Source organism: Thioclava atlantica (assembly GCF_000737065.1).
GTDB lineage: Bacteria > Pseudomonadota > Alphaproteobacteria > Rhodobacterales > Rhodobacteraceae > Thioclava > Thioclava atlantica.
Genome location: NZ_AQRC01000008.1, coordinates 1 through 54,748, shown reverse-complemented (window position 1 = coordinate 54,748; position 54,748 = coordinate 1). Strand labels below are relative to the sequence as shown.

The 54,748-nt window shown below is 63.8% G+C and carries 55 protein-coding genes and 1 pseudogene (1 of these 56 cut by a window edge); 43 read left to right on the top strand and 13 right to left on the bottom strand.

Going from position 1 to position 54,748, the window contains the following annotated elements:
• On the bottom strand, positions 1-139 hold the 5' portion of the coding sequence (locus DW2_RS11010) for a FlgB family protein (protein ID WP_038146451.1). It extends 248 nt beyond the left edge of the window; only the first 139 of its 387 coding nucleotides appear in the window; the start codon lies at positions 137-139; the stop codon falls past the left edge of the window.
• An 81-nt stretch (positions 140-220) separates the two neighbouring features.
• On the opposite strand from DW2_RS11010, the gene DW2_RS11005 reads away from it, so the two are divergent.
• Entirely contained in the window at positions 221-1,546 is a 1,326-nt protein-coding gene (locus tag DW2_RS11005) for a FliI/YscN family ATPase (protein ID WP_038146449.1), read from the top strand.
• Here the strand turns inward: DW2_RS11005 and DW2_RS11000 are convergent.
• On the bottom strand, positions 1,543-2,301 hold the full coding sequence (locus DW2_RS11000) for a TSUP family transporter (protein WP_038146730.1): 759 nt from the start codon (positions 2,299-2,301) through the stop codon (positions 1,543-1,545). The genes DW2_RS11005 and DW2_RS11000 overlap by 4 nt on opposite strands.
• A gap of 182 nt (positions 2,302-2,483) precedes the next feature.
• Between DW2_RS11000 and DW2_RS10995 the strand changes: the two genes are divergently transcribed.
• From DW2_RS10995 to DW2_RS10980, 4 genes are all read left to right on the top strand, one after another.
• Positions 2,484-3,377, top strand: coding sequence for a CPBP family intramembrane glutamic endopeptidase (locus tag DW2_RS10995; RefSeq protein ID WP_038146448.1), 894 nt, complete (start codon positions 2,484-2,486; stop codon positions 3,375-3,377).
• Positions 3,378-3,444: 67 nt separating this feature from the next.
• Complete coding sequence (gene accD, locus DW2_RS10990; protein WP_038146446.1) at positions 3,445-4,395, top strand: acetyl-CoA carboxylase, carboxyltransferase subunit beta; 951 nt, start codon at positions 3,445-3,447, stop codon at positions 4,393-4,395.
• Positions 4,396-4,484: 89 nt separating this feature from the next.
• The gene (locus DW2_RS10985) at positions 4,485-5,756 is read left to right on the top strand and encodes a bifunctional folylpolyglutamate synthase/dihydrofolate synthase (RefSeq protein WP_038146444.1); all 1,272 of its coding nucleotides are present in this window, start codon (positions 4,485-4,487) and stop codon (positions 5,754-5,756) included.
• 92 nt (positions 5,757-5,848) lie between these two features.
• Complete coding sequence (locus tag DW2_RS10980) at positions 5,849-6,868, top strand: LLM class flavin-dependent oxidoreductase (RefSeq protein WP_038146442.1); 1,020 nt, start codon at positions 5,849-5,851, stop codon at positions 6,866-6,868.
• Here DW2_RS10980 and zapE read toward each other — a convergent pair.
• Positions 6,865-7,953 carry a cell division protein ZapE gene (gene zapE, locus DW2_RS10975; RefSeq protein WP_038146728.1) on the bottom strand — a complete coding sequence of 363 codons (1,089 nt, stop codon included), beginning with the start codon at positions 7,951-7,953 and terminating at the stop codon, positions 6,865-6,867. The two genes, DW2_RS10980 and zapE, sit on opposite strands and share 4 nt — an antisense overlap.
• A gap of 78 nt (positions 7,954-8,031) precedes the next feature.
• Here zapE and DW2_RS10970 point away from each other — a divergent pair, with 78 nt between their 5' ends.
• The 4 genes from DW2_RS10970 (at position 8,032) to lpxK (ending at position 11,439) form a co-directional block, all read left to right on the top strand.
• Positions 8,032-8,853 carry a sugar phosphate isomerase/epimerase family protein gene (locus tag DW2_RS10970; protein ID WP_038146439.1) on the top strand — a complete coding sequence of 274 codons (822 nt, stop codon included), beginning with the start codon at positions 8,032-8,034 and terminating at the stop codon, positions 8,851-8,853.
• Between the two features lie 87 nt (positions 8,854-8,940).
• Positions 8,941-9,198, top strand: coding sequence for a DUF4170 domain-containing protein (locus DW2_RS10965; RefSeq protein ID WP_038146433.1), 258 nt, complete (start codon positions 8,941-8,943; stop codon positions 9,196-9,198).
• A 25-nt stretch (positions 9,199-9,223) separates the two neighbouring features.
• Positions 9,224-10,450: a 3-deoxy-D-manno-octulosonic acid transferase gene (locus tag DW2_RS10960; protein WP_051855916.1), complete on the top strand. Its 1,227-nt coding sequence runs from the start codon at positions 9,224-9,226 to the stop codon at positions 10,448-10,450.
• Positions 10,450-11,439 (top strand): tetraacyldisaccharide 4'-kinase, encoded by a 990-nt coding sequence (gene lpxK, locus DW2_RS10955; RefSeq protein ID WP_038146428.1) that lies wholly within the window; start codon positions 10,450-10,452, stop codon positions 11,437-11,439. The genes DW2_RS10960 and lpxK overlap by 1 nt, the downstream gene beginning before the upstream one ends.
• 50 nt (positions 11,440-11,489) lie before the next feature.
• Here lpxK and DW2_RS10950 read toward each other — a convergent pair whose 3' ends face one another.
• The gene (locus DW2_RS10950; protein ID WP_038146426.1) at positions 11,490-12,167 is read right to left on the bottom strand and encodes a DsbA family protein; all 678 of its coding nucleotides are present in this window, start codon (positions 12,165-12,167) and stop codon (positions 11,490-11,492) included.
• The gene (locus DW2_RS10945; protein ID WP_051855913.1) at positions 12,164-12,676 is read right to left on the bottom strand and encodes a DUF721 domain-containing protein; all 513 of its coding nucleotides are present in this window, start codon (positions 12,674-12,676) and stop codon (positions 12,164-12,166) included. Before DW2_RS10945 ends, DW2_RS10950 begins: the two co-directional genes overlap by 4 nt.
• Positions 12,677-12,798: 122 nt before the next feature.
• Here DW2_RS10945 and mutY point away from each other — a divergent pair, with 122 nt between their 5' ends.
• A complete protein-coding gene (mutY, locus tag DW2_RS10940; RefSeq protein WP_038146420.1) occupies positions 12,799-13,836 on the top strand; it encodes an A/G-specific adenine glycosylase in 1,038 nt (345 codons plus the stop codon).
• Between the two features lie 54 nt (positions 13,837-13,890).
• Positions 13,891-15,033 carry an alkane 1-monooxygenase gene (locus DW2_RS10935; RefSeq protein ID WP_051855910.1) on the top strand — a complete coding sequence of 381 codons (1,143 nt, stop codon included), beginning with the start codon at positions 13,891-13,893 and terminating at the stop codon, positions 15,031-15,033.
• 130 nt (positions 15,034-15,163) lie between these two features.
• Here DW2_RS10935 and DW2_RS10930 read toward each other — a convergent pair whose 3' ends face one another.
• On the bottom strand, positions 15,164-15,799 hold the full coding sequence (locus DW2_RS10930) for an alpha-ketoglutarate-dependent dioxygenase AlkB family protein (protein ID WP_038146723.1): 636 nt from the start codon (positions 15,797-15,799) through the stop codon (positions 15,164-15,166).
• 182 nt (positions 15,800-15,981) lie between these two features.
• Here DW2_RS10930 and dnaK point away from each other — a divergent pair, with 182 nt between their 5' ends.
• From dnaK to DW2_RS10910, 4 genes are all read left to right on the top strand, one after another.
• A complete protein-coding gene (gene dnaK, locus DW2_RS10925; protein ID WP_038146418.1) occupies positions 15,982-17,895 on the top strand; it encodes a molecular chaperone DnaK in 1,914 nt (637 codons plus the stop codon).
• A 75-nt stretch (positions 17,896-17,970) separates the two neighbouring features.
• Positions 17,971-19,131, top strand: coding sequence for a molecular chaperone DnaJ (dnaJ, locus tag DW2_RS10920; RefSeq protein ID WP_038146415.1), 1,161 nt, complete (start codon positions 17,971-17,973; stop codon positions 19,129-19,131).
• 86 nt (positions 19,132-19,217) lie between these two features.
• Positions 19,218-19,922 carry a JAB domain-containing protein gene (locus DW2_RS10915; RefSeq protein WP_081874963.1) on the top strand — a complete coding sequence of 235 codons (705 nt, stop codon included), beginning with the start codon at positions 19,218-19,220 and terminating at the stop codon, positions 19,920-19,922.
• A 116-nt stretch (positions 19,923-20,038) separates the two neighbouring features.
• Positions 20,039-21,280 (top strand): tyrosine-type recombinase/integrase, encoded by a 1,242-nt coding sequence (locus tag DW2_RS10910; protein WP_038146412.1) that lies wholly within the window; start codon positions 20,039-20,041, stop codon positions 21,278-21,280.
• Between the two features lie 134 nt (positions 21,281-21,414).
• On the opposite strand, the gene DW2_RS10905 is transcribed toward DW2_RS10910, so the two are convergent.
• Genes DW2_RS10905 through DW2_RS10895 form a run of 4 tightly spaced genes read right to left on the bottom strand, consistent with a single transcriptional unit; the run spans position 21,415 to position 26,011 of the window.
• Positions 21,415-24,234, bottom strand: a complete 2,820-nt coding sequence (locus DW2_RS10905; protein ID WP_235842196.1) for a UvrD-helicase domain-containing protein — start codon at positions 24,232-24,234, stop codon at positions 21,415-21,417.
• Positions 24,231-24,389 carry a hypothetical protein gene (locus tag DW2_RS19765; protein WP_156102950.1) on the bottom strand — a complete coding sequence of 53 codons (159 nt, stop codon included), beginning with the start codon at positions 24,387-24,389 and terminating at the stop codon, positions 24,231-24,233. Before DW2_RS19765 ends, DW2_RS10905 begins: the two co-directional genes overlap by 4 nt.
• Before the next feature lie 19 nt (positions 24,390-24,408).
• The gene (locus DW2_RS10900) at positions 24,409-25,425 is read right to left on the bottom strand and encodes a nucleotidyl transferase AbiEii/AbiGii toxin family protein (protein WP_038146410.1); all 1,017 of its coding nucleotides are present in this window, start codon (positions 25,423-25,425) and stop codon (positions 24,409-24,411) included.
• A complete protein-coding gene (locus DW2_RS10895; RefSeq protein WP_038146409.1) occupies positions 25,418-26,011 on the bottom strand; it encodes a DUF6088 family protein in 594 nt (197 codons plus the stop codon). The genes DW2_RS10900 and DW2_RS10895 overlap by 8 nt, the downstream gene beginning before the upstream one ends.
• Before the next feature lie 220 nt (positions 26,012-26,231).
• Between DW2_RS10895 and DW2_RS10890 the strand changes: the two genes are divergently transcribed.
• The 11 genes from DW2_RS10890 to DW2_RS10845 all read left to right on the top strand — a co-directional run bounded on the left by DW2_RS10890 (position 26,232) and on the right by DW2_RS10845 (position 39,451).
• Positions 26,232-27,194 (top strand): ArdC family protein, encoded by a 963-nt coding sequence (locus tag DW2_RS10890; RefSeq protein WP_038146408.1) that lies wholly within the window; start codon positions 26,232-26,234, stop codon positions 27,192-27,194.
• Entirely contained in the window at positions 27,191-27,586 is a 396-nt protein-coding gene (locus tag DW2_RS10885; protein ID WP_038146406.1) for a DUF2958 domain-containing protein, read from the top strand. Before DW2_RS10890 ends, DW2_RS10885 begins: the two co-directional genes overlap by 4 nt.
• 124 nt (positions 27,587-27,710) lie before the next feature.
• The gene (locus DW2_RS10880) at positions 27,711-29,849 is read left to right on the top strand and encodes a Spo0J and enkurin domain-containing protein (protein WP_038146404.1); all 2,139 of its coding nucleotides are present in this window, start codon (positions 27,711-27,713) and stop codon (positions 29,847-29,849) included.
• 96 nt (positions 29,850-29,945) lie between these two features.
• Complete coding sequence (locus tag DW2_RS10875; protein ID WP_038146403.1) at positions 29,946-30,251, top strand: hypothetical protein; 306 nt, start codon at positions 29,946-29,948, stop codon at positions 30,249-30,251.
• Positions 30,252-30,668: 417 nt separating this feature from the next.
• Positions 30,669-30,833 carry a hypothetical protein gene (locus DW2_RS20065; RefSeq protein ID WP_009450567.1) on the top strand — a complete coding sequence of 55 codons (165 nt, stop codon included), beginning with the start codon at positions 30,669-30,671 and terminating at the stop codon, positions 30,831-30,833.
• Positions 30,834-31,033: 200 nt separating this feature from the next.
• Positions 31,034-31,582 carry a hypothetical protein gene (locus tag DW2_RS10870; RefSeq protein ID WP_038146716.1) on the top strand — a complete coding sequence of 183 codons (549 nt, stop codon included), beginning with the start codon at positions 31,034-31,036 and terminating at the stop codon, positions 31,580-31,582.
• A 65-nt stretch (positions 31,583-31,647) separates the two neighbouring features.
• Positions 31,648-32,064, top strand: a complete 417-nt coding sequence (locus tag DW2_RS10865; RefSeq protein WP_038146402.1) for a hypothetical protein — start codon at positions 31,648-31,650, stop codon at positions 32,062-32,064.
• Entirely contained in the window at positions 32,057-32,701 is a 645-nt protein-coding gene (locus DW2_RS10860) for a hypothetical protein (RefSeq protein WP_038146401.1), read from the top strand. Before DW2_RS10865 ends, DW2_RS10860 begins: the two co-directional genes overlap by 8 nt.
• A gap of 158 nt (positions 32,702-32,859) precedes the next feature.
• Complete coding sequence (locus tag DW2_RS10855; protein ID WP_038146400.1) at positions 32,860-37,182, top strand: strawberry notch-like NTP hydrolase domain-containing protein; 4,323 nt, start codon at positions 32,860-32,862, stop codon at positions 37,180-37,182.
• On the top strand, positions 37,182-38,219 hold the full coding sequence (locus tag DW2_RS10850; RefSeq protein WP_038146397.1) for a DUF7146 domain-containing protein: 1,038 nt from the start codon (positions 37,182-37,184) through the stop codon (positions 38,217-38,219). Before DW2_RS10855 ends, DW2_RS10850 begins: the two co-directional genes overlap by 1 nt.
• A gap of 305 nt (positions 38,220-38,524) precedes the next feature.
• Positions 38,525-39,451: a DUF2493 domain-containing protein gene (locus DW2_RS10845; protein ID WP_038146396.1), complete on the top strand. Its 927-nt coding sequence runs from the start codon at positions 38,525-38,527 to the stop codon at positions 39,449-39,451.
• A 23-nt stretch (positions 39,452-39,474) separates the two neighbouring features.
• Here the strand turns inward: DW2_RS10845 and DW2_RS10840 are convergent, their stop codons facing one another.
• The gene (locus DW2_RS10840; protein WP_038146393.1) at positions 39,475-39,975 is read right to left on the bottom strand and encodes a hypothetical protein; all 501 of its coding nucleotides are present in this window, start codon (positions 39,973-39,975) and stop codon (positions 39,475-39,477) included.
• A gap of 228 nt (positions 39,976-40,203) precedes the next feature.
• Between DW2_RS10840 and DW2_RS10835 the strand changes: the two genes are divergently transcribed.
• Both DW2_RS10835 and DW2_RS10830 read left to right on the top strand, forming a co-directional pair.
• Positions 40,204-40,644 (top strand): hypothetical protein, encoded by a 441-nt coding sequence (locus DW2_RS10835; protein WP_038146389.1) that lies wholly within the window; start codon positions 40,204-40,206, stop codon positions 40,642-40,644.
• A gap of 569 nt (positions 40,645-41,213) precedes the next feature.
• A complete protein-coding gene (locus DW2_RS10830) occupies positions 41,214-41,540 on the top strand; it encodes a DUF736 domain-containing protein (protein WP_038146388.1) in 327 nt (108 codons plus the stop codon).
• A 95-nt stretch (positions 41,541-41,635) separates the two neighbouring features.
• Here the strand turns inward: DW2_RS10830 and DW2_RS10825 are convergent, their stop codons facing one another.
• Together DW2_RS10825 and DW2_RS10820 are read right to left on the bottom strand one after the other, a co-directional pair.
• Positions 41,636-42,877, bottom strand: coding sequence for a type II toxin-antitoxin system HipA family toxin (locus DW2_RS10825; protein ID WP_024899153.1), 1,242 nt, complete (start codon positions 42,875-42,877; stop codon positions 41,636-41,638).
• Positions 42,855-43,175: a helix-turn-helix domain-containing protein gene (locus DW2_RS10820; protein WP_009450556.1), complete on the bottom strand. Its 321-nt coding sequence runs from the start codon at positions 43,173-43,175 to the stop codon at positions 42,855-42,857. Before DW2_RS10820 ends, DW2_RS10825 begins: the two co-directional genes overlap by 23 nt.
• Positions 43,176-43,494: 319 nt before the next feature.
• On the opposite strand from DW2_RS10820, the gene DW2_RS10815 reads away from it, so the two are divergent.
• From DW2_RS10815 to DW2_RS10750, 15 genes and pseudogenes are all read left to right on the top strand, one after another.
• Positions 43,495-43,761: a helix-turn-helix domain-containing protein gene (locus DW2_RS10815; protein ID WP_020818551.1), complete on the top strand. Its 267-nt coding sequence runs from the start codon at positions 43,495-43,497 to the stop codon at positions 43,759-43,761.
• 60 nt (positions 43,762-43,821) lie between these two features.
• Positions 43,822-44,097, top strand: a complete 276-nt coding sequence (locus tag DW2_RS10810) for a DNA -binding domain-containing protein (protein WP_020818552.1) — start codon at positions 43,822-43,824, stop codon at positions 44,095-44,097.
• Positions 44,098-44,225: 128 nt separating this feature from the next.
• Positions 44,226-44,363, top strand: a pseudogene (locus tag DW2_RS20390) (transcriptional regulator domain-containing protein); the annotation flags it as partial.
• A 19-nt stretch (positions 44,364-44,382) separates the two neighbouring features.
• Positions 44,383-44,991 (top strand): DUF2285 domain-containing protein, encoded by a 609-nt coding sequence (locus DW2_RS10800; protein ID WP_238321312.1) that lies wholly within the window; start codon positions 44,383-44,385, stop codon positions 44,989-44,991.
• A gap of 136 nt (positions 44,992-45,127) precedes the next feature.
• On the top strand, positions 45,128-45,409 hold the full coding sequence (locus tag DW2_RS19390; RefSeq protein ID WP_010336149.1) for a helix-turn-helix transcriptional regulator: 282 nt from the start codon (positions 45,128-45,130) through the stop codon (positions 45,407-45,409).
• 115 nt (positions 45,410-45,524) lie between these two features.
• Complete coding sequence (locus tag DW2_RS10795; RefSeq protein WP_038146360.1) at positions 45,525-46,574, top strand: replication initiator protein A; 1,050 nt, start codon at positions 45,525-45,527, stop codon at positions 46,572-46,574.
• Complete coding sequence (gene parA / locus DW2_RS10790) at positions 46,571-47,224, top strand: ParA family partition ATPase (protein ID WP_038146358.1); 654 nt, start codon at positions 46,571-46,573, stop codon at positions 47,222-47,224. The genes DW2_RS10795 and parA overlap by 4 nt, the downstream gene beginning before the upstream one ends.
• Positions 47,221-47,475 (top strand): hypothetical protein, encoded by a 255-nt coding sequence (locus DW2_RS10785; protein WP_038146356.1) that lies wholly within the window; start codon positions 47,221-47,223, stop codon positions 47,473-47,475. The genes parA and DW2_RS10785 overlap by 4 nt, the downstream gene beginning before the upstream one ends.
• On the top strand, positions 47,472-47,990 hold the full coding sequence (locus tag DW2_RS10780; protein WP_038146355.1) for a DUF2840 domain-containing protein: 519 nt from the start codon (positions 47,472-47,474) through the stop codon (positions 47,988-47,990). The genes DW2_RS10785 and DW2_RS10780 overlap by 4 nt, the downstream gene beginning before the upstream one ends.
• Positions 47,987-48,532, top strand: a complete 546-nt coding sequence (locus DW2_RS10775) for a S26 family signal peptidase (RefSeq protein ID WP_038146346.1) — start codon at positions 47,987-47,989, stop codon at positions 48,530-48,532. The genes DW2_RS10780 and DW2_RS10775 overlap by 4 nt, the downstream gene beginning before the upstream one ends.
• Positions 48,533-48,567: 35 nt before the next feature.
• Positions 48,568-48,903 (top strand): DUF736 domain-containing protein, encoded by a 336-nt coding sequence (locus DW2_RS10770; protein ID WP_038146343.1) that lies wholly within the window; start codon positions 48,568-48,570, stop codon positions 48,901-48,903.
• A gap of 4 nt (positions 48,904-48,907) precedes the next feature.
• Positions 48,908-49,618, top strand: a complete 711-nt coding sequence (locus tag DW2_RS10765; RefSeq protein ID WP_038146338.1) for a lytic transglycosylase domain-containing protein — start codon at positions 48,908-48,910, stop codon at positions 49,616-49,618.
• Positions 49,619-49,928: 310 nt separating this feature from the next.
• Positions 49,929-52,004 carry a relaxase/mobilization nuclease domain-containing protein gene (locus DW2_RS20350; protein WP_337588242.1) on the top strand — a complete coding sequence of 692 codons (2,076 nt, stop codon included), beginning with the start codon at positions 49,929-49,931 and terminating at the stop codon, positions 52,002-52,004.
• A 175-nt stretch (positions 52,005-52,179) separates the two neighbouring features.
• Positions 52,180-54,168 (top strand): conjugal transfer protein TraG, encoded by a 1,989-nt coding sequence (locus DW2_RS10755; protein WP_038146330.1) that lies wholly within the window; start codon positions 52,180-52,182, stop codon positions 54,166-54,168.
• Between the two features lie 14 nt (positions 54,169-54,182).
• Entirely contained in the window at positions 54,183-54,644 is a 462-nt protein-coding gene (locus DW2_RS10750; RefSeq protein WP_038146325.1) for a ribbon-helix-helix domain-containing protein, read from the top strand.
• Positions 54,645-54,748 lie beyond the last annotated feature (104 nt).

Below are 54,748 nucleotides of genomic sequence, written 5' to 3'. Positions count from 1 at the left end.
CTGAGAATTTCGGCAGCTCGCGCGCGGCATAGCCGGGCGTATCGGCATTGGCGATATTCTGAGAGACGACGGCCTGGCGGGCCGCGGCATGGGAGGCCATCGCACTGGCCATTTGCAGGATCTCGAGTTTTTCGAACATCGGGGCTTCTCCTCCGAGCGATCAACCAAGCCTTAAGAGCGAATCATTTAGAAAACGTTTCGAGAACACCGGAGAGCCTGCATGTCCGTCGCCGCTTTCACCCACCTGCGCGCGCAGATGCGCGACCTCGGCCCGGCCCATCCGGTCGGCCGGGTCATCGGCGTGCGCCGCGGCGTGATCGAGGTGACGGGCCTCGAACAGACGGCGGCGCTCGGGGACCGTGCGCGCCTGCATTGCCGTGGGAGAGAGGCGCTCACCGCGGAGGTGCTGTCGCTCGCGCGCGGTTCGGTGGCGCTCCTGCCCGACGACGCGGCGGACGGCGTGGCGATCGGCGACGAGGTCGAGCTGCTCGGTCCCTGCGGGATCGCCCCCGATGACAGCTGGGTGGGCCGCGTCGTCGACCCGTTCGGACGCGCGCTCGACGGACGGCCCCTCGCGCGCGGCCCGGTCGAGCACCCCTTGCGTGCGCCGCCCCCCGAGGCTGCGCGGCGCAAACGCCTGGGGACGCGCCTCGAGACGGGGCTTGCCGTCTTCAACACGCTTCTGCCGCTCGTGCGCGGGCAGCGGATCGGGCTCTTCGCGGGATCGGGTGTCGGGAAATCCTCGCTCCTGGGCAGCCTCGCGCGCGGGATCAGTGCCGATATCGTCGTGATCGCCCTGATCGGCGAGCGCGGGCGCGAATTGCGGGACTTCGTCGAACAGGTTCTCGGACCGGAGGGAAGGGCGCGCGCGGTGATCGTCGCCGCGACCTCCGATCAATCCCCGCTGATCCGCCGCCGCTGCGCCTGGGCTGCGATGACGGTGGCCGAGCATTTCCGCGATCAGGGGCACCATGTGCTCTTTCTCGCCGATTCCGTGACCCGCTTCGCGGAGGCGCATCGCGAGGTGGCGCTGGCGGGCGACGAACCTGCGAGCCTGCGGGGCTTTCCGCCCTCCACCGCGCATCAGATCATGGCACTGGGCGAGCGGGCCGGGCCGGGCCTGGAGGGCGCGGGCGACATTACGGCGGTGTTTTCGGTCCTCGTCGCAGGCTCGGACATGGACGAACCCGTGGCCGATATCCTGCGCGGCGTACTCGACGGCCATGTGGTGATGGAGCGCGAGATCGCCGAGCGCGGGCGCTTCCCTGCGATCAATCTCCTTCGCTCGGTGTCGCGCTCGCTGCCCGGTGCCGCAAGCGCGGAAGAAAACCGGCTCATCTCGCGCGCCCGGGCCCTGCTCGGGGCCTATGACCGGGCCGAGATGATGATCCAGGCGGGGCTCTATGCCGCGGGCTCCGACCCGCTCGTCGATGCCGCGCTGCAGGTCTGGCCCCAGCTTGACGGGTTCATCGCACAGGCGGAGGCCGAGGGCATCGCGGGCAGCTTCGCCCGGCTCGCGGCGATCCTCGCGCAGGCCGAGGGCTAGAACTTCTCCCAGATCAGCTTGAGCGCGAGCAGGGTCGAGGTCGTCACCAGAAGCGGCTTGATCAGCCGCGCGCCGATCCGCATCGCCAGCCGCGATCCCAGACGCGCCCCCGCCATCTGCGCCAGACCCATCGCGATACCCACGCCCCACCAAGGCGCGCCCACCAGCATGAATCCGGCAAGCCCGCCGATATTGGAGGCGAAGTTCAACAGCTTCGTATGCGCCGTCGCCTTCAGCACCCCATAGCCCGCGAGCGTCACGAAACCGATCATGAAGAAGGCCCCCGTGCCCGGCCCGACCAGCCCGTCATAGAAGCCGATCAGCGGCACGACGGCGAGCATGAAAAGCCGCGGCGAGATCCGCTGAGTCCGATCGGTATCGTCGAGCCCGGGGCGCAATGCGAAAAACACCGCGATCGCGATCAGGATGAAGGGCAGCGCGCCCTCGACCTGGCCGGTCGGGATCGACGTCACCAGAAACGCCCCGGCGAGCCCGCCGAGAAAGGAGATCGCGGCGGCCGGGATCTGCCGGCGCAGATCGACCCGGCCCGAGGCGGCATAGGAAAGCGCCGCAGTCGCCGCGCCGAAGGTCCCCTGGACCTTGTTGGTCGAAAGCGCCTGAACCGGCGGCGCGCCGGCAAGCAAAAGCGCGGGCACGGTGATCAACCCGCCGCCGCCGGCGATCGAGTCGACGAAGCCCGCCGCGAAGGCCGCACCGACCAGCATAAGCACGAGATCAAGGGGGAGTTCGAACATCAAGGCGCCCGCCATGCGAAGAAAGCCTCCCCTTTTCCTTTCGCGTCGGGGGAAAGTAAAGCCCGTTGCCTCTAGGCGTTCGCAGCCGCTATCACGGAGGAACAGCCTGCGGACAGTTCGATGAATTCAGCCTCGCCCTCGCCTCGACGAACCCAGCCCCGGCGTCCTCCGGAGGGCGCTGCATGAGCCGTCTGCCCGCGCCATATGCGCCGCTTGCCCGGTTCGCCGCCCAGGCCGCACCCCAGACCGAGCTCTGGCGTACCGGTCTCGGGCTCGGCGCGATCGTGATGATCTACCTCGCCTCGGGGTGGCTTTTGTTCGTGGTGCTCTCCCGGGCGATGTCGGATTTCGCGCTGCTCGGATTGTTGCGCGAAATCGCGACCGGCTCCACGCCGCGCGGCGTCTCGCTGCTGCTCGCGACCTTCGCGCCGCTCCTGCTTGCCACGCTCTTCGTCACGCGCAGGTTTCACGGGCGCTCCGCCGCCACCCTGTTCGGCGCGGGCAGCGTGCGGATCTTCGCGAAGGTGCTGCCGGTGCTGCTTGCCTTCGCCTGTCTCCATTTCGTCCTGGCGCTGCCGAGCGAGCATACGGGCCGGTCGAACCCGCCCGCGACCCCGCTGTTCTGGGCGCCGATTGCCCTGCCCGTCCTGATGGCGCAGATCGCGGCCGAGGAAGCGCTCTTTCGCGGCTACCTGCTTCAGCAGCTCGCCGCGCGCTGGACCAGCCCGTGGATCTGGATGGTGATCCCCTCGGCGCTCTTCGGCGCGCTCCATTTCGCGCCGGGCGAGTATGGGGGCAACGCGCTCTGGCCGGCGCTCTGGGCCTTCGTCTATGGCTGTCTGGCGGCCGATCTGACTGCCCGCACCGGAAATCTGGGCGCCGCGATGGCGCTGCATTTCGTCAATAATTTCGGGTCGCTCTTCCTGATCGGTTTCTACGGCCAGCTCGACGGGCTGGCGCTCTACACGATCGTGATCAACACCCGCGATTTCGCCGATCTCGCGCCGTGGCTCGCCGCCGACATGTTCGGCATCGTGATCAGCTGGCTGCTCGTGCGGCTCGTCCTGCGGGTCTGATTGCATTTCCCGCCCCCGCGGCGTATCTCAGGCGGATGCGAACACCGCCCCTCCGAGAGGCTTGCCGATGAACTGGATCACCAATTACGTCCGCCCGCGGATCAACTCGCTGTTCTCGCGCCGCGAGATGCCCGAGAACCTTTGGACGAAGTGCCCCGAATGCGGCACGATGCTGTTCCACCGGGAACTGTCCGACAATCTCAATGTCTGCACGAATTGCGACCATCACCTCGCGATCACGCCGCGCCGGCGCTTCGAGGCGCTGTTCGATGGCGGCATCTTCTCCGAGGTGAAGGTGCCCGAGCCGATCTCGGATCCTCTGCATTTCAAGGATCAGAAACGCTATCCCGACCGGATGAAGGCGGCGCAGAAATCGACCGGCGAGAAAGAGGCGATGTTGGTGGCCGAGGGCGAGATCGGGCGCACGCCGATCGTCGCGGCCGCGCAGGATTTCACCTTCATGGGCGGCTCGATGGGCATGTATGTCGGCAACGCGATCATCGCGGCGGCCGAGCGCGCGGTGAAGCTCAAGCGCCCGCTGGTGCTGTTCTCGGCGGCGGGCGGCGCGCGGATGCAGGAAGGCATCCTGTCGCTGATGCAGATGCCGCGCACCACCGTCGCGGTGCAGATGCTCAAGGAAGCGGGCCTGCCCTATATCGTCGTGCTCACCCACCCGACCACGGGCGGGGTGACGGCCTCCTATGCGATGCTGGGCGATGTGCATATCGCCGAGCCCAACGCGCTGATCTGTTTCGCAGGTCCCCGCGTGATCGAACAGACGATCCGCGAGAAGCTCCCCGAGGGTTTCCAGCGCGCGGAATACCTGCTCGATCACGGCATGCTCGACCGGGTGACTCACCGCGTGAAGATGCGCGAGGAGCTGATCACCATCCTGCGGATGCTGCTGAACATGCCGCCCGCGGTCGCAGGCGACCTGCCCAAGCCCGACCCGGAAACCGAGGCGAAAGCGCCCGAAGAACCGGCACAAGCGGCCGCGGCCTCCACGCCGAAGACCTGATCCTTCGGCCCTGACGCAATATCCCGGGGGGCGCGTCCGCGCGGGGGCGGAGCCCCCTCCCCGGCAGCCCTCCTGCGCGAGCTCGCCCGATGACCCAAGCCTCCGACCAGATCCTCGACCGGCTGATGGCGCTGCATCCGAAGGTGATCGACCTCTCGCTCGACCGGATGGAGCGGCTGCTTGCGGCGCTCGGTCATCCCGAACGCAGCCTCCCGCCGGTGATCCATATCGCGGGCACGAACGGGAAGGGCTCCACCCAGGCGATGATCCGGGCGGGGCTCGAGGCGGCGGGCAAGCGCGTGCATGCCTATACCTCGCCGCATCTGGCGCGTTTTCATGAACGGATTCGTCTGGCCGGAGAGCTGATCTCCGAACCCGGGCTGGCGACGCTTCTCGACGAGGTCGAGGCGGCGAATGGCGCCGAGCCCATCACCTTCTTCGAGGTGACGACCGCGGCGGCGCTGCTCGCCTTCGCCCGCACGCCCGCCGATTTCACACTGCTCGAGGTCGGTCTGGGCGGACGGCTCGACGCGACCAACGTGATCGAGGCCCCGGCGCTGACGATCATCACGCCGGTCTCGATCGACCATCAGCAATATCTGGGCGATACGCTGCCCGAGATCGCCGGAGAGAAGGCGGGGATCCTCAAGCGCGGCATTCCCTGTGTCGTCGGCCCGCAGCAGGAGGCCGCCCTCGAGGTGATCGAGGCGCGGGCCGAACGGCTCGGCGCGCCGCTGCTCGTGCACGGCCAGCACTGGCAGGTCTGGGAGGAACGCGGGCGGCTGGTCTTTCAGGACGAGACCGGGCTTCTCGACCTGCCGCTGCCGAACCTGCCCGGCCCGCACCAGATCGAGAATGCGGGCGCGGCACTCGCGGCGCTGCGGCATCTGGGCTTCGACGAGGCCGCCTGCGAGGCCGCGGTCACCAAGGCGGTCTGGCCCGCCCGGATGCAGCGCCTGTTTCACGGACCGCTCGTCGAGGAGGCGCCGGAAGCCGAGCTCTGGCTCGATGGCGGGCACAACCCTGCGGCCGGGGCGATGATTGCCGCGACGCTCGACCGGCTGCCCAAGCGTCCCACCCATCTCATCTGCGGGATGCTCAACACCAAGGACGTGGCGGGCTACCTGCGCCCGCTCGCGCCGCACGCGAAACAACTCCATGCGGTCTCGATCCCGGGCGAGGCGAACACGCTGAGCGCCGAGGAGACGGCCGCCGCCGCGCTCGATCTCGGCATGAAGGCGCGCGCCTCCGCCTCGGTCGGCACGGCGATTGCCGCAATCGTCGCGCAGGACCCGCATGCCCGGATCCTGATCTGCGGCTCGCTCTATCTCGCTGGGCGGGTGTTGCGGGAGAACGGCTGAGCCTGCGGACCCGCACGCCTCCTGTGCGGGCGCGAGGGTGGTCCGGCGCCGGATCGCGCCTACCTTGCGGGGCAACAGGAAGGGAGCCGTTCATGCAACTCGAGCTGGGAATTGACACTTTCGGCGACATCACCCGCGGCGAAAGCGGGCTGCGCAGTCAGGCGGAGGTGATCCGCGACACGCTGGCCGAGGGCGAGTTGGCCGAGCAGGTCGGCCTCGACTATATCGGACTTGGCGAACATCACCGGCCCGATTTCGCGATCTCCTCGCCCGAGCCGATCCTCTCCGCGATCCTCGCCCGCACCGAGCGGATCAAGGCCGGCACCTCGGTCACGGTGCTCTCCTCCGACGATCCGATCCGGGTCTTCCAGCGCTTCGCGACGCTCGACGCGCTGGCGCCGGGCCGGGCGGAGATCACGATCGGACGCGGCTCCTTCACCGAGAGCTTCCCGCTCTTCGGGCTGGATCTAAACGATTACGAAATTCTGTTCTCCGAGAAATCGCAGCTCCTGCATCTGCTCGCAACGCAGGAGAAGGTCAGCTTTTCCGGCCAGACCCGAACCGAGCTGCGCAACGTGACGGTCCATCCCCGCCCGGAACGGCCGCTGCAGATCTGGCGCGGTGTCGGCGGTTCGCCGCAATCGGTGGTCGAGACCGCGGCGATGCAGATGGACCTGATGCTGGCGATCATCGGAGGGGACTCCGCGCGGTTCCGCCCGCATGTCGATCTCTTCCATCGCGCGCATGAGCAGATGGGCACGAAACCCGGCAAGATCGGCGTCCATTCACCCGGCCATATCGCCGAGACCGACGAGATCGCGCGCGAGGAATTCTATGAAGGCTATGCGCGGATGCATGACGCGATCGGTCGCCAGCGCGGCTGGCCTCCCTTCCGCCGCGAGGCCTATGAGAGCGAGATCGAGCACGGCTCGCTCTATGTCGGCGGGCCCGAGACCGTCGCGCGCAAGATCGCGCGTACGGTCAAGACGCTGGGCCTGTCGCGCTTCACGCTGAAATATAGTGGAGGCCCGCAGGACCCCGCGCATCTGCGCAAAACGATCGAGCTTTACGGCACCAAGGTCGCGCCGCTCCTGCGCGACATGCTGGCCTAGGCCTCCGCCGCCCAGTCGGCTGCCTGCATCTCGCGCAGCCGGCTGGCGGTGCGTTCGAATTCGAACGTGCCCTCGCCCTCGACATAGAGCCGCTCGGGTTCGTCGGCGGCCGAGCAGATCAGCCGCACCTTCGCCTCGTAGAGCGCGTCGATGAGGGTCACGAAACGCTTCGCCTCGTTGAAGTTCGACGCCGAGAGAAGCGGGATGTCGTCGACCAGAAGAACCCGCACCGCTTCGGCGATGGCGAGGTAATCGGCCGGCCCCAGCGGCACCGCGCAGAGATCCCAGAAACTCGCCCGCCCCACGCCGGCGTGGAAATACGGCAGCTCCACCTTGCGCCCCTTCACGGTGAGCTCGAGCGTATGGCTGTGATCGCCCCCCGTCAGCTCGTCCCAGAGCGCGTCCATCTTGGCGCGCGCATCGCGGCCATGCGGGGTGAAATAGACTTCCTGACCGGCGAGACGGTGCTGGCGGTAATCGGTCTCGGATTCGATCTCGTGAACCTCCAGCTTCTCGCGGATGAGCGCGATGAAGGGCAGGAAAAGCTGCCGGTTCAGCCCGTTCTTGTAGAGATCCTCGGGCACCCGGTTCGACGTGGTCACGATGGTGACGCCACGCTCGAACAGGGCCTCGAAGAGGCGGCCCACGATCATCGCATCGGCGATGTCGGAGATCTGCATCTCGTCGAAGCACAAAAGACGCAGCGACCCCGCCACCTCCTCGGCCACCGGACGCATCGCATCGAGCGTGTTCGCCCGGCGCGCATCGTCGAGCTTGCCCTGGATTTCCTGCATGAAGGCATGGAAATGCACCCGGCGCTTGGGCACGTCGGTCTGGGCGTAGAACAGGTCCATCAGCATCGACTTGCCGCGCCCGACCCCGCCCCAGAAATAGAGCCCGCGCACCGGCTCCACGCGCTTGGGCTTGCGCGAGAAGAGCCCCTTCTTCTTTTGCAGCTCGGGCGCCGCCTCCAGCTCGGAGCGGATGCGTTCGAGGACCGGCAGGACGGCGCGCTGCGCGGCATCCGGTTTCAGTTTGCCCTCGGCGACGAGCGCGTCGTATGTCTCGGGAAGCGTGCGTTTCATGGGCTTCCGATATAGCGCGTCCCCGGGATTGAAAAGCCCCGCCGCTTCGGCGAGCATCCAAGACGAGGAGGACCTCCAATGGCCAAGGATCTACCGCTGCTCGGCGCTGCGCTGAGCCTCGACATGCTCGCCCATCACCGCGACTGGATCCTTGCCGATCAGCGCGATATCGAATTGCAGAGCTTCTGCTGGCCGAATTCCTCGGACGCGGATCTCAAGGCGATGGTCGCGCGCGCGAAGGACCTGCTCGACGGCTACGAGGGGCGGCTCGGGCTGCACGGGCCCTTCACCTCCTTCAATATCGACTGCGCCGACCCCGAGATCGCCGAGGTGATCCGCGCGCGGATGCTGCGCACGCTCGAGATCTGCGCCGAGCTTGGTGGCGACCAGATGGTGATCCACTCGCCCTACACGCTGTGGAAGGAAGCCGATCGTCAGGCCAACCCTGCGACGGGCTTCATCCAGGTCGAACGGGTGCGCTACGTGCTGAGCCCGGTGATCGCGCGGGCCGAGGAGCTGGGCGTGACGCTGGTGATCGAGAATGTCGAGGATCTGACGCCCTCGCTCCGGGTCGAACTGGCCGCGGCGATGAAGAGCAAGGCGGTGAAGGTCTCGCTCGACACCGGACATGCGCAATTCATGCATCGCCGCTGCGGCGCGCCCCCCGTCGATGCCTTCGTGAATGCGGCCGGGGCGGCGCTCGAGCATGTGCATGTGCAGGATGTCGACGGCTATGGCGACCGGCACTGGCACCCCGGCCAGGGAACCATCGCCTGGCATTCGGTCTTCGCCGCGCTCGCCCGGCTGCCGAAGATGCCGCGTCTCATCCTCGAGGTGAATGACGAGGCCGGGCTGCGGCGCGGTGCGGAACATCTGGCATCGCTGGGCCTGGCACGGTAACGGATACGTGCAGCCCCGGTCCCCGCCTTGTGACCCCGCGGGGGCTGGCGTAGTGTCCGCGCCGCAAAACACCCGACAGGAGTTTCCATGTCCAAGCCCAATCCGCAACGTCTCCATCTCGTTTTCGGTGGCGAACTGGTCAATCCGGGCCGCACCGAGTTCAAGAATGTCGAGGATATCCACATCGTCGGTATCTTCCCGAACTACGCCACCGCCTATTCCGCTTGGAAGGCCGAGGCGCAGCGCACCGTGGACGACGCCCATACCCGTTATTTCATCGCGCATCTGCACCGCCTGCGCGACGAGGAGCGCGAGGTCTCGCCGACCGAAGAACTCGGCGATTGAGTGACGCGCGGCGGGCAGGTGCTCCATGACGCATTCTCTCCCTCTCTGGCTTCGGCTGCGTCTCGCGGCGCTGCGTCCGGCCGGGCCGAGGGCGAGAAGCGCCGCCCAGGCGCCGCGTGAGCGGGGCCCGCTGCTCTGGATCTGGGCGGCGGAGGAAACCGGGCCGGCGGCGACGCTGATCGCACGGCGAGTGGCGGCCCACCTTCCCGACGCCCGTATCTGCATGACAGTGCCCGAGGGGCTCGATTGCCCCTCGACGCTCCCCGAGGGCGCGTCGTGCCTGGCGGAACCGGAAGACCGTCCTGCCTCGGTCCGCCTCGTGCTCGAGGCGTGGAAGCCCGAACTCATCCTCATCATGGGGGGCCGCCTGCCCGCCGCGCTGATCACGGAGGCGCATCGCCGCGGCATTCCCCTGATCCTTGCCGACGCCCATTATACGACGAACGAGGTGCAGCGGCTCGATGCGGCCACCCTCTCGCTGCTCGGGCGTTTCGACCGGATCTATCTGCGCCATGACGAAGGGCTCGAAAACCTTTGCGAGCGGCTCTCGCGCCCGAGCATCGTGGTGAATGACGGCGCCCTGGGCGAGCCGCCCGATCCGCTTGCCTATTCCGAGGCCGAGCGCAGTTCGATGGCCGATTCGATGGGCGCCCGCCCGGTCTGGCTCGCCGCGGCGATTCCCGAGGCCGAGATCGATAAGGTCACCGCCGCCCATCGCTATGCGCAGCGTCACGCGCATCGGTTGCTGCTGTTGCTGGCCCCGGACGCGGATTGCGACGGCGCGACGCTCGCCGAACGTCTGACCGCCGAGGGCTGGGCGGTCGCGCGCCGCTCTCTCGAGGGTGAACCGGAAATGACCACCGAGATCTTCATCGCGGATGATGCGAGCGAATACGGGCTCTGGTACCGGCTCGCGGCGCTGAGCTACATGGGCGGGACGCTGAGCGGGCTGAGCAAGGCCCCGCGCTCCCCGATGGAGGCCGCGGCGCTCGGATCCGCGGTGCTGCACGGGCCGAAACTCGCCCCGTTCCGCGAGGAATATCTGCGCCTCGAGGCCGCGCGGGCCTGCCGTGGCGTGCGCGTCGCCGCGGACCTGCCCGATGCGCTCACGGACATGATTTCTCCCGACCGCTCCGCGCATCTCGCCCATAACGCCTGGCTGGTGATCTCGGGCGGTGCGGGCGCGGTGGAAACCGTCGCGCGCGACCTTGCGGAGATCCTCATCGGCACGCAATTGTCGAGGTCGGCCTGATGGGGGCGCCGGGCTTCTGGTTCACGCGCCCCGATGCGCCTGCCCTCTCGGCCCGTCTGCTGTCCCCGCTTGGCGCGCTCTATGCCGGGATGACCCGGCGCCGCGTCGCGCAGGCCGGGCTGAAGCTCGACATTCCGGTGATTTCGGTCGGCAATATCAATGCGGGCGGAACGGGCAAGACCCCGACGGTAATCTGGCTCGTGCAACATCTCGCCGCGCGCGGGATCACCGCGCATGTGGTCACGCGCGGCTATGGCGGGCGGCTCGAGGGGCCGGTGCGGGTCGATGAGCGGACCCATTCCGCGGACGAGACGGGGGACGAACCGCTGCTGCTTTCGGCTTTCGCGCCGGTCTGGGTCGCAAAGGACCGCGCCGCCGGGGCGAAGGCTGCACAGGCAGCCGGGGCGCAGGTGATCGTTCTCGACGACGCGCATCAGAACCCCGCGCTCGAGAAAGATCTCTCGATCGTGGTCGTCGACGCGCATAAGGGCTTCGGCAACGGCCGCTGTCTGCCAGCCGGCCCCCTGCGCGAACCGGTCGCGGCCGGGATGGCCCGCGCCGATCTGATCCTCTCGATCGGAGGCGATGCCGCGCAGCAAGAATTTTCGGATTTCTGGGGTTTCAGAATTTCCAAGCCTCATTTGCGCGGGGAGCTCGTACCGCTTCAGACCGGGATGGATTGGGAAGGGCTTCCGGTCCTCGCCTTCGCGGGCATCGGCCATCCCGAGAAATTTTTCGCGACGCTGAAAGGCCTCGGCGCGACCCTGCTGCGCGGCGAGGCGCTCGAGGATCACCAACCTTTCACGCCGCGTCTGCTCAGCCGGATCGAGACCGAGGCCCAGATGCTGGGCGCGCAGATGGTGACGACGGAAAAGGACGCCGTGCGCCTCCCCGAGGCTTTCCGGCGCAAGGTGCTGGCGCTGCCGGTGCGGCTCGAGATCGCGGATGCCGCACCGCTCGAGGCGATGCTCGCCCGGCTCGGGATGTGAAAAAGGCCGGCCCCGCGGGACCGGCCTTCGGCATCCGTTACGATCTCGGCTTACTGCTTGGCCTTGGCCAGCTCGTCGTCGAGGATCTTCTTGAAATCATCCCAGGCCATGTTGGAATGCTTCTTGCCGTTGATGATGAAGGTCGGCGTCGCGTCGATCTTGTCGTCCGAGGCGTTCTTCTGGAAGGTCGCGACCAGTTCCTCGGCGCGCTTCTCGTCGTTCATGCAGTTGGTGACCTGATCCTTGGTCAGCCCCGCCTGAAGGCCGATCTTGTGCAGGTTGTCCGCGATGGCCTGCGACTTGCCGTCGCCGATCCATTCCTTCTGCTTGTTATACAGCATGTCGGAGATCGCGTAGTATTTCATGTCGCCGCCGCATTGCGCGATCAGGCCCGCCCAGAGGCCGAACTTGTCGAAATAGACCTCGCGCTGGATGAACTTCACCTTGCCGGTGTCGATGTAATCCTTCTTGAGCGTCGGGTATTCGGTCTCGTGCCAATTCGCGCAATGCGGGCAGGTGAAGGAGGCGTATTCCACAACCGTCACCGGCGCGTCTTCCTGCCCCAGGACGATATCGGGCAGCGTCTGCACCTTCTTGTCCGCGGTCGCTTCCTGCGCCTGCGCGGCGGTGATCAGGCTCGCTTCACTATGCTGGGTAGCGAACCAGCCGCCCACTGCGAGAACGCCCGCGACAGCCGCGCCGCCAAGGATCGAGAGAGTCTTGCTCATGTATCTGCCTTTCTTCTTCCGGCCCGTTCCTCGGACCTAGATAGAACATTTTGTGCCAATTGCTCGAGCGCCGCGCGCAGATCCCCGTCGGCGCAATCCGCGACCGTCGCCTTCGCCTTGGCGAGGACATCCGGATCGGGAGCGCGCGGTGCGGGTTTCGGCGCGGGGGTAAATTGTGCCTGCCCCTCGGCAAAGCCGGTGGGCGCGGTCTGGGTCAACGCGATTCGCGAGATCGCGTTATAGCCGTAGCAGGCATTGACCTTGTCGCGGATCTGCGGGAGCTGCATCTGCAGCATCGGCGCCGCCGCCCCGGTCGTCAGAAGCGTCAGCGTCGCGCCGAATCCGCCCTTGGAATAGCCGATCTTCACCGGGCGGCATTGTGCGGCGATCTCCTGGCCCACCACTTCCGGCCAATGCGTCAGCAGCCGCGAGACCGCGAATCCCCGCGCCTCGCCCGCGGCCCGGATCCGCGAGCGCAGCAGCCGAGCTGCGGGCTCGAAGCCACGCATGCGCCGATCCGGCGGGGTCTGGGTCTCTTTGGCGCTCACTTGGACGGGTTCCTCTTGATCGCGCGCATTCTAGGCAGCACATCGGGTCAGGCCAACCGATGGGGAAGAGGGGAGCATAAAGATTGTGTGACGGTAAAGGGGCAATCGGCGAAACCCTGCTCAAATGGTATGACGCCCATGCCCGCGTTCTGCCTTGGCGGATCTCGCCCGCCGATCGGGCGGATGGCGTACGCCCCGATCCCTACCGGGTCTGGCTGTCGGAGGTGATGCTCCAGCAGACGACCGTGGCGGCGGTACGCGACTATTTCCGCCGCTTCACCGAACGCTGGCCCGATGTCGCGGCGCTGGCGGCGGCCGAGGACGGGGAGGTGATGGCCGAATGGGCGGGGCTTGGTTATTACGCCCGCGCCCGCAACCTGCTGAAATGCGCCCGTTGCGTCGCCGGTGATCTGGAGGGCCGTTTCCCGAGTTCCGCGGCCGAGCTGCAGACGCTCCCCGGCATCGGCCCCTATACCGCCGCCGCGATCGCCGCCATCGCCCATGACGAGCCCGTCGCGGTGGTCGACGGAAATGTCGAGCGGGTCGTCTCGCGCCTCTTCGCGGTCGAGACGCCATTGCCCGGAGCGAAGTCCGAACTCACCGCGCTCACCGCCCGGATCACGCCCGAGACGCGGCCGGGCGATTTCGCGCAGGCGATGATGGATCTGGGCGCGACGATCTGCACCCCGCGCAATCCCGCCTGCGCGATCTGTCCCCTGGTGGGGGAGTGCTCGGCCCGGGCGCAGGGCATCGCCGAGACACTGCCGCGCAAGGCCCCGAAAAAGGCGAAACCCACCCGCTACGGCTATGCCTATGTGGCGATGAACGGTGCGGGCGACGTGCTGCTCGAACGCCGCCCCGAGAAGGGTCTGCTGGGCGGCACGCTGGGCTTTCCCGGCTCGGACTGGACCGACGCCCCCCGCCCGGCCCCGCCCGTCGCGGCCGACTGGCGCGAAGCGCCCGTCGAGGTGCGCCACACCTTCACCCATTTCCACCTGATCCTGCGTGTCTTCACCGCGCGTGCGGAAGAGGCGGAGTTCACCCCGCGCGCCAGTTTCAGCCCCGGCGATCTGCCCACGCTGATGCGCAAGGTCTGGAACGCGGCGCAAAGCGCTGAGTGATTGAACGGCGGCGCGGCTTGGCTATCATGGGCGGTGCAACAACCGGGATCACCGATGTCGAGCCGCGAAGAGATCCGCCGCCCCTCCCACGCCCTTCCCTTCTGGCTTTCGCTCGGCACAGTCCCGCTCGCGGCGATCGAGGCGGCCCGGGGCGGCTGGACCCTGATCCTGCTGCCGGCCTATGCATGGTGGCTGGTGACCGCGCTCGACCAGCTTCTGGGACGCAATGCCGACCAGCCCGACGCGGAGACGCCCGAGGCCGACCTGTTCTGGTACCGTGCGATCACGCTGATCTGGTTCCCGGTCCAGGCCGTGGTGATCTACGCCACGATCTGGTGGGTGACGCATAGCGATCATCTGAACGGGTTCGAGATCGTGGCGCTGATGTTCGGCCTCGGCGTGATCTCGGGCACGATCGGGATCGTCTACGCGCACGAGTTGCTGCATCAGAAGAGCCGGCTCGAACGCTGGCTGGGCGATCTGTTGCTGGCCACCGTGCTCTATTCGCATTTCCGCACCGAGCATCTGCTCGTCCACCATCTCTGGGTCGGCACGCCGCGCGACGCGGTCACCGCGCGCTACAACGAGGGGTTCCACCGCTTCTTCTGGCGGGTGCTCCTCGAATGCCCCGGCTCGGCCTGGAAGGCGGAGAAGCGGATGCTCGCGCGCGCAGGACGCCCGGTCTGGCACCGCTCCAACCCGTTCTGGCGCTATGCCGCCCTTCAGGCGCTCGCACTGCTCGCGGCCTGGTTCGCGGGGGGATGGATGGGGCTCGGGCTGTTCGTCCTGCAGGCCTTCTTCGCGATCTGGCAGCTCGAACTCACCAACTATGTCGAACATTACGGGCTGACGCGGAAACATAGCGGCGAGGGGCGCTACGAGCATGTCCGTCCCCGCCACTCGTGGAACGCCGATCACGCCGCCTCGAACTGGCTCCTGATCAACCTTCAGCGCCATTCGGATCACCATTACAAGCCGGACCGGCGCTTCCCGCTGCTGCAGACCTACGGTGCCGACGAGGCGCCCCAGCTGCCCTTCGGCTATCCGGCGATGACGGCGCTCGCGATGATCCCGCCCCTCTGGCGGCGGCGGATGAACCCGCGCGTGCGCGCCTGGCGGCGGGCGCATTACCCGGAGATCGAGGACTGGGCCCCCTATAATCGCGGCGCGACGCCCCTGCCGCGCGGCTCGGTCTGAACCCGCCGGGGGCTTCGCGTCCCCGGACCCCCGCGGGGTATTTCCGGCCAGGTGAAGGAACAGGTCTCCCTCTTCACCTGGATAAAAATACCCCCGCCGGAGGCATCCGCCCGAACCGCTCGCGCGCCGGTCAGGTCACCACGCGCAGGGTGAGATTGATCCGTCCGCCCTTCGGCATGAGCGGCGAGGTGCCGGGCTTGATCCGGTCGACGCCGTGATAGAGCAGCCGCGCCGCGCCCCCCATCACCATCACGTCGCCCGAGCGCAGCCAGAGGCTTTGGGTCTTTCCGCCGCGGGTCTCGTTGCCGATCCGGAACAGCCCGTCATCGCCCAATGAGACCGACACGACCGGCTCGCCGAAATCGGACTCGTCGCGGTCCTGATGCATCCCCATCCGCGCGCCTTCGCCGTAGAAATTGACCAGGCAGCATTCCGGCGCGCGCGCCGAGCCCGAGACGCCCTCCCAGATCCGCAGCACCGAGGCCGGGATCTCGGGCCAGGGCATGCCCTCGGGATGGGTTTCGCTGTAGCGGTAGCCGCGCCGGTCGGAGACCCAGCCGAAGCGGCCGGCAGAGGTCATGCGCACCGACATCGGCTTGCCATAGGGCGTCATCGGAGAGAAAAGGGGCGCATGGGCGACGAGGTCGCGCAAGTCGGCCAGAAGCGCTTCCTGCTCGGCGAGATCCAGCCAGCCGGGATAGTGCAGGAAGCCGCGGATTTCCTGCGGCTCGGGTCGATCGCTTGCGTCCTTCGCCGTTTCTGTCATTTTCACGCAATCTTCCTCGGGAGACGGTTCTTGCAGGCCCATTTGGCCCTCCTTATATACGCTGCGAAGCCTGAAGCGTTCCAGATCGCGCAAGGGCGGAACATGAAACCGAAACCCAAGGGATAGGGGCCGGGGGCCTGAATGGACCCGTTTCCCGCCATATCGCCAAGAGAGGTAACATCATGGCCAAAGTCATCGGCATCGACCTCGGGACCACGAACTCCTGCGTCGCCATCATGGACGGCTCGCAGCCCCGGGTGATCGAGAATTCCGAAGGGGCGCGCACCACGCCCTCGATCGTCGCCTTTACCGACGATGAACGCCTGGTCGGCCAGCCGGCAAAACGCCAGGCGGTGACCAACCCGTCCAACACCATCTTCGCCGTGAAGCGCCTGATCGGCCGCCGCACCACCGATGCGGAAGTCGAGAAGGACAAGAAGCTCGTCCCCTACGCCATCGTCGATGGCGGCAATGGCGATGCCTGGGTCGAAGTGAAGGGCGAGAAATATTCGCCCGCGCAGGTTTCGGCCGTCATCCTGCAGAAGATGAAGGAAACCGCCGAGAGCTATCTGGGCGAGGAAGTCACGCAGGCCGTGATCACCGTTCCCGCCTATTTCAACGACGCCCAGCGTCAGGCCACGAAGGATGCGGGCAAGATCGCCGGTCTCGAGGTTCTGCGCATCATCAACGAGCCGACCGCGGCCGCGCTCGCCTATGGCCTCGACAAGAAAGAGACCAAGACGATCGCCGTCTATGACCTCGGTGGCGGTACGTTCGACATCACCATCCTCGAGATCGACGATGGTCTGTTCGAGGTGAAGTCGACCAATGGCGACACCTTCCTGGGTGGCGAAGACTTCGACATGCGGATCGTCAACTACCTGGCTGACGAGTTCAAGAAAGAGCATGGCGTCGATCTCACCAAGGACAAGATGGCGCTGCAGCGTCTGAAGGAAGCGGCCGAGAAGGCGAAGATCGAGCTCTCGAGCTCGAGCCAGACCGAGATCAACCAGCCCTTCATCTCGATGGGCAAGGACGGCACGCCGCTGCACATGGTCATGAAACTGACCCGTGCGAAGCTCGAAAGCCTCGTGAACGACCTGATCAAGGCCTCGCTCAAGCCTTGCGCGGCCGCGCTGAAAGATGCGGGCGTCACCAAGGACGAGATCGACGAGGTCGTTCTGGTCGGCGGCATGACCCGGATGCCGAAAGTCGTCGAAGAGGTGACCAAGTTCTTCGGCAAGGAGCCGCACAAGGGCGTGAACCCCGATGAGGTCGTGGCGCTCGGCGCGGCGATCCAGGCCGGCGTTCTGCAAGGCGACGTGAAGGACGTGGTCCTGCTCGACGTGACCCCGCTGTCGCTCGGCATCGAGACGCTGGGTGGTGTCTTCACCCGCCTGATCGACCGCAACACCACGATCCCGACCAAGAAGTCGCAGATCTTCTCGACCGCGGAAGACAACCAGAACGCGGTGACGATCCGCGTCTTCCAGGGCGAGCGCGAGATGGCCGCGGACAACAAGCTGCTGGGCATGTTCAATCTCGAGAACATCCCGCCGGCGCCGCGCGGCATGCCGCAGATCGAAGTGACCTTCGACATCGACGCCAACGGCATCGTGTCCGTTTCGGCGAAGGACAAGGGCACCGGCAAGGAGCAGAAGATCACGATCCAGGCTTCGGGCGGTCTCTCGGATGACGAGATCGAGAAGATGGTTCAGGACGCCGAGGCGAATGCCGAGGCCGACAAGAGCCGCAAGGAACTCGTCGAGACCAAGAACCAGGGCGAGTCGCTCCTGCATTCGACACGCAAGTCGCTCGAAGAGCATGGCGACAAGGTCGATGCGTCCACCGTCGAGGTGATCGAACTGGCGGCCAATGCGCTCGAAGAGGCGCTCAAGACCGAGGAAGCCAGCAAGATCAAGGGTGCGATCCAGAACCTCACCGACGCCGCGATGAAACTCGGCGAGGCCATCTACAAGGCCGAGCAGGAGAAATCGGGCGAAGCCGAGGCCTCGGATGAGGAAGGTCCGCGCGATGTCGATGACGATATCGTCGACGCCGACTTCGAGGACATGGGCGACGACAAGCGCAAGTAAGCGCAACCGGAACGTTGGGCGGGCCTGCCGGGACAAGGCGGGCCCGTTCCCATGTTCCCCCAAGAGGGGTAGCCAATGGCAAAACGCGACTATTACGACGTTCTGGGAATCGCCAAGGGCGCCTCGGCCGAAGAGATCAAGAAGGCCTATCGCAAGAAGGCCAAGGAACTTCATCCCGACCGCAACGCCGACAATCCCGACGCCGAGTCCCAGTTCAAGGAAGCGAACGAAGCCTATGACGTCCTGAAGGACGCCGAGAAGAAGGCGGCCTATGACCGCTTCGGTCACGCGGCCTTCGAAGGCGGCATGGGCGGCGGGCCGCGTCCGGGCGGCGGCTACGGCGGCGGTCCCGGCCAGGGCGATTTCGCCTCTGCCTTCTCCGACGTGTTCGAGGACCTGTTCGGGGACTTCATGGGCGGTCGTGGCCCCGGTGGCCAGCGCTCGCGCGCGCAGCGCGGGGCCGATCTGCGCTACAATCTGCGGATCACGCTGGAAGAGGCCTTCAAGGGCACCCAGAAGACGATCACCGTTCCAAGCTCCGCCGCCTGCACCGCGTGCAACGGCACCGGCGCCGAGGGCGGGGCCGAGCCGCAGACCTGTCCGACCTGTTCCGGGCTGGGCAAGGTCCGTGCGCAGAACGGCTTCTTCACGGTCGAGCGGACTTGCCCGACCTGTGGCGGCCAGGGTCAGGTGGTGAAGAACCCCTGCAAGGTCTGTCACGGCGCCGGCCGGACCGAGGTGGAACGCCAGCTTCAGATCAACATCCCTCCGGGGGTGGAGACCGGCACGCGCATTCGCCATGCGGGCGAAGGCGAGGCCGGGCTGCGGGGCGGTCCTTCGGGCGACCTCTACGTCTTCATCGAGGTCCAGCCGCACCAGATCTTCGAACGCGAGGGCACCGACCTGCATTGCCGGGTTCCGGTGAGCATGGTGACCGCGGCGATGGGCGGCGATGTCGAAGTGCCCACGATCGACGGCGGCCGCAGCCGGGTGAAGATCCCCGCAGGCAGCCAGTCGGGCCGGCAGATGCGTCTGCGCGGCAAAGGGATGCCGGCGCTGCGCGGCGGTGCTCTGGGCGACATGTTCATCGAGCTTGCCGTCGAGACGCCGGTCAACCTGACCTCCCGCCAGAAGGACCTGCTGCGCGAGTTCCAGGAGATCGAGGCGGAGAACAACCCGGAAGGGGCGAGCTTCTTCAAGAAGGTCAAGAGCTTCTGGGACGGCATGACACAATGAGAAGGCGCCTTCGGGCGCCTTTTTCTTTGCCTCGGTCCCGGGCGCGTTAATCCCTTCTTCACCGCGAATCGGAGATGCTCGCGGCCATGAAGCGCCGCCCTGCATCTTTCAACGAAGCCCCCCTGCCCCTGTTCGGCGAGGCCGCGCCAGCGCCGGTCACCGGTCGTCCTGCGAGAAACAAGCTGCCTTCCTATCTTTGCGATCATCGCCAGCGCCTGCGGGCGCGGTTCATGGAGGGCGGAGCGCCTGCCCTGCCCGATTACGAACTGCTCGAACTCGTGCTGTTCCGCGCGCTGCCGCGGCAGGACGTGAAACCTCTCGCCCGGCGGCTGATCGAGCAATTCGGTGATTTCGGCCGGGTGATCTCGGCCCCGCCTGCCCGGCTGCATCAGGTGCGCGGCGTCGGCGAGGCGGTGGTCCGGGAATTCAAGATCGTGGAGGCTGCCGCCCATCGCCTCGCGCGTTCGAAGGTGATGGAGCGGCCGGTCCTGAGCTCATGGCACGCGCTTCTGGATTACTGCCACACCGCGATGTCGCATTCCGAGACCGAACAGTTCCGCGTCCTCATGCTCGATCGCAAGAACGTCCTGATCGCGGATGAGGAACAGGCGCGCGGAACGGTCGATCATGTGCCCGTCTATCCGCGCGAGGTGATGAAGCGGGCGCTCGAGCTGAACGCCTCGGCCCTGATCCTCGTGCATAATCACCCCACTCATTCATTTAGATCCCGCAGGATCACGCTCAAACACATTGAAACACTAGAAAATCCCTCAATTTTTAGCATTGCGTAGTGGGGACGGTTTTGGCAAATTGGGGGTGGTTGAAGGGATAGAAAACGGCTTTCCGCTCCCAGTAAACGATCCCCGTTTCTCCTCGACCGATCCCAGTTTCAGGCAAGGAGGAACGCATGCCAGCCCTGACCGACACCGCGATCCGACACGCGCTGAAGCGCGTTGAGATCAGCCGCAAGCAAGAGAACCTCGCCGATGGCGACGGGCGAGGCACCGGCCGACTCGTCCTCGTTCTCAAGCCCATGCCGAAGCGCGTCACGGCCGACTGGATGGCGCAACAATGGCGTGACGGCAAACGTACCAAGAAGAAGATCGGCGCTTACCCCTCGATGTCGCTCGCCCAGGCCCGCGAGGTTTTCAAGCGCGACTATGCCGACGTGATCCAGAAAGGTCGCAGCATCAAGATCGCAAGCGACACCCGCCCCGGCACTGTAGCGGACCTCTTCGAGGGGTACGTCGCTTCACTAAAGGCCGCCAGCAAGCCCTCCTGGAAGGAGACGGAGAAGGGCCTTAACAAGATCGCCGACACTCTTGGGCGGAACCGCCTAGCCCGCGAGATCGAGGCCGAGGAAATCGTCGAACTGATCCGCCCGATCTATGAGCGCGGCGCCAAGTCGATGGCAGACCATGTGCGTTCCTACATGCACGCGGCTTTTGGCTGGGGCATGAAGTCCGACAACGACTATCGGCAACAATCGGCTCGCCGCTTTCGCATCCCCTTCAATCCAGCGACAGGTATTCCGACCGAACCGAAGGTCAAAGGCACCCGCTGGCTCGACGAGGACGAATTCGTACAGCTTTATCGTTGGCTGGAATGTCCCGACACGCCGGTTCATCCGCCCTATACCCGTGCCGTCAGGATCATCATGCTGACCGGCCAGCGCGTCCAGGAGATCGCCAGCCTTCACATCGACCAGTGGGACGCCAAGGAAAAGATCATCGACTGGTCGAAGACCAAGAACGACCAGCCCCATGCTGTTCCGGTGCCGGAACTGGCCGCAGAGCTACTCGCGTCCATCAACGTCAACGAATACGGCTGGTTCTTCCCGTCTGCCACGGACCCGTCCAAGCCTGTCAGCCACGGCACGCTTTACTCGTTCATGTGGCGCCAGAGGGACCGCGGCGTGATCCCCTATGTGACGAACCGCGACCTGCGCCGGACCTTCAAGACGCTTACCGGCAAGGCGGGGATCTCGAAGGAGATCCGCGACCGCCTCCAGAACCATGCGTTGCAGGACGTCAGTTCCAAGCACTACGACCGCTGGCACTACATGGTGGAAAAGCGTGCCGGCATGGCGAAATGGGACAAGTTCGTCCGCGCCATGCTCGCAAAAAAGCGACTGAAAGCGGCAGCATGAGCCTCGGGTGCCCCATAAGGCGGAAGTGAGAACAAAACGATGCGTATCGTAATCAGCTTGGCGGACGCTCCATCGGAGATATTCTAAGAACAGCCGGAAATGTCGGGGCGACGGATACGATCAAACAAGTAGCATTATACGGCTTTTACCCGTTTTACGGTTTCAACGACAACGCCCTCGCCCGTTCGCTCACGATGAAGCACCGCTGGAGCTGACTGCTGGGTGTGGCGGCACTCAGGAAATTGATTGCAGCCGAAAAAGCTGGTGTCGTTCCGCCCTTTGCGCTCAACCAGCTCCCCCACCAAGCAACTGGGGCATTGATCGAGTTCCCTCCCATCGATGGTTTCAAACCGGACTTCGTTGCCGGCGATCTCGCAAAGCTCGCGAATGTAGCGTGAAGGCTTGCGTCTATTACAGAGGATAAACGTCCCTCTGCTGGCGCGGGTCATTGCGACATAGAAAAGTCGGCGCTCCTCCGCATAGGCAAACCTCTCCGGACGCGGGATAACGAGATTTAGCAGCTCGTCATCTTCGATCCGGCTGGGGACGCCATAGTCGCCCTCGCTGACATCGAGCAGGATCGTGTAGTCGGCCTCCAGGCCCTTCGACCGATGAAACGACATGCCGGCGACCTCGATCGCCGAAAATTCGGGGTGGCGACCGTGAAATGGATCTAACAAGTTGTAACGCCACAAGACCAGTACCTTCAGCTTTTGCCCCGCCTCACGGCGCCACTGTCCTGAAATTCCTTCAAGAAAGGTGTTCAGGCGATCGAGTAGTTGGAAGCAGGCTTTCGGGAAGCTTGGCTTGCGCCACTCCACGCTGACCGGAATGATCCGGATTGATCGCGGTATGGCGGCGCGCGTCGATCGCACCGTCTTCGTGATCTGCTCGGGATTGCGCTGGACAAAGCGTGCCGCGGTGTCAGCGAGAAGCTGGTTACAGCGGTACGTCTGTTCCAGCCGACCTTGCCAGCAGGCACCAAAGTTCGCTTCGAACTGGGTGAAGATCGTAATGTCCGACCCGGCAAAGCGGTAGATCGACTGCCAATCGTCTCCGACAGCAAAGACTTTTGTGAAAGCCTTCTGGTGTTTTAGCGCCTTGATCAGATTGGCCCTCGGGTCCGAAATATCCTGAAATTCATCCACCAAGATCAGCGAATAAGGGCTCTGATAGCGCCCCGTCTCAACGAGGCGCACTGCGTCGCCGATCATTGAATCGAAGTCGATACGCTTTGCCTCGTCGAGCTTGCGCGAATAGGCTTCGGTGATCAGCCAGACAGCACGCGCGAAATACTGCGCGCGCGGTTTGTCATGCAGGGACTTTGCACGTTCCAGCAGCATCTCCAGCGTAAGCTGGCTCGCTCGAATGTGTTTGATGCACACGCCGATCAGCTTCTGGTAATGCGTGATCACCACTGGTTCGACCGCTTTGAGGATCTCGTCGACACTTTTCTCAGTCAGGGGAATTTTGCGTTTGATCAGCTCAGCCTCGAGATGTGGCAACAACGTTCCCTCGTGCGCCTGTGCGGAGGTTGTCTCGAAGAAATCCAACTCTTTGCGCTTGTACCCAGCGCGTTTACCCTTGGTATGCTCAGCATAGTTCGCAAAGGGCGAGGAGCCATCCGCGTTGATCGCGAAATGCTCGTGGAACGTGTCGGTGAGAGGGTAATGAAAGTCCGGCTGGACAAAACGTTCGCTCCCGTCCTCCTCTTCGAATGAGATCTGCTTTTCATATTCGAACTCGACAGAGTGGACCCACAACCAGTTCGCGATCCGCTGCTCCTGAAGGGATTTCACATACACGTTTGCAAGCGTACCGATGGTGCTGCCGCCCTTATCGTTGCGATCGGCGATGTAGCGATTGTAGTCTGCCTCCGAGTCAAAGACCTCTGCGGGGATGTCGGCCTTCGGCAAAATCGAGAGGAGGTCGATCCACAGACGGCGAAACTCTTCATTTACCTCCATCAACTCGCGTATGATCTTGTCGATCACACGGGCTTCGCCGGCGGGATGCTCGACCCAGTTTGCGAGTTGAGGTGGGCGACCTTCCGTCTCTTCGATGATCCCCCGACCGAGTGCATGAAACGTCGTCACCCGGCTCTCCAGAGCATCTTCATCGACGTTCAGCTGCCTGGCGATCCGTTCCTTTAATTCGTCGGCTGCACTCTTGTTAAATGCCAGGACGAGGATCTCGCTCGGATGGTAAAGTCCCTTCTCGAGGACATAGGCAACTTTCCCGACCATGGTCGCGGACTTGCCCGATCCAGCGGATGCGACGAGCAGGTTGTTGTCTTCGAGGCGGATGCAAGCCTCGCGCTGCTCCTGGGAAAGCGAAAATCCCCCAAGGTCGGCGAAGAATTCCTCGAACTTCTGCATCTCGTGAAAAACGAAATTTTCATTGTAGCGACTGCGGACGCCGGGGTCAGTGAGCATCGCAAAAGAGGTTGGCAGATAGCCTCTTAGGGTGTCGGGGATCAGAGAGGCATCAAACAACGGGTGCGCCAATGCCAGTGACGCATTTCCCGGGACACTCGCGATCGCCCGGCCGACGTCGGCATGAGCAAGATATTGCCTGTTGCTGTCGGTCATCGCGCGAATCTTGCTATCGACCTCGCGCAAGCGTTCCTTGTCGGAATCGATGAGATTCGCGAGATGCTGGTTCACGAAAGCCAGCAAATCGTCGCGTAAAGTCTGAGACGCCTTGGCGGTCAGGCCGGAAAGAGCATCGATACGGCCCTTCGACCGGATCTCGACCGTGTGCCAAAGCAGGGCCTTGGTTGACGAAACCGACGAGATATCAAGGCACTGAATTTCATCCTCGCCTGTCGATGTCAGGCTAACTCGGTCCTGCGAAGATGGGCTGAGAGCCAGTTTCCACTTCTCCGACAAGAAAATGCGCGCCCAAAGGCTGGGCCGGTATATGCGGGATCGTCCAAGCATTGGCAGTTTCATCGAGCCGCCCGGTCTGCGCCTGCGACGTTCTTGTTCATGATCTCGCAAATCGTCTGGTGGGCGCTCTCGATCTCCTTGTTCCAGTCGGGTTCCGATGAATCGGCATCGTCACTCCCTACAAACCGAGATTTTCGCACCTCTTCGACGTCGCGCATATTCCCCCGCCCCCGTTTCTTATTTGGCTGCGCCGTTCGCGCGCGCGACTATATCGGCGCACTGCGCCATAAGCGCCTCGAACGGCTCAGCGTCATCGAAGAGCAGCCCATCCTCAACCATGCGGGCATAGTCGTCCTCCAACGCCTTCGCGCCATCGCCGACCGGCACGAGTTGCAAGCCGCCGCTGACAGCCGCTGCATAGTCGATCGGCGTGCGGTCGGCGGCTTTCTCCGCGAAGAACATCGACTTGTGCCGGGCGACAGCGTTGGCCAGCTCGCGATCGGCGAAAGCAGCTTCCGCAAAGCCGGCTTCATCCAGCCGGACAACATCGTGCCAGTGTCGTGCGAAGCGGTCGCCGCGAAGCCGCTCCTGAAGGCAAAAGACGTGGATGGCGGTCGCCTTCTCCCAGAAGGTCCGCTCCGCGTGCATGACGCGCGGACGCGCCGTCGGGAATACCAGCCCGTCGATCAGGCCGGCGGCGTCGCAGGAGACATCGCGCAGGCTCGCCGGTTCGCCCGTCGAGCGCGCGCCGAACTCCAGCATGACGCTGGGCGCGACATAGCCGGACCCGGCCGCGGTCGCCTCGTAGTCGATGAAGAGCTTGTCATCCTCGACGCGGATGGCCGCAGCCAGACCTTCGGCGGCGAGTGCGTTCGCGATCACGGGCTGCACGGTTTCCGCGACCCATGCCGGCAACCGCCGACGGACCTCGCTGGACCAGCGCTTTTCCTCGCTTCGCGTTTTCGGCAAGCCCTCGCCATTGTCCCCGACCAGATCGGGCGCGATCGCCCGAATGTCATAGGTCAGATCCACATCCTCCGAAAACCGGCGAATGACGTGATAAGCTTTCGACAGCGACGTGCCGCCCTTGAACACTAGATGTTCGCCGAGCGGCGCAGCGTAGAGGGTCGCCAGCGCCCACACCACCCACACATCCTTTTCGAGAAGATGGGTGGGACGACCCGAACGGTCGGCCGCGACACCCAGCGCGTCGCGCCGGTCCTCGGCCGAAAGCTGGAGAAAGACATCAGCCATACGCCGCCTTTCCGACGCTCTGCGCGAGCCATGTCGGAAGCTGCGGCGCGGCGGCGACCAGTTCGCCGAACACGCCGGGCGGCATCTTCCGCTTCAATGTCGTGAGCGCGGCCTCTGCCTTTTCCGGGCCGAGCCAGGCCAGCGCCCGCACGGCCTCCCCCGCCGGCCGGTTGGCCAGGGCCAGTTGCCAGCGCGGTGCATGCCGCAATTCCACGATCTGCTTGCCGAGGTGCACCTTTCGGCTGCGCCCGGAGGTCAGATAGACCGAGCGGACGGGCACCTGCGTCGTCAAGCCAAGGGCGTTCGCCGCGGCAGCGCCGTTCGAGACGATGACCTCCCCCTTTTGGGTTGCAAGAGCCTCGACAGCCTGCTCGACCGAAGGCGTGCGCGTGCCGAACCGGCTGGCGATGGGACGCAGATAGACGCCACGACCGGCGCGGATGAGTTGCCCGCGCTCCGTCAGGCGCGACAACGCCTGATCCACGGCGGCCCGGTTTCCGAGGTGCAGCAGGCTCTTGGCGGACACAGGAGCGCCTTCGGGCAGGCCCGTCGCATGCGACAAAATCTGTTCGGTCAGCCGTGTCATCGTCTTTCTCCTGTCGGAAATATATGCGAGTTTCTGACAGTTTTCAAGGAAGTCCGGATAGGGGAAAGCCTTCCCCTGAGGCCGAGCCTTGGTCTCGGCCTACCCCTTCTGCGGGGAATCCCCGCAACGCCCCCTTCAGAGTGAGAGTGCGGACGGGTTTTCCGTGACGGGTTGAGGGCTGGAAGAGAGGCTTCCGGCGCCCGTCGCGGAGATCATCCCGATGGCCAGACACGATCGCAGCCCCGCAGAAGGTGGCGCGCGCAGCAACCTTTACGACGACATCACCAACAAGATCATCGCCGAGTTGGAGCAAGGGCGGCTGCCCTGGGTCCAGCCCTGGGGCGCGTCACCCAATACCGCCCCTCTGGGCCTGCCGAGAAATGCTTCAACCGGCCGTAGCTATTCCGGCATCAATATTCTGATCCTTTGGGGCGCTGTCATCCAGCACGGCTTCCCCGGTCAGGCGTGGCTGACTTTCCGCCAAGCCCTTTCGCTTGGCGGCAATGTCAGAAAGGGCGAGCGTGGCACCACTGTTGTCTATGCCGACCGTTTCACTCCCGAGGACGAGAAACGCCGTGCCCGCGAGACTGGCGAGGATGCGCATGCCATACCGTTCCTGAAGCGGTTCACGGTCTTCAATGCCGCACAATGCGATGGCTTGCCCGATGACATCACGGCAGTCACGCCGCAACCGCCGCCGGGCCTGATCGAACCTCAGGTCGAGGCGCTGATCCGGGCCACCGGCATCGACTTCCGAATTGGCGGCGATCGCGCCTTCTACATGCCCTCGCTCGACTATGTGCAGGTGCCGCCTCCGCAAGCCTATTTCGAGCCTATCAACTGGCACCGGACGGCCCTGCACGAGCTGGGTCACGCCAGCGGCCATCACAGCCGCCTCAGCCGCGATCTGACCGGCTCGTTCGGCTCGAAGAAATACGCTTTCGAGGAGATGATTGCCGAACAGGCCGCAGCTTTCAGTTGCGCTGCGCTCGGGATCGTGCCGACCGTCCGCCATGCCGATTACATCGGGTCGTGGCTGGAGGTCATGCGCGAGGATTCCCGCGCCATTGTCCGCGCAGCCTCGCAGGCCAGCAAGGCGGCGGACTGGCTGCTGTCGCATCTGCCTGTCGAGGAGATCGAGGAGCCGGATGCGAGCGTAACCGACCGGAGGGCCGCGGCATGATCCTCCTCACCGGCACACAGCGCGACCGCCTGCTGGCAAATGGCCGCCAGCGCGATCAGGATCACATCCCGGTCGTGAAGTTCTTCAACCCCCTTGGCGAGGGCGTCTGGCTCGCCACCGAACTGGACGAGGACGGCGACATCATGTTCGGCCTGGCTGATCTCGGCTATCCCGAACTGGGGTCGTGGAGCCTTACCGAAATGCAGTCAGTCCGGCTGCCCTTCGGAATGGGCATCGAGCGCGATCTGCTGTTCACCGGGGATTTCCCGATCTCGGTCTGGGCCGAGGCCGCCCGTGAGAGCGGCAGTATCCGCGCCGCTGAGCGCCTGCTCTACCGCGTCGGGGCGAGCTATTCCCGTACATCCGCCGATACAGAAAGCCGGAGTGCCTGATTTCCGGGTTTCAGGTTCTACGGCTGGCGTCGCTCTCTTCAGAGGAAGAGGGCGGCGCTTCGCTTCGTGACGGGCTGATAGCCGGAGAGAGAGGCTCACCGGCGTCCGTCATGGAGCAACTGACATGGCCACTGCCGTTCAGAAGATCACCCTGTCGTCCTCGCGCGACATTCCCTTCAACAAGCTGGTGCTCAGCCAGTCCAACGTCCGGCGCGTCAAGGCCGGGATCTCGGTCGAGGAACTGGCCGAGTCTATCGCCCGTCGCGGCCTGATCCAGTCCCTGCATGTCCGCCCGGTCGTGGATGCCGAGGGCAAGGAAACCGGCATGTTCGAAGTGCCCGCCGGCGGTCGCCGCTTCAGCGCGCTGGAACTGCTGGTCAAGCAGAAGCGCCTCGCCAAGGTCGCGCCGGTCCCGTGTGTTGTTTCGGAGGCCAGCGCCGATGTGCTGATCGACGAGGTATCGCTCGCCGAGAATATCGAGCGCGCACCGCTGCATCCGCTCGATCAGTTCCGCGCCTTCCAGACCATGCGCGAAAAGGGCATGACCGAGGAAGCCATCGCCGCCGCCTTCTTCGTGGATGCGAAGGTGGTGAAACAGCGCCTGCGTCTGGTTTCCGTCTCACCGACATTGCTCGACGTCTATGCCGAGGATGGCATGACGCTGGAACAGCTCATGGCCTTCAGCGTCAGTTCTGACCATGCCCGTCAGGAGCAGGTCTGGGAAGCGATCAAGGACGGCTGGCAGAAGGAACCTTACCTCATCCGACGCCTGCTGACCGAAACCACGGTCCGCGCCGCCGACAAGCGGGCAGTGTTTGTCGGCATTACCGCCTATGAGGAGGCTGGCGGCTGCGTGCTGCGCGATCTCTTCCAGCAGGACGATGGTGGCTGGTTGCAAGACCCGGTGCTGCTCGACCGGTTGGTGGGCGAAAAACTCAAGGCCGAGGCCGAGGCCATCGCCGCCGAGGGCTGGAAGTGGATCGAGGTCGCCATCACCTTTCCCTATGGTCACGATCATGGCCTTCGCCAGATTGTCGGCACCACAGTCGATCTGACCGAAGAGGAACGCGCCACCCGCGAGGCATTGCGCGACGAATATGACCGGCTTGAAGCCGAATATGGCGAGGCTGATGAACTGCCAGACGAGATCGACGCCCGGCTGGGTGAAATCGAACAGGCGCTGGAAACCTTCGAGCGCCGCCCGATGACCTTCGACCCCGTCCAGATCGGCACGGCAGGCGTCTTCATCAGCATCGACGCCGATGGCGCATTGCTGGTCGAGCGCGGCTATGTTCGCGCCGAGGATGAAACGCCTGCGGAACCGGAGGCTGAGATCGTTGACCCGGAAACCGGCGAGGTGATCCAGCGGGCAGAACCGGAGGTGAGCCGCATGCGTGCGGTTATCACGCTGGGCGGTCAGCCGGTCGAACCGGAGGAGGATGACGAGACCGAGACCATCAAGCCGCTGCCTGATCGTCTGGTCAGCGAGTTGACTGCACATCGCACCCTGGCGCTGCGGGATGCGGTGGCGGTGAACCCGCATGTCGCCATGACGGCACTGTTGCACCGGCTGGTCATGGATTGCTTCATGCCGCGTTCCAGCCGCGGATGCCTGGAAGCACAGGTCCGGGAGGTTCATCTGCCCGCACAGGCCGAGGATCTGCGCGATAGCGCGTCAGCCAAGGCCATCGCTGACCGCCACGAACGCTGGGGCGATCATGTCCCGGCAGACGATGCCGCCCTCTGGGATTGGCTGACCGATCTGGACGATGGATCGCGCATGGATCTGCTCGCCCATTGCGTCAGCTTCGGTGTCAACGCGCTCTATGAGAAGCCGAATCCTTACAGCGGAACGGGCGTCAGCCAGCACGGGCTGGACGTTCGCCTGTCGCAGGCTGATCGGCTGGCGCGTTCAACCGGCCTCGACATGGTGGCCGTGGGCTGGCGGCCGACGGTTGGCAATTATCTCGGCCGCGTGACCAAGCCGCGCATCCTTGAAGCTGTACGTGAAGGCGCTGGAGATCGAGCCGCTGAACTGATCGGGCACCTCAAGAAGGGAGACATGGCCAAGGAAGCCGAACGCCTCCTGGCGGAATCCGGCTGGCTGCCTGAGCCGCTGCGCATGGTGGATGATGGTGTCGAAGTCGATCCGGCATCGGGCGCTGCGGCAGAAGCCGACGATCTGCCCGATTTCCTCTCCGGCGATGGCGAGGACGACCCGGCTGACGACGAGGAAGAACAGCACATGGTCGCTGCTGAATAGTTCTCAGGCGGGGTGGCTTCGGCTGTCCCGTTTGCACCCTCCGTTTCCGCAACTCGCCCGGTCCTTGTGATCGGGCTTTTTCATTGGAGCGCTTCCATGCCCGCCATCATCGACGTCGATCAAATCTTTCTTGAGGATCGCGAACATTCCCTATCGGAGCGCACCCTGCCCTGGGAGGAAAGCCGCGACGGCATGACCGTTGTTGTGGAGCCAAAGCCCCATTGGGCCGAAGACATGCGCGTCTTCCGGCTCGATGCCCGTGAATATTGCCGCTACGCCGAATGGACAGCTCATGGCGCTCGTGCCCGTTTCTTCGGTCATATCGACACCTCAGGCGATGATCTGATGATGAAGGCGCGCGCGATGATTGCCCGCGAGATTGCCGATGGGCTTTGGAGCTGAAGACCCGATCGCAGGGTGTTGGGCCGTGAAGGTGGGAGGTCTGCACCGGACGGGTCCAATCCGGCTTCACCATACAATCCGCCGTCCCCATCAGGGCAAGCGGCAGCCATCTCTGGCCTGAACGGAACACGATCCTGATGCCAGCATGGTGGCAAGGCTGGCGCGGCAGAGCATCTGCGACGGGTATCCGGCATCCTGTCAGATGCGAAAAACCACCCCCGCTTCCATTCGCAAACCTTGGTCCGATCCGTCTCTTTGACATTCAACCCCGAAGGGGTCGGCTTACGCGCGCGTGCCGCCCTCGGGGATTCGGAAAAAGTCCGAACGCCCGAGGGTGATTGCAGATCCGGTCAGACACTTCGGGCGCCTGTCGCGCGGGGGATGGTCCCCCGCCTCCAAAGACAGGAGCCGGAACCCATGTCCTATGCAGATGCCACCGCCTTCGCCGCCAGCCTTGCCGCCACGCTGATGGTTTCGATTGTCGTGTTTCAGGCCGGAGACGGCACCCACGCCGCTTGCCCCGCCGCCGAGTTCGACGGCGACGACGACATGGTGAAGCTGGAGCTGGACCCGTGGGAGTAAGGCGCGAAAGCGCCTCATCCCCGACGGCCCGAGCGCGGAGACCCGCGCTTCGGGCCTTCATTGCCTCAAGATGGCCCCCCATCGTCGGCAGCGGAACCGGGAACAAGCCCGGTCAGAGAGGAAGAGTGCGGGCCGTTCGGCCGTGACGGGTTGATGGCTGGAGAGAGAGGCTTTTCGGCGCCCGTCATGGAGTGATGCCGATGACCTTTGCCCGTTCCGAAACCTTCCGTTCCATCGGTCAGATTCTGGCTGCCGATGTTCTGCCCGCGCTTTATCGGTCGCAAAAGCTGCCGTTGCGCATCTCATGCCTCGGCGCGGCCAGCTATGACGCCAGTGACGCGGCGAACAGCTTTGACCGCGTGATCCCGCTTGGGGAATGCCCATCACTGGACGAGGCCATACAGACCGCAGCCTTGCGCGTGGCGCGCGGTAATATTTGCACGGGGCCGGACAGCTTCCCGTTTTTTCAGCCGCGCATCATGCTCATTCAGGACCGAGATCAGCGCCTGGTCCTCGCCGGCGAAATCCGCGCCGGCATTATCCTCTGGCAACAGCCAGTCGCGTCCGATGCCGAGGCACGCAGGATCGTGACCGAGGCCAGCCGCCTGCGCGGTATGGCGTTCCGGGCTTCGGACCCCGGCGATGCGAGACGGCTGCGTTACCGCGCCGCTGCGCTGGAGGCCCGATTGGTCGATCCCTTCTGGCGCGAAACCTCGGCCGATCTGCTCCGCCTGCCGCAGGCCGCCTGAGCTTCACCCATTCCATCCCATTCGGCTCGGCCATACGCCGGGCCATGTCATGTCCGGAGACCGTCATGGCCGATTATTACACGCACTTTTCCTGCCTGCTTGACGTGGGCACCCCCGAAAACGCCGCCCGCGCGCTTGATCTCTACAACGCTCTGGCGGATGACAATGCCGTTGAGGATCCGCCTTCAGATGGCTTCCTGCTTTCCATCCAGCCAGAACATGGCAGCACGCAACTCTGGATGCGCGATGATGTCACCGGCGATCCCGAGCATGTCGTTCAGTTTGTCAAACGCTGCGCTGCCGAATTTGGCCTCAGCGGATTATGGGGTTTCCAGTACGCAAACAGCTGCTCGAAACCGCGTATCGACGGATTTGGTGGCGGGGCGCATGTCCTCGATCTTGCCACCGGCGAAACGGTGGACTGGATCTATACCGACGGCTGGCTTTCCACCGTGCTGGAGGGAGGCGATCCCTATGCCTGAGATCATCGAAACCACCGTCTATCGTCTCGATGAGCTGTCCGATGCAGCGAAGGACAAGGCCCGCGCCTGGTATCGCGAAGGCGGCTTCGATTATGACTGGTACGATGCCGTCTACGAGGATTTCCAGCGCATCACGGAAATCCTCGGATTGAAGCTCAAGACCCGTGCCGTCCGGTTGATGGGCGGCGGCACACGGCAGGAACCCTGCATCTGGTTCCGCGGCTTCTGTTCACAAGGTGACGGTGCCTGCTTTGAATCCTGGTACTCCTACCAGAAACATGGGCCGCGCCGGATCAGAGAATACGCCCCGCAGGACACCGAACTGCACCGCATCGCCGATGCCCTTCAGGCGATCCAGCGCCGCAATTTCTATCAGCTTCGCACCGATGCCAGCCATCGCGGCCATTATTATCACGAATACTGCATGTCGATCACGGTCGAGCGCGACAGCCCGACCTGGCAGGACATGACCGCTGATGCCGAGGAGGCGGTCATCGAGGCGCTGCGCGATCTGGCCCGCTGGCTCTACCGCCAGCTTGAGCGCGAGTATGATTATCTGTCCTCGGACGAGGCTGTCGATGAAACCATTGCCGCCAATGAATACACCTTCACCGCAGCTGGTCGCCGCTTCGGATGATCCCGAGAAGACACTGACAAGCGCCCCACCGTCCGGTCGGGGCGCTTTTTTTTAGCTGCGCTTTGAGAGTCAGAGGCGGGCCGGAAGGGGTTAAGTCCGGGCGGTCGAGAGAGAGCGCTGTTCGGACCTGTCCTTTTCGCTCTCCTGAGGTTCCAGACATGAACATGGTGTTCCCCGTGACCGATCCGGTCACGCCAATGGCGGCTGCGCCCGCCATTCTGGCTGCGGCCAATCATCTGCTCCCCCATCTCGAACGCGGTCAGCGCGTCGATGCTGCCATCCTGCGCGGTGTGATGGAAACGGCCTTCGGCGCATCTGACGCTACCGGCGTCTGGGACTGGAAGCTTGCCTATGAGGCCTGCGAGGTCGCCACGGTCCTCTTCCTGCGCAAATACGGAAAGGCGCTTTTCCGTAAAGCCGCGTCTCCGGCTGCACGGATTTCCGTGCTGGCAAAGGTCGCGGGGCTGCTGCCCACGCAGACCCGACGTTCCGAGGAAAGCCAGAACTTCCAGCAATTTTCGACGCCGATCCCGCTCGGCCTTACCGCTCTGACGGCTGCCGCGATTACGCCCGATGACAGGGTGCTGGAACCATCGGCGGGCACCGGCCTTCTGGCGATCTTGGCGCAGACCATCGGCGGCTCGCTGATCCTCAACGAACTGGCCGAGACCCGGGCCGATCTGCTTGCCCAGATCTTTCCGGCTTTTGCCGTCACCCGCTTCGACGCCGCCCAGATCGATGATCATCTGGCTCCGGATGCTGTCCCCTCCGTGGTGCTGATGAACCCGCCATTCTCGGTCATGGCCAATGTCAGCGGGCGTGTCGCGGATGCGGCCTATCGCCATGTTGCCGCGGCACTGGCCCGTCTTGCTCCCGGCGGTCGGTTGGTGACGATCACCGGCGCTGGCTTTGGCCCCGAAGCTCCGGCATGGCGGGACGCCTTCATCCGCTTGCAGGCCCGTGGCCGCGTGGTGTTCAGCGCTGCCGTCGATGGTGCGGTCTATGCAAAGCACGGCACCACGATCGACACGCGGCTGACCGTTATCGACAAACTGCCCGCCGACGATCCCGCCAGTTTGCCGGCTTCGCCGGGGATCGCGCCTGATGTTGCCACGCTGATCGGATGGATCGAGGAACAGGTTCCGCCGCGCCTGCCAGTGTCATTGCCGAAGATCGTGGTTTCCGCTTCGGCCACCGCGCCGAAGACCGTGCGGGGCTATCTCGCTCGCTCGGCGGCTACGCGATCTGTCGCTGCTTCGGCCAATGATCCTGATGGCGTCGAACTCGCCTATGAGACCGTGGACTGGACGCCACCGGAAGGCGCTCGCCTGTCCGACGCGATCTATGAGGAATATGCGCTGCAATCGCTGCGTATCGCTGGTGCACAGCCGCATCCGACCAAGCTGGTGCAATCCGCCGCCATGGCCTCGGTCGCACCGCCCAAGCCTTCCTACCAGCCCATGCTGCCGCCCGACATCTGCGCGCGTCTGTCGGACGCCCAGCTTGAAACGGTGATCTATGCCGGTGAAGCCCACGCCGATCATCTCGCCGGCGCCTGGACCGTGGACGAGCATTTCGACAATGTGAGCGCCGCGCCCGAGGATGCTGCCGGATCGATCCGCTTTCGCCGGGGCTTCATGCTCGGTGATGGAACCGGCGCTGGCAAGGGTCGCCAGTCCGCCGCCATCATTCTCGACAACTGGCTGCGAGGGCGCCGCAAGGCGATCTGGATCTCCAAATCCGACAAGCTGATCGAGGACGCGCAACGCGACTGGTCGGCGCTCGGCATGGAGCGGCTGCTTGTCACACCTCTGTCACGCTTCCCGCAGGGCAAGCCGATCACGCTATCGGAAGGCATCCTGTTTACCACCTATGCCACGCTGCGCTCCGATGACCGGGGCGAGAAGGTTTCCCGCGTCAAGCAGATCGTCGAATGGTTGGGGTCCGATTTCGATGGAGCCATTATCTTCGACGAGAGCCATTCCATGCAGAATGCCGGTGGCGGAAAAGGTGAACGCGGTGATGTCGCCGCCTCGCAGCAGGGACGTGCGGGCCTGCGGCTTCAGCACGCGCTGCCCGACGCCCGCGTCGTCTATGTCTCGGCGACTGGCGCCACCACCGTCCACAATCTCGCCTATGCTCAGCGCCTCGGCCTCTGGGGCGGTGAGGACTTTCCGTTCCAGACCCGCGCCGAGTTCGTCGAGGCGATCGAATCCGGTGGCGTTGCGGCCATGGAGGTCCTGGCCCGCGACCTGCGATCTCTCGGCCTCTATACCGCCCGCTCACTCTCCTATGATGGCGTCGAATATGAACTGATCGAGCATCAGCTCACGGACGAACAGCGGCACATCTACGACTCATATGCTGCCGCCTTCGCTGTCATTCATGGGAACCTGGACGCGGCGATGGAAGCCGCCAACATCACCGGCAGCGAGGGGACGCTGAACCGGCAGGCCAAATCCGCCGCCCGTTCGGCCTTTGAAAGCACCAAGCAGCGCTTCTTTGGCCATCTGCTGACCTCCATGAAAACCCCGACCCTGATCCGGTCCATTGATGCCGATCTTGAAGCGGGCCATGCGGCCGTCATCCAGATCGTCTCGACCGGCGAAGCGCTGATGGAACGGCGGCTATCCGAGATCCCCACCGAGGAATGGAATGATATTTCCGTCGATGTCACTCCGAGGGAATATGTCGGCTCGTATTTGCAGCATTCCTTTCCGGTGCAGCTCTATGAACCTTTCAGCGATGGCGAGGGCAACCTGTCGTCACGCCCCGTCTTCCGCGATGGTCAGCCGGTGGAATGCCGCGAAGCGGTGGCGCGGCGCGACGAGATGCTGGAGCAGCTGGGTTCGCTTCCGCCTGTCCCCGGTGCGCTCGACCAGATCGTGCAGCGCTTCGGCACGGATATTGTGGCGGAGGTCACGGGCCGCTCACGCCGGATCGTGCGCAAGGGTATTGGAGCAGCGGCCCACCTAGCCGTCGAGAACCGTGCGCCTTCTGCCAATCTTGCCGAGACTTCGGCCTTCATGGATGATCAGAAGCGCATTCTGGTCTTCTCGGATGCCGGTGGCACGGGGCGCAGCTATCACGCCGAACTCTCGGCGCGAAACCAGCGGCTGCGCGTGCATTACCTGCTGGAGCCAGGCTGGAAGGCAGATGCCGCCATTCAGGGGCTGGGCCGCACCAACCGGACCAATCAGGCGCAGCCGCCGCTCTTCCGCCCCATCGCTACGGATGTCAAAGCCGAGAAGCGCTTCCTCTCGACCATCGCCCGCCGTCTCGACACGCTGGGCGCGATCACGCGCGGCCAGCGCCAGACCGGCGGTCAGGGGCTGTTCCGTCCGGAGGATAATCTGGAATCCGCCTATGCCCGCGACGCGCTGCGCCAGCTCTATCTGCTGATCGTGCGCGGCAAGGTCGAGGGCTGCTCGCTCGAACGGTTTGAATCCGCCACCGGCCTGAAGCTGATGGACAGCACCGGTGTGAAGGACGAACTGCCGCCGATCACCACCTTCCTCAACCGCCTGCTGGCGCTGACCATCGAATTGCAGGGCATCCTGTTCTCGGCCTTCGAGCAGCTTCTGCAGGCACGGATCGACGGAGCAATCGCATCCGGCACCTATGACATGGGGCTGGAGACGCTGAAGGCCGAAAGCTTCATCGTCACAGACCGGCAGGTCATCCACACCCATCCGGGCACCGGCGCGGAAACCCGGCTCCTGACGCTCACCGAGCGCAAACGCAATCAGCCGGTTACGCTCAATGCCGCCCTGGCGGAACTGGATGATCCCCGCGCAAGATTGCTCATCAACGAGCGATCCGGTCGCGCTGCCGTTCAGGTCCCGACCACCAGCGTCATGCTGGATGATGGTGAGATCGAAAGGCGCGTGCGGCTGATCCGGCCGATGGAAGCGATGAACATTCCGGTGCGGGCGATGGGCGAGACCCATTGGATCGAGGCTGACCGTGCCGCCTTCACCACAGCCTGGAAGGCGGAACTGGCCCAGGTGCCGGAGTTCACCGACAGCATCCTGCATATGGTGTCAGGGCTGCTTCTGCCGATCTGGAAACGCCTGCCGCAGGACTCCGCCCGCGTCTATCGGCTCCAGACCGACGAGGGCGAACGCATCATCGGTCGCCGGGTATCGCCGGCCTGGGCCGCCAATGCTTCGACCAGTGGCGTCACCAACAACCTGACACCGGATGCCGCCTATGCCGCGCTGATCGAAGGTCGCACGATCCTTGATCTCGCCGAAGGGCTGAAACTGCGCCGCGTCCGCGTCATGGGCGCCAACCGGATCGAACTGACCGGCTTTACTGATGCGATGCGTGACCGGCTGCGAGCCTATGGCCTCTTCAGTGAGATCATCTCGTGGAAACTGCGCTTCTTCGTGCCCGTCGATGCAACGGGGCCGGAGATCATCGGCAAACTGCTTGACCGCTTCCCGGTTGAGCGCATCGGTGAGCGGGAGGCCGCATAATGGCGCGTCTCAACGCTTCCGAACTGGCGCAGCGTCTCGGCCGACAGGCCGAGGCGGTGTGCCGCCACTATCTCTCCAATGGCCGCAAACAGGGCAATTACTGGCAGGTTGGCGATGTCCGAAACACGGCTGGCCGCTCCATGTTCGTCCGGTTGCACGACAGCGTGAAAGGCATTGCCGGTAAATGGCAGGACTCGGCCACGGGGGAATATGGCGATCTGCTGGACGTGATCCGGGACTCGCTCGGTCTGATCGATTTCACAGACGTTGCCGAAGAAGCCCGGCGCTTCCTCAGCCTGCCGCATCCTGAACCGCAGCCGCCATCCCGTCAGTCCCGCCCGCCAGCACCATCGGGATCATCGGAGGCCGCACGCCGACTCTGGCGCATGACACAGCCGCTGATCGGCAGTACCGCAGAAGCGTATTTACGCGGATGCGGGATGACGGATATACGCCAAACCGCAAATCTGCGTTTCCATCCCAACTGCTACTGGCGGCCCGAGGACGATGCCCCGACGCAAGCCTGGCCCGCCATGATCGCCGCCGTCACCGACTTCGATGGCAGGATCACCGGCGCGCACCGCACCTGGCTGGCCCCGGACGGTTCCGGCAAGGCACCTGTCGATCCGCCAAGGAAGGCAATGGGCGACCTGCTCGGACATGCGGTTCGTTTCGGTGATGCGCACGATGTCATGGCAGCAGGGGAAGGTATCGAAACCATCCTGTCACTGCGTCAGGCTCTGCCCACCATGCCGATGGTTTCCGCACTCTCGGCCGGACATCTCGCCGCTATTCTGTTCCCGCCACAACTGCGCAGGCTCTATATCGTCCGTGATAACGATCCGGCAGGGAACAGCGCCCGCGATAGCCTGGTGGACCGGGCGCACGAGGTCGGAATCGAGACCATCACGCTCTCGCCCATGATGGGGGACTTCAACGAAGATCTCGTAACTCATGGGCTGGATGCCGTTCGAGCAGAGATCCGGGTGCAAATCGCCCCCGAGGACGTCAGCCGCTTCATGGCTTCAATAGCATAGCCGGTATGGGGCCGTGATCGGGGACGTTCCGATCCGGTCATGCGCGCAGGCTGCCTGTCATCAGAAGAGGACCGCGCCTTGGCCTTCCGAGAGGGCGATCGGCCCACAAACGCTCCGGTCAGGCAATGGCGGCGCCCGACTGATTTCCGTCGGCGGGCAAGCCCGCCTTTACAGCGCGAAACAAATCAGTCGGGCTTTGCCATCAAGGCCCTCGCCAGAGGCTCGTGCTGCCAGACCGGAGTGCCCGTGGGCGTGTCTCGCCATGAAGGCCGCGACGGTCGCGGTCCAACTGACGGAAGCATCCCATGTACGCACACGACGATTTCGAACCCGATCACAGCACGTCCCCGACCGGCCATGCCATCGAAGAACTCGAACTCTACGGCTACCGCCCCTCCGAAGACGAGGCCGATCCCCGGATCACACCCGAAGATCACGTCATCCAGGGGGCAGTCTCCGACATCTTCGACGCCCTGATTTCCACCATGGCCGACACCAGCCTCGATTTCGACCTCGACGAAATCCTCTGGTCCACCGTCAACACCTTCCACCGCGCTGTCGAACGGATCGAGCGCAAGCTTGACGATAACGAGCAGACGCAGAAACGCCTTCAACGCGAACAGGACGGCAGCGAGGTTAAATCCGTCCAGTTGGAAACCCTGATCGGCGCGGGACAAAGCCTGATCGAGCGCCGTGACAGCATGGAAATCTTCCGCGAGACTGCCGCGGACATCTATCTGCGCACCACCGGAACGCCCTGGTCGCAACGCTCCGGTTCACGGGTCAACCATCGCCAGATGACCTCGGCCATGATCGACAGCCGCGACTTCATCGCCGCCAAACGCCGGGCCGACAACGAGGTGCTGTTGCCCGCCGGGCCAAAGATCGCCTTCTCGGGCGGAGACACGACTGATCACCGGACGATCTGGGCCAAGCTCGATCAGGTCCATGCCAAGCACCCGGACATGGTTCTGATGCACGGTGGATCGCCCAAGGGCGCGGAATGCATCGCGGCCACCTGGGCCAGCAATCGCAAAGTCGCGCAGGTCGCCTTCAAACCTGACTGGGCTAAACATGCCAAGGCGGCGCCGTTCAAGCGCAACGACCAGATGCTCGGCATCATGCCGATCGGGGTCATCATCTTCCCCGGCACGGGCATTCAGGACAATCTGGCCGACAAGGCTCGCAAGATGGGTATCCCGGTTTATCGCTTCGGGACCGGCAGCGCGTGAGCGCTGCCTGTTCAGCATAAGCACTACTGCAATAGCGCCAGGTCGTCCCAACGAATTCGGACATAACGGCCTGAGCGCTTTGGCAATTGCTTGCGGCTGACCATTCGCCCGGAGACCTGGAATTCCGCATTAATTTTGACCACGAGCAGCTTGCTGAAATGCCTTGATGTATCCACCATCACCACGTCTTTGCTCTTGAAAGGAGTGATGGTTTTGATCTCGACATGATCATTTTCGAGCTTGCCGTCCGAACCTTGCGCGTAGGTCTTGTTCAACTTGATGCCGTAGGTGATGGCACCGAACAGCTCACCGATGTCGCCATACACCGATAAATGCAGGCCCGTCTCCAGATGGTAGCTCTCGGCGAGTGAGATCAGGTCCTCAAAATACGGGATCATTGATCGGATGGCGTTTGGATACTTCGCTCCCCATTCCTTGTGACGAAGCTGTTCGTCAATGTCTGACCATGTCACCCATTCGCCGTCATCATAAAATGCCCGATCTGACCAATCGACTTCTGCCATAGCTTTAACCCGCATCCTTCCGCCCAACGATATGGTCATCGTAGAGGTGCAGCAGATACTGGTCCACCAGACGCATAAGCTTTCTCATTCAAACTGCGAGTTTTCGGACAGGCCTGGCCTCGAAAGCCATCGCTTCTCGCGCGGTGAGAGGAATGCTGCTATGCTGTGATTGCGCCATGGTGGTGGTGGAAGGCGCAACCGTCCAACCTTTTGCACGGAGACACCACCATGATCGTTCTCGGAATCCTCGTTTCCATCGCAGCCATCGGCACCATGTGCTGGCTGCTGTTCAATCTCGCCGTATTCGCTTTGCCGTTCTTTATTGGCCTGAATGCAGGCGCCTTGGCCTATGATACTGGGGCTGGCTGGCTCGGCGGCATCGTCGTTGGTCTTCTCGCCGCCGGTCTGACGCTGGCTGTTGGTCAGGGCCTGCTCATGCTGATCCGCCCGATGTGGGCGCGTCTGCTGATTGCTCTGGCCTTCGTCGCTCCGGCGGGAATGGCCGGATTTTACGCCACGCTCGGTATTGTCAAGCACATGATGCCCTCGGAGATATGGCAACTCATCTTCTCGGTGATCGGAGCGGTTGCGGTGGGCGTGACGGCGTTCCTGCGCGTTGCGGGCATGGCGGCAACCGACCACGCGGACGGCGGCTTTGCACGAACCTGAACCGCAATGATCCGTTGATGGCGACCAGAAGCGGATGCTGATCGTCTTCCGTCTTCGTCAGGAAAATGGTGACAGACAGCGGCCAATCACCGGATCAACCTGGGGCACAGACGCGGCCCATAGGAGCGCAGGACGGTCGGCACCAGCGCGTGCAGACTGACGGGAACCCGCGGGTGGTGGCATGCCGGTGGAACAGGCCGGAAGCAGAGATGCGCATGATCTGAGACGCAGGGTGACAGGAAAGGCCGGTGTTGCCGGTCAGGTCATCCTGATGGAGCCTCAAGGTTGCCACATCTCCGTTCAGCCCCCGTGTCTCGACCACTCCAAACGGCCTCTTCAATGGCCTGATCTGGCCGAAGAGCAGCGCGATGCGCTTCGACCGCTTTAGCGCAACAGCGTCGTCACAACTTTCTTCCCCTGACGGCAGAGCCGCCATTCCGCGCGGAACAAGAAAGTTCCTCCTGTGCTGTCCAGCCCCCGAGGGGGTGCGCCAGCGTTCGTCTCCGGCCGGTCGATCGCCATAGAGGCCGCAATGGTGCGGGCTCGGAAACGGAAAACGGAGACTTAAAATGGCAACCATCGGCACCTTCAAGAAGACCGGCTCGAACGAATTCACCGGCGACATCGTCACCCTCAGCGTCCAGGCCAAGGGCGTGCGCATCATCCCCGACCTGCGCGCTACCGGCGAAAACGCCCCCAGCCACCGGGTTCTGGTCGGCCGCGCCGAGATCGGCGCCGCCTGGTCCAAGCGCTCCAACGAGGGCCGCGACTATCTCGGCCTCAAGCTGGACGATCCGAGCTTCAACGCTCCGATCTACGCCAACCTCTTCGATGACGAAGAAGGCGAAACCTTCTCCCTCATCTGGTCCCGCCCCAACGGTCGCCGCGGCGACTAAGGCGCGGCACAAAGGCCCCGACCGCAAGGTCGGGGCCTTTCTCATGTCCGCGGGAAAGTCGTCACGCCACCGCGCCCTGTCGTGTCTGGCACGGATCAGGCGCTTAGGATCGGGATGATGGTTTTGACATGGGCGTCGATGCGCTCCAGCACGGGCGGCGGGACCACTTCGCGCTCCGGCAGTGTCCACCATTTCGTATCAATGCGTTTCACCGTCTCGACAACGGCCTTGAGCACGGCTGGCTCGGGAAGCCTTGCCCGATTGGCAAACGTCTTCCAGCGGGCCGGGGCCAAGCCCTTGAAGGCCCGCTCGCCGCCCAGAGACAGCGCCAGCCCATCTGCCGGAATATAGGGCACGGTCGAAAGCATGTCGTAGATCGGTGCTAGAGCGGGCGTGTCGCCGTCGCCCGGATAGATCAGCGACCAGTTCTTGAGGTGCATGTCGCCATTGCCCATGACCACCGAGAAGGTCAGCCGCCGGACAAACTCCAGCGCGGCGAACGGCGAGATCGCAACATTCAGCACAGAGGCGATGTCGTGGGAGGCGGCGCCATCATATTTGCGCGCCGGGTACAGGCCGAAAACCTGCGCGAAATCCTCGATATGGATGCGCTGCCCGTCTGCCCCGCGATCAAAACGCCGCACGAGCAGGACAAGCCCCTCGGCAAGTGTTTCAAACTCTTCGGGAATGCCCTCGAACTGGTCTCGGCTGACCAGTTCCCGCTCGGGCACATTCATGCCGATGGCTTCGGCAAGCGCGAGGTTCGCGAACTCGTTCTCCGACACGCCCGGAAAGGCGGTCGAGGGGAATTTCGCAATATATTGGCCCTCGTCATCCCCGAGCGGCAAGGTCAGCCCGCCGCCCTTGCCGGTGTTCTTCATCACCGAGAGCTTCATCTGCACGCCTGCCAGCGAGAAGCGGGCCTTGGGCCGTCCTTGGGTTGGCGCCGCCCCGATGCCGGGTTGACCGTCACTGGGCAGCACCCGAACGGCCCCCGGCAAATCCGCACCAAGGGTGGCCAGGAGATCGAAATCATTCCCCGACCGCACATTACCCGCATGGTGCTTTTCCATCGCCTCGCGCAGCCGGTCTTCGGGCAGCAGGTTGGCAAAGAAGGGCGGCAGGCTGCCTGCGACGGGTCGCGGATCCTTGCGCAAGCCCCCTGATGCCGCGCGAAGGGATAGGCTCAGAACCGGATGGCCTCCAGTCGCGCGATAGGCCGGATCAAGGCTGAAGGCGTTGAAATCACCCGGCGTCCTGACGATCGTGCCAACCTTCGCACTGTTCAGGAACACGTCCAGCGCGGTGATGGTCTCAGCGGTACGGACGGCTGTCATCGTCGCTCTCCGGTTGCGGGCTGAAGGCCGGATGATCATCCTCGGCCTCGGGGCGCAAAAGCGCCTCGATGGCGGGCACCATTGCCTGCGGGACCAGCATCATTTCCAGCCCAAGCGCCCTGGCAATGTTGATCAATGTCGTGGTGCGCGCAGCCGCCGCCCCCGTCTCGATGTCGCGGTAGCGCGGGCGCGAAATGCCCGCAAGATCGGCCACCTGCTCCTGCGTCAACCCCGCTGCAAGACGCGCGCGGCGAAAATGGTCGCCGATCAGCCTCAGTGTTTCTTCTTCCGCCTTCATGTGATGCCTTTACGGATCATTTTTGCTGCACTGATCTGGATGGGTACCATATCCAGCGCAAAACGCAAAGAAAATGATCTCCAAACATATCGCTATCATTTCCCATGGAGCGTTTAGGGATCATTCTGCGCTGGTCGGCGTTACGGCCAGCACAAGTGCTGCAATTGCGGCATACAGGCGAATCAGTCGGGCTGCATGCTCAGCCGTGCAGATAACGCCCTGACCAGATTCGACGATTTCGTATGGCGTATCGGGCGAAGACGACTAAAATAGCCGTAGTTCTGGAATGCGCGCCGGTCGCGATGGGAGGTGATCATGCATGATCACCGCTCGACAGTCGCGGGCCGCACGCGCGTTGCTGGGTTGGACGCAGGAGACGCTCGCTGACAAGGCCCGAATATCGCTGACTGCCCTGAAACGCCTTGAGTCCGAGAACCGGCTCGAGGTGTATGAGACAACGCGGGATCAGGTGCGCCGGGCGCTTGAAGCAGCAGGGATTGTTCTCCTGTCCACGGATCGCGGGCAAGGAGTGTTGCTGGTACATGGCCAAGACGAGAAGAGACACCGACAGATCCATGACGCCTGACGGGCGCGGGCGGAATCATCGATCCGCTGCGGCGGCCTGTGCTCTGTGGCGACCCGCGACATGACATCTCCGCTTCCCCCCTTCGACGATATTGCACCTGTTAGCGACGAGCTGACCGAATATGACCGCGCGCATATCAAGCTCTATATGCGGCTGCTCGATGCCGCCGATGATGGGGCGGAATGGGCCGAAGCCGTCAATGTGCTGTTCGGAATTGATCCTGTTCGGGAACCGGAACGCGCCCGGCAGGTCCATGACAGCCATCTGGGACGGGCGCGCTGGATGACACAGAGCGGCTATCGTCAGCTGCTGCGTCATCCGACAGATCGGACCTGACCTCGCCGCCGTCGCACCAGTGATGCCTTCAGAGCATCACCCCATGTCTTTGTTCTGGCTTCCATCTCGGTAGAGGCACCGCAATTCTTTCACGCTCCACCTGTGCAGTTTCAACCAGGAGCGGAGCAATGAAGCCGGATACATCCCGCTGGCGAGACCAGGACCAGTATGAATTCTACGATGCGCTGCCCGTTGAGGGCGTCGCCTGGGAATGCCTGCGCCGTAACGCGTCCTATCAGGCCTGTTTCGATGACCTTGTAGCGCAAGGCGCCGGGCATCTTCCCCTTGCGGATCACGTCCAACATCGCTGGGGGTTGCGATTTCCCGGCAGACCCCGGCTTTTCCGCGCTCGACCAACCGGTCATCTGGTCGCCTGTTGCCAATCCGGACATGCTGATGCTCGGGGCAGCGCCCGATTTTCTTCCGCCTTCTCCGTCCGCCTTATCGGTCGATCTTGCTGATGCCATCTGCGGACCAGAGGGGACATATGGTGTCTGTGATGCCAGAGACGGCGTTCAATATCTGACCCTCACCGGCACCGATGCCAATTCGCAGCCGGCGATCATCCTGCCACTTGACGAAAATCTGCCGGATCGGCTCGAAGCCATTCTCAGGCTCTGGCACATGCTGGCCGGGAAACCCGCGCGCCGCGACCCCAGGATGACGCCGTATCAGCGCCGGCGGTTTCGCCTGATGATGCAAGCTGCCGACGGAAACGCCAACCACGCGACCTATCGTGAGTTTGCCATCGCCATCTACGGAGAGGCGCGCGTTCGCGCTGAGCCGTGGAAGACATCGGCTTTGCGCGCCTCTGTCATCGCCCTTGTCCGATCTGCCGCCGCGCTGATCGACGGCGGTTATCAGGACCTTTTGCGCCATCGTCGCAAACCCTGACACTGACGTCTGATCGAGGGTGAGGATTCTACCCCTTCGATCTTCCTCATCCCCCATGCCGCCGCGCCTTCGCCACCGTGCGCATGTCATGCCGTTGATCGTCAGCGGCATCCTGCACAACCACGGAGGCCACCCCATGCGACCTGATCTCGCCGCCTTGCCGCCACGCTACCTGCGCACCAAGGAAGCCGCCGATTTCCTCAGTCTGTCCGCGCGCACGCTGGAAAAGCACAGAACCTACGGAACGGGACCTGCCTATCACAAGCTCGGCGGCCGCGTTGTCTATTCGGTCGAGGATCTCGCAGCCTGGGTTGCGCGCGGATCGGTTACCTCCACGTCGGACCCACGCGGACAGGTTCTCCCGGCGAAACCTCTACCGCCGACCGCATTCACCTCGCCCAAGCGCATTACGCGCTGAACACGGCGGTCAGCCCTCTATGGCAGCGCAGCACCCATCCGCCTCGGAACGCGGGCAACTCGATCTGTTTCGGGCGCTTCCCGGTGAACTCGCGCCACGAGACGCGCAGGATCTCATGGCCTATCCTTTCTTTTCCCTTTCCAAATCGCACCGTATCCGCCCGATTGACTTTGCCTTGGGCAACGTCTCGATCCGTGTCGAAGCTGTTCCCGATCACGGTATGGCGACGATCTGGGACGCCGATATACTGATCTGGGCGGCCAGCCAGATCGTGGAAGCGCGGGACGCCGGTCTGCGCACGTCGCGCCTGATGGCGGCAACGCCTTATGAAATCCTGACATTCACAGGGCGCGGAACCTCCCTGAGGGACTATCAGCGTCTGAAGGCGGCGCTGGACCGGCTGCAATCGACCACGGTTGCAACCTCGATCCGCCAGCGCGCGAATGGACGGCGACATCGTTTTTCGTGGATCAACGAATGGCACGAGCTGACCGATGCCAATGGCCGCCCGGACGGCATCGAGATGATCGTGCCTGACTGGTTCTACAGTGCGGTTCTGGATGACGCCCTGATCCTCACCATCGACCGGGCCTATTTCAATCTGACCGGCGGGTTGGATCGCTGGCTCTATCGCCTGGTGCGCAAGCATGGTGGGCGGCAGAAAAACGGTTGGCGGTTCGACTTCCGTCACCTGCACCAGAAATCGGGCAGTCTGTCGCCGTTCAAGCGCTTCGCCTTCGAGCTGCGCGACATTATCCGCCGCCAGCCACTGCCCGGCTACACCCTGTTCGCCGAGGTCGAAACCGGCGGCCGGATGCTGCTCGCTTTCGAGCCTGTCCCGGCCTGTGGAAAACCTGTGGATAGTCTCGTGCTATCGGGAACCCGGACTATCGTGCCATCAGGAACCGGAGGCTCGTGCTATCGGGAACCCAAACACCTCCTATCCTTCGGTAACAAAAGCGAAAATCGCGCCCTTAACTTAGAGTCTAACACAGAATCTAACTTTGAAGAGCGGCGGCGCGATGTGGAAAAGCTCATCGCGAAGGCTGGTGCGGCCCTCAGATCGGGTGCCCATAAAGGCAAGCTGACACCCCCAAAGCAAGGATCGCCCGCGTCAACAAGCACGCCTGAACTTCCTCTCGGCAAACCGGGAGGACGGCGATGATTGTCGCGCTCCTCAATCAGAAAGGCGGCGTGGGCAAGACGACGCTGGCGCTGCATCTCGCCGGAGCTTGGGCCGCGGAAGGCAAGCGCGTCATCCTGATCGATGCCGACCCGCAAGGCTCCGCACTCGACTGGTCGGAGCGGCGCAGCCATGAAGGGCTGCCAAGGCTGTTCACCGTCATCGGACTTGCCCGCGATACCCTGCACAGGGAGGCGCCGGAACTGGCGCGTGACGCGGATCATGTCGTCATTGATGGTCCGCCCCGTGTCGCTGGTCTGATGCGCTCTGCGCTGCTTGCAGCTGATCTGGTGCTGATCCCGGTGCAGCCATCCCCCTTTGACGGCTGGGCATCAGCCGAAATGCTGGCGCTTCTGAGCGAAGCACGCATCTATCGTCCCGAGCTTGCCGCCCGCTTTCTGCTGAACCAATGTGGGGCGCGCACAGTCATCGCCCGCGAAACGGCCCAAACACTGGCGGACCAAGATCCGCCGTTGCTGGCCACAACGGTCGGCCAGCGTGTCGCCTTTGCAGACGCCGCACAGACCGGACGGCTGGTCTCCGAAACCGATGGCGGCGAACGGGCCGCACAGGAGGTCACAGCGCTGGTGGCCGAGATCGATGGCCTCGGTATCAGGAAGATCGTGCCATGACACGTCTGCCCGTCAAATCCGGCTTCGCATCGCGTCCGGGCAATCCCGATAGCTGGGTCAGAGCCGCCGATGCGCCGGCAACACACAAGACGGCGGCGGAGGCGTTCACCGCCCGTCTGACCATCGACATCACGCCCGAACTGCGCGGGCGCATCAAGGTTACCGCTTTCCGGCGCGGCGTCACCGTCGCCGTGATGCTGCGCGAGCTGCTGGCTCGCGAGTTTCCACCCACCGAAGGAGATCAGCCATGACCGGCAAAACCGCGCGCGCTGCGCATGAACACCCGCTGGCGAACGGGCCTGCCCCGTTCACCACAATGGTCGAACTGACCTTCCAGAAGAAGAAGGTCGAGCGCTGGATACGCTTCGGCCGCAAGAGCTTTGAGCAGATCATCGACCGCCGCCGCAGTCTGATCGGTTTTGCGCCCGAAAGCATCTTCGCCTTCGTCCGCTGGGCCTCCAACGATTACGGCACCATCGTTTCGCGGCTCGACATCCTGCGCGCCGCCGGGCGTGGCGAACCGTACCAGACCGTGCCCTTCGTTCGTCCCGGCGGCGCGATTTTGCTGCGTATCGATGGCTGGCCGAAGGTCCAGCGGGTGCTGGCCCTGATTGATGCCGTGGACGCGCTTGGCGTCGATCCGGCGGATGTTGCGCCGGACCATTGGCGGCACGTCCACAACCATTTGAGTGCCGGTCAGGAACCCAATCCCTACACCCCGGAGCGCCATGCCGCATGGGTCAGCCGCGAGAGAATCGCGCCATGAGCCGCCGTCATATACTCGCCGTGTCCATGCTGGCCGTCGGTACGCTTGTCGCCACGGCGGTTGCCGATCAGCCAACCCGGCTGATCTGGAATGCAACCGCCAGCGCGCCCATCGGCTTCTACATAGTTGCTCCCGCCGATGCGCTCGAAGTTCCCGAACTCGTCGTCATCGCGCCGCCCGAACCGCTGCAGCGGTTCATGGTCGAGCGCGGCTATATCGGGCGGGGCGTGCCGCTGCTGAAGCGCGTCCTCGGCTTGCCGGGACAGCGCGTCTGCCGCAGCGGTGCGACGATCACCGTCGATAACGTCGAGATGGGCGATGCGCTGGAGCACGACCGCATGGGCCGCGATCTGCCGGTCTGGCAGGGCTGCCGCATCATCCGCGACGGCGAACTCTTCCTCATGAATTGGGACATCCGGGACAGCCTCGACGGCCGTTACTTCGGACCTGTTCCCGCCAGTTCCGTCATCGGCCGGGCGCTCCCGCTCTGGACCGATGAGGAAGGCGATGGCCGCTACGAATGGCGGGCGGCCACGCATTGAACCCACGCCAAATCCACCAACACAGGAGACACACCATGCCACAGATCGGTCAATTCGCGCGTGACGCATCCGGCTTCGCCGGTCAGCTCGTCACGCTCACCATGAAGCGTGATCTCGTCATCGTGCCCGCTGAACATTCCGATGCGGAGAATGCGCCGGACTATCGCGTCCATTACATTGAACATGACGGGCCGGAGGTCGGCGCTGCATGGAAACGCACCGGCGAAAAGGCTGGCGAATATCTCTCGGTGCTGCTCGACGATCCCGCCTTGCCGCAGCCGATCCGCGCCAATCTGTTCCGCGATGACGACACCGGCTCGTCATGGTCACTGCACTGGAGCCGCCCGCGGCCCCGCGAAGATCGGGACTGAGATCATGCGATCCCTCGCCCTTCTTCTCTTCACGGCCCTTCTGTCGGCTGGCAGCGGCTCGATGCCGGCCATGGCGCAGGTCACGCCGCAACCCGCGCCTGTTACCGCGCATCCCCATGCTGCTTTCATTGCAGAGGCGTCACAGCGTTTCAGCATTCCAGAGCAGTGGATTCGGGCCGTGCTGCGTGTGGAAAGCGCGGGCGATGTGCGCGCCATTTCATCGGCAGGCGCGATGGGACTGATGCAGGTCATGCCCGATACCTGGGCGGGCCTGCGCAGCCGCCATGGCCTCGGGCGCGATCCTTACGATCCGCGTGACAACATCCTCGCAGGTACGGCGTATCTGCGGGAGATGTGGGACCGCTATGGCAATGTCGCGGCCATGCTTGCCGCCTACAATGCCGGTCCCGGTCGCTATGACGAGCATCTGGCGACAGGTCGCACTTTGCCCGCAGAAACACGCGCCTATGTCGCCACGCTCGCACCTGTTCTCGGCAGTGCGACTGCGCCTGATGTGCCGACGATCGTGCCGCCGCCGCCACCGGATTGGCGCGAAGCCCCGCTCTTCGTTGCGCAATCCGGCGGCATTTCAGCGGCGGTTAATCAGCCATCGAGCGACATCCACGCAACCGCTTCTCTGCGCGATCCCGCCGTTCAGGAGCCGCAGGACAGCGGCATATTCGTGGCCCTTGCGAGCGATGGCGACAAGCCATGAGCATGGCGTTTACGCGCTCGTTCGGTCCATTTCCGGTGTGCAGTCAGGCTTGGGTGCGCCTGGCAGCATTCCCGGCAGGAAGGGCAAAAAGGGAAGGAAAGGCGGAGGGCAAGATAAAGGAAACCGGCACCCTGTCGGGGCGGTTTCTGGGCAAGCCCTTGTCTGCACACTGTTTTGGGACGCGGCGCACGGCACCATGCTTTTGGGCCTCGCGTGCCGCGATATGGCGCAAAGCCATGGCGTTGCTGGGTTTTGACCGGCACTCTAACCGAATATCGGCCGATTTTCCGCCGTCACGGCTTCGGATACGATGATGAGTGGCGACGACGAGAACCGCTTTCTCCCGAAGCCTGGCCGCATCAGGTCGGACGTGCCGAAGGCGGGCAAGGCGAAGAGCTTTCTGACGCAGGCAAAGAAGCTGGCGCGTCAGCATAGCAACCGCCCCGGCAGATCATCATCATTCGCATCACGGACCTACTCGTCGCCTTCATCTGGTTCGGCTGGAAAGAGTGGGAAGGCATCGCGGGCCGGCAAAGGTCCGGGCGTCAAGCGTGGCCGTGGTGCGGCCTTTGTCCGCGTCCGAACGCTGTCGGGCGGCTGGCGGCACAGTGCGGCCGGCGTGCGCCGCGTCGTCGTCAAGACCCGTTATGCCCAGAGCGCGTGGAAGAATGGCAAAGGGGCTGCCCATCTGCGCTACATCCAGCGCGACGGCACCTCGCGCGATGGCGAACGTGGCCAGCTCTATTCGGCGACCGAGGACCGCGCTGATGGAGATGCCTTCCTTGATCGCGGCAAGGATGATCGCCACCAGTTCCGCTTCATCGTCTCGCCCGAGGATGCCGCCGATCTTTCCGATCTCACCGACCACACCCGCGATCTGATGAGCCGCATCGAGGCCGACCTTGGCACGAAACTCGATTGGGTGGCGGTCAATCACCACAATACCGGCCATCCCCATGTCCATGTCATTGTTCGGGGGAAGGACGATCTGGGCGAGAACCTGGTTATCAATGGCGACTATCTCGCCAATGGTATTCGTGAGCGGGCGAGCGAACTGACCACGCTGGAACTCGGCCCCGTGACCGAGATCGAGCAGAGCCGCAAGCTGTCTGCCGAAATCGATCAGGACCGCTTCACGCGCATCGACCGCGCCATGACCGAGGAAGCCGAAGAAAGGTTCCTCGATCTGCGCCACGAACCGGCAGATGCACGCCGCCAGTTCAACCGCACACTTCGCCTGCGCCGTCTCGCCAAGCTGGAAAAGATGGGGCTGGCTACGGAACATGCACCCGGCGTCTGGGAGCTTGGCGCGAAGATGGAACCGGCGCTGCGTGAACTCGGTGAGCGCGGTGACATCATCCGCAACATGCACAAGGCGCTGAAGGCCGATGGGCAGGAACGTGATCCGATGACCTTCCAGCTTCACGATGCCGCACCCGCGGCGCCCATCACCGGCCGCGTCGTGGACAAATATCCCACCGACGAGATGGGCGAGAACCTGACGCTCGTGGTGGACGGCATCGACGGGCGAACACACCATCTTCCCGGCATTGATCCGGCCCGCGTCGAAGATGCCCGGATCGGCAGCATCGTGGAAGTCGGTCCCGCCGATACAGCACAACGTCCCTCTGATCGCACCATCGCTGCGATCTCGGAAAATGGTATCTACCGACCGAGCCGCCACCTCGAACAGGCGAAGTTCGAGGGACGTGTGCCGGGTGGCGATTATGAGGGCTATGTCGATGCCCATGTCCGGCGATTGGAATCGCTACGCCGGGCCGGGATTGCCGAGCGGATCGACGCCGACCAGTGGCACATCCCCGAAGACTTCGAGAGCCGCGCCACCGCCTATGATGCCGGTCGCAACCGGCAGGCCAGCATCCGTGTCGTCTCGACCTTCGATCTGGAAAAGCAGATTGGGTCCGATGGCGCGACCTGGCTCGACCGGCGATTGGTCACACTGGACGCCTCGGACCTTACCCCGGCAGGGTTCGGCCAGCAGGTGCGCGAGGCTATGGACCAGCGGCGTGAACACCATATCGCACAGGGCGATGCCACGCGGCAGCAGAATGGACGCATCCTCTATCGGCGCAACCTGCTCGCCAATCTGCGAGAAAGGGAAGTGGCCCGCGTCGGTGCGGAAATGGCCAGCAGCAAAGGCTTGCCGTTCCGGGCGGCTGCCGATGGCGAAAATATCAGCGACAAGTTCACCGGGACCGCACATCTATCGAGCGGCAAGTTCGCCATTGTCGAAAAGAGCCACGAGTTCACTCTTGTCCCATGGCGGCCAGTGATCGACCGCCAGCTCGGCCGCGAGATTGCGGGCATCGTGCAGGGTGGATCGGTATCGTGGCAAATGGGGCGAACACGAGGGCTCGGGATTTGAGCCTTTGCCGATCTGGCACCTCGCAAATTGTTCTGTCGACATCGGCATCTGAAAGGGCCTGTCCGATGTGCCGCCGATAGTATCCGGCAACACGGCACCCCTGCTTTTCCTATTGCCGCTTTCGAAAACGTCTATTCTTTGATCGGCTCCGACTCTCTTGCCGATTGGAGCCTGTATGCGTGGTGGCCGAATACTCTGGGGCCAGATCATTGTCGTATTCACCATTGTCCTGGTGATGGTCTGGACTTCGACACAATGGGTGGCCTTCCGCCTTGGCTTTCAGCCCCAGCTCGGCAATCCATGGTTCGATGTTGCGGGATGGCCGGTCTATTATCCTCCGGCCTTCTTCTGGTGGTGGTTTTCCTATGACGCCTATGCGCCCGGTATTTTCACCGAGGGCGCGTTCATCGCCACGTCCGGGGCGTTGTTCGCTATCGCCGCCGCTTTTTTCATGTCGATCATCCGGGCGCGCGAGGCGCGCAACGTCGCCACCTACGGTTCGGCGCGATGGGCCGAAGACAAGGAAATCCATGCTGCCGGACTGCTCGGTCCCGATGGCGTGGTCCTTGGCAGGCACAGCAAGGACTATCTCCGGCACGACGGCCCCGAGCATGTCCTTTGTTTCGCGCCCACCCGATCAGGCAAAGGCGTCGGTCTCGTTGTGCCGACGCTGCTGACCTGGCCGGGAAGTTGCATCGTGCACGACATCAAGGGTGAGAACTGGAATCTGACGGCCGGCTTCCGGTCCCATCACGGCCGCGTCCTGCTGTTCGATCCGACCAATGTGCATTCCGCAGCTTACAACCCGCTGCTGGAAGTCCGTCAGGGGGAGTGGGAAGTCCGCGATGTCCAGAACATCGCGGATATTCTGGTCGATCCCGAGGGCAGTCTCGACAAGCGCAACCACTGGGAAAAGACCAGCCATTCGCTACTGGTCGGCGCCATCCTGCATGTACTCTATGCCGAGAAGGACAAGACGCTGGCCGGCGTCGCGAGTTTTCTGTCCGATCCCCGCCGTCCGGTCGAGGCAACCTTGCGCGCCATGATGGACACACCGCATCTGGGCGAAGCCGGTGTGCATCCCGTCATCGCTTCGTCGGCACGCGAGCTGTTGAACAAATCCGAGAACGAACGCTCCGGTGTGCTGTCCACGGCGATGTCCTTTCTCGGCCTCTACCGAGATCCGGTCGTGGCCCGCGTGACGGCCCGCTGCGACTGGCGCATTGCTGATCTGGTCGGAGCAAAAAAAACCGTCAGCCTCTACCTCGTCGTACCGCCCTCGGACATCAACCGGACCAAACCGCTGATCCGTCTGATCCTCAATCAGGTCGGGCGGCGGCTGACCGAGGAGCTGGAAACCACCGAAAAACGCCACCGTCTCCTGTTGATGCTGGACGAGTTCCCCGCGCTCGGGCGGCTTGATTTCTTTGAATCGGCGCTCGCCTTCATGGCCGGCTACGGCCTCAAAGCGTTCCTGATCGCGCAGTCGCTCAACCAGATCGAGCGGGCCTATGGACAGAACAACGCCATTCTCGACAACTGCCATGTGCGTGTCGCCTTTGCTGCCAATGATGAACGCACCGCCAAACGGATCAGTGATGCGCTCGGCACGGCGACAGAAATGCGCGATTCCACCAACTATGCCGGTCATCGCCTCGCGCCATGGCTCGGGCATCTCATGGTTTCACGGCAGGAAACGGCGCGGCCACTCCTGACGCCCGGCGAAATCATGCAGCTTCCGCCAACCGACGAGATCGTCATGGTGGCGGGCGTGCCGCCGATCCGCGCGGCTAAGGCGCGCTATTACGCCGATACGCGGTTTCAGGAACGGGTGTTGCCGCCGCCCGATCTGCGCAAGCCGTCGGTGAAGATGGTAACATCGGCGCCAGACGACTGGACGAGCCGTGTTGTTGCGGCCGCGGCCGGCCACGGCCCCACGTCGAACACGTCCGACGACGATCCTGCCAATGCCGGTATCCGTCGTGAGCCGGAGCTTCCCGAGCATGAGGAAATCATCCCGCCACCACCGCCGCCATCGCAGGAGTTTGATTTTCTCGATGATGAGCCCGACGTCGATGCCGCCAAAGCCCGCGCCATGCGTCAGCGGATGCGCATGGTCGCGCGGCAGGCGTCACTCGACCCAAATGACGGCATCGAGCTTTGAGAAGGAAGACAGGCATGACGAGTCGCACCCGCATGAATGTCTACTTCTCCTCGGATCTGCTGAAGCAGGTCGAGGGTCTGGCGCTGCGTCGCAATGTTTCAAAATCCGCAGTGATCGAGGCTGCGGTCGCATCCTTCCTGTCCGGTGACACGACCGAACGGCTAGAAGCCGCAATGTCGCGACGCCTGGATAAGCTTGGCCGCCAGTTCGATATGCTGGACGAAGATGTCGCCATCCTCGGCGAGACGCTTTCGCTGTTCGTACAATTCTGGCTCACCATGACGCCGCCGCTGTCAGATAGCGCGAAACAATCGGCGCGCATCAAGGGCAACGAGCGCTTCGAAGGCTTCATGCAGACGCTGGGCAAGCGCCTGGCTTCCGGCGACAGGTTCCTGAAAGAGTTGTCGCGGGATATGGATTCGCTTCCCGATCTTTCGTCGCAAGGCCAGTCTGAAGCCGATGGAAACCAGCCCTGAACGTTCGATCCATCCGATTTGCCGCCGTCAGCCGCCGATGCTGCGCACACCGGGGTCATCCGGTCACCGATTCCGATAATATCCGGTCGGTCATTCCGATTTAA

What these genes read in the sequence shown, in the direction of transcription:
- DW2_RS10820 (WP_009450556.1), bottom strand. Translation starts at nt 43,175, where the DNA reads ATGAAGGCGGAAGAAGAAACACTGAGGCTGATCGGCGACCATTTTCGC.
- DW2_RS10935 (WP_051855910.1), top strand. Translation starts at nt 13,891, where the DNA reads ATGTCGAGCCGCGAAGAGATCCGCCGCCCCTCCCACGCCCTTCCCTTC.
- DW2_RS10885 (WP_038146406.1), top strand. Translation starts at nt 27,191, where the DNA reads ATGATCCTCCTCACCGGCACACAGCGCGACCGCCTGCTGGCAAATGGC.
- dnaK (WP_038146418.1), top strand. Translation starts at nt 15,982, where the DNA reads ATGGCCAAAGTCATCGGCATCGACCTCGGGACCACGAACTCCTGCGTC.
- DW2_RS10980 (WP_038146442.1), top strand. Translation starts at nt 5,849, where the DNA reads ATGCAACTCGAGCTGGGAATTGACACTTTCGGCGACATCACCCGCGGC.
- zapE (WP_038146728.1), bottom strand. Translation starts at nt 7,953, where the DNA reads ATGAAACGCACGCTTCCCGAGACATACGACGCGCTCGTCGCCGAGGGC.
- DW2_RS10970 (WP_038146439.1), top strand. Translation starts at nt 8,032, where the DNA reads ATGGCCAAGGATCTACCGCTGCTCGGCGCTGCGCTGAGCCTCGACATG.
- DW2_RS11005 (WP_038146449.1), top strand. Translation starts at nt 221, where the DNA reads ATGTCCGTCGCCGCTTTCACCCACCTGCGCGCGCAGATGCGCGACCTC.
- DW2_RS10855 (WP_038146400.1), top strand. Translation starts at nt 32,860, where the DNA reads ATGAACATGGTGTTCCCCGTGACCGATCCGGTCACGCCAATGGCGGCT.
- DW2_RS10785 (WP_038146356.1), top strand. Translation starts at nt 47,221, where the DNA reads ATGACACGTCTGCCCGTCAAATCCGGCTTCGCATCGCGTCCGGGCAAT.
- DW2_RS10870 (WP_038146716.1), top strand. Translation starts at nt 31,034, where the DNA reads ATGACCTTTGCCCGTTCCGAAACCTTCCGTTCCATCGGTCAGATTCTG.
- DW2_RS10890 (WP_038146408.1), top strand. Translation starts at nt 26,232, where the DNA reads ATGGCCAGACACGATCGCAGCCCCGCAGAAGGTGGCGCGCGCAGCAAC.
- DW2_RS10840 (WP_038146393.1), bottom strand. Translation starts at nt 39,975, where the DNA reads ATGGCAGAAGTCGATTGGTCAGATCGGGCATTTTATGATGACGGCGAA.
- DW2_RS10930 (WP_038146723.1), bottom strand. Translation starts at nt 15,799, where the DNA reads ATGACAGAAACGGCGAAGGACGCAAGCGATCGACCCGAGCCGCAGGAA.
- DW2_RS20350 (WP_337588242.1), top strand. Translation starts at nt 49,929, where the DNA reads ATGATGAGTGGCGACGACGAGAACCGCTTTCTCCCGAAGCCTGGCCGC.
- parA (WP_038146358.1), top strand. Translation starts at nt 46,571, where the DNA reads ATGATTGTCGCGCTCCTCAATCAGAAAGGCGGCGTGGGCAAGACGACG.
- DW2_RS19765 (WP_156102950.1), bottom strand. Translation starts at nt 24,389, where the DNA reads ATGCGCGACGTCGAAGAGGTGCGAAAATCTCGGTTTGTAGGGAGTGAC.
- DW2_RS10945 (WP_051855913.1), bottom strand. Translation starts at nt 12,676, where the DNA reads ATGCGTGGCTTCGAGCCCGCAGCTCGGCTGCTGCGCTCGCGGATCCGG.
- DW2_RS10845 (WP_038146396.1), top strand. Translation starts at nt 38,525, where the DNA reads ATGTACGCACACGACGATTTCGAACCCGATCACAGCACGTCCCCGACC.
- DW2_RS10755 (WP_038146330.1), top strand. Translation starts at nt 52,180, where the DNA reads ATGCGTGGTGGCCGAATACTCTGGGGCCAGATCATTGTCGTATTCACC.
- DW2_RS10780 (WP_038146355.1), top strand. Translation starts at nt 47,472, where the DNA reads ATGACCGGCAAAACCGCGCGCGCTGCGCATGAACACCCGCTGGCGAAC.
- DW2_RS10950 (WP_038146426.1), bottom strand. Translation starts at nt 12,167, where the DNA reads ATGAGCAAGACTCTCTCGATCCTTGGCGGCGCGGCTGTCGCGGGCGTT.
- DW2_RS10905 (WP_235842196.1), bottom strand. Translation starts at nt 24,234, where the DNA reads ATGAAACTGCCAATGCTTGGACGATCCCGCATATACCGGCCCAGCCTT.
- DW2_RS10810 (WP_020818552.1), top strand. Translation starts at nt 43,822, where the DNA reads ATGACATCTCCGCTTCCCCCCTTCGACGATATTGCACCTGTTAGCGAC.
- DW2_RS10795 (WP_038146360.1), top strand. Translation starts at nt 45,525, where the DNA reads ATGGCCTATCCTTTCTTTTCCCTTTCCAAATCGCACCGTATCCGCCCG.
- DW2_RS10880 (WP_038146404.1), top strand. Translation starts at nt 27,711, where the DNA reads ATGGCCACTGCCGTTCAGAAGATCACCCTGTCGTCCTCGCGCGACATT.
- DW2_RS10900 (WP_038146410.1), bottom strand. Translation starts at nt 25,425, where the DNA reads ATGGCTGATGTCTTTCTCCAGCTTTCGGCCGAGGACCGGCGCGACGCG.
- DW2_RS10895 (WP_038146409.1), bottom strand. Translation starts at nt 26,011, where the DNA reads ATGACACGGCTGACCGAACAGATTTTGTCGCATGCGACGGGCCTGCCC.
- DW2_RS10960 (WP_051855916.1), top strand. Translation starts at nt 9,224, where the DNA reads ATGACGCATTCTCTCCCTCTCTGGCTTCGGCTGCGTCTCGCGGCGCTG.
- DW2_RS10770 (WP_038146343.1), top strand. Translation starts at nt 48,568, where the DNA reads ATGCCACAGATCGGTCAATTCGCGCGTGACGCATCCGGCTTCGCCGGT.
- accD (WP_038146446.1), top strand. Translation starts at nt 3,445, where the DNA reads ATGAACTGGATCACCAATTACGTCCGCCCGCGGATCAACTCGCTGTTC.
- DW2_RS10865 (WP_038146402.1), top strand. Translation starts at nt 31,648, where the DNA reads ATGGCCGATTATTACACGCACTTTTCCTGCCTGCTTGACGTGGGCACC.
- DW2_RS10860 (WP_038146401.1), top strand. Translation starts at nt 32,057, where the DNA reads ATGCCTGAGATCATCGAAACCACCGTCTATCGTCTCGATGAGCTGTCC.
- DW2_RS10915 (WP_081874963.1), top strand. Translation starts at nt 19,218, where the DNA reads ATGAAGCGCCGCCCTGCATCTTTCAACGAAGCCCCCCTGCCCCTGTTC.
- DW2_RS10830 (WP_038146388.1), top strand. Translation starts at nt 41,214, where the DNA reads ATGGCAACCATCGGCACCTTCAAGAAGACCGGCTCGAACGAATTCACC.
- dnaJ (WP_038146415.1), top strand. Translation starts at nt 17,971, where the DNA reads ATGGCAAAACGCGACTATTACGACGTTCTGGGAATCGCCAAGGGCGCC.
- DW2_RS10850 (WP_038146397.1), top strand. Translation starts at nt 37,182, where the DNA reads ATGGCGCGTCTCAACGCTTCCGAACTGGCGCAGCGTCTCGGCCGACAG.
- DW2_RS10965 (WP_038146433.1), top strand. Translation starts at nt 8,941, where the DNA reads ATGTCCAAGCCCAATCCGCAACGTCTCCATCTCGTTTTCGGTGGCGAA.
- DW2_RS10985 (WP_038146444.1), top strand. Translation starts at nt 4,485, where the DNA reads ATGACCCAAGCCTCCGACCAGATCCTCGACCGGCTGATGGCGCTGCAT.
- DW2_RS10750 (WP_038146325.1), top strand. Translation starts at nt 54,183, where the DNA reads ATGACGAGTCGCACCCGCATGAATGTCTACTTCTCCTCGGATCTGCTG.
- DW2_RS10875 (WP_038146403.1), top strand. Translation starts at nt 29,946, where the DNA reads ATGCCCGCCATCATCGACGTCGATCAAATCTTTCTTGAGGATCGCGAA.
- DW2_RS10995 (WP_038146448.1), top strand. Translation starts at nt 2,484, where the DNA reads ATGAGCCGTCTGCCCGCGCCATATGCGCCGCTTGCCCGGTTCGCCGCC.
- DW2_RS10825 (WP_024899153.1), bottom strand. Translation starts at nt 42,877, where the DNA reads ATGACAGCCGTCCGTACCGCTGAGACCATCACCGCGCTGGACGTGTTC.
- DW2_RS11000 (WP_038146730.1), bottom strand. Translation starts at nt 2,301, where the DNA reads ATGTTCGAACTCCCCCTTGATCTCGTGCTTATGCTGGTCGGTGCGGCC.
- lpxK (WP_038146428.1), top strand. Translation starts at nt 10,450, where the DNA reads ATGGGGGCGCCGGGCTTCTGGTTCACGCGCCCCGATGCGCCTGCCCTC.
- DW2_RS10835 (WP_038146389.1), top strand. Translation starts at nt 40,204, where the DNA reads ATGATCGTTCTCGGAATCCTCGTTTCCATCGCAGCCATCGGCACCATG.
- DW2_RS19390 (WP_010336149.1), top strand. Translation starts at nt 45,128, where the DNA reads ATGCGACCTGATCTCGCCGCCTTGCCGCCACGCTACCTGCGCACCAAG.
- DW2_RS10815 (WP_020818551.1), top strand. Translation starts at nt 43,495, where the DNA reads ATGATCACCGCTCGACAGTCGCGGGCCGCACGCGCGTTGCTGGGTTGG.
- DW2_RS10765 (WP_038146338.1), top strand. Translation starts at nt 48,908, where the DNA reads ATGCGATCCCTCGCCCTTCTTCTCTTCACGGCCCTTCTGTCGGCTGGC.
- DW2_RS20065 (WP_009450567.1), top strand. Translation starts at nt 30,669, where the DNA reads ATGTCCTATGCAGATGCCACCGCCTTCGCCGCCAGCCTTGCCGCCACG.
- DW2_RS10775 (WP_038146346.1), top strand. Translation starts at nt 47,987, where the DNA reads ATGAGCCGCCGTCATATACTCGCCGTGTCCATGCTGGCCGTCGGTACG.
- DW2_RS10910 (WP_038146412.1), top strand. Translation starts at nt 20,039, where the DNA reads ATGCCAGCCCTGACCGACACCGCGATCCGACACGCGCTGAAGCGCGTT.